Source organism: Blautia sp. OF03-13 (genome assembly GCF_003460685.1).
GTDB lineage: Bacteria > Bacillota > Clostridia > Lachnospirales > Lachnospiraceae > Fusicatenibacter > Fusicatenibacter saccharivorans.
In genome coordinates, this window is record NZ_QTVR01000022.1 from 1 (window position 1) to 48,538 (window position 48,538).

Sequence of the window (48,538 nt, forward strand, 5' to 3'; positions counted from 1 at the left end):
TTTCTGTTTTCCGGACAGGAGCTTTTTTTACATAACAGGAAATTTCGTTGACATTCCCCGTTATAAGCCCTCCCGGGCAGGATCGCACTGCGGCGGCGGGGAATTCTATCGCTAAAGCGGCCCGCCGCAGGCGGAGAATCCCGCAAAGCAGGATTTTCTCTTCTGTTTTCAGCGGTAAATCCGCAGGATGCGGAGAACCTTTACCAGCTTCGTTCCCATCGGCATACGGCGCATTTCTGCTTCCGTCGTACCGGTTACAACCACAAAAGCAATCAGATATACGACGATTGCGATCAGAATTGCGGCCAGCATACTGATCGATGGACGCTTCGTAATGGCGAACAGACCATAATAAACAATCCAGGTTACAACACCCATAATAGCTGCTGCGATCAATGGTTTTACATAGGTATTTTTGAACTCATTGCGGAAATTCAGGTGTTTGCGGATCGAAAGGTTATTCAATACGCACATGCTAAGGGAGAACAGGATTCCTGCAAAGACAACGGCATAAATGTTTGTCTTTGGGAAAACTGCAAGGATCAGCGCCAGGACGACGAGATCCATTCCAAGGGAAATTGCTGCATTGTGCAAGGCTTTCTTCTGCTGCCCGATCGACTGCAGGACACTGTTGGTAATGGTAGACAGTGCAGAAAAGACAACCGATACGGCACCCATCATCAGCAGTTTGCCGGAAAGGCTCGAACTTGACGGGAACAAAACGCCTGTAATCGGGAATGCCAGGACTCCAAGGCCGACGGCAGCCGGAATGGAAATAAACATGGTCAGGCGGATCGTTTCCAGAATTTTGTCGTTTGCCTCGTCGAGGTCACCGGTTGCGTAGCAGGAAGACACCTCCGGCATCATCGCAGATGCGGATGCGCTTGCCATGGCAAGCGGGACGTTAATCAGCGTAACGTAATAGTTGGAAAACTCGCCGTATGCAGCGTTCAGCGCTTTCTGGTTTTCGCCGTGCCATCCGAGAATGGTAAAGAACAGATAGTTGTCCAGGTAAGCGTTACAGTTATAAATAAAGGTCGTGAAGATGACCGGTGTTACCATCAGAAAGAGTACCTGAAAGATTTCGCGGTAGGATTCTTCGCGGTGGCGTGTGTCTTTGGCTGCTTTTCGCAGAATGCTTTTCCGGTTTACCCCGTAAACGAGCAGCATAAAGCAAAGGCCTGCCAGCACACCGGCTCCCGTTCCGAGGGTTCCGCCGGCAGCACCGAATTTCGCACGCTCGGTGTCATTTGTCGCAAACTGCTGGATAAAGAACCAGGCTGCACCGATACTGAAAGCAGCGTTGAATATCTGCTCGATGATCTGTGAAATCGAAGTCGGCATCATCGTGCTGTGGGCCTGGAAATAGCCGCGCAGGACGCCGAGAATCGCCGAGAAGAAGATGGTCGGTGCCAGTACGCGCAGGGCCAGGATGGCATTCTGCTGGTTATATGGCAGAAGGAATTTTCCGCCGAAAAACGCCACCAGTGCAGCGATTCCTCCCACGATTACGGCATAAAGGAGGGCTCCGCGGAAAACGCGGTGTGCGTTCCGGTACTCTTTTAATGCCAGGCGTTCGGATACGATTTTCGATACTGCCATCGGAATACTGTAGGACGAGATCAGCAGCAGGATCGTATACAGATTGCTCGCTGTACTGTAATAACCAAGTCCCTCATTTCCAATGGTTTCGCCGAGCGGCGACCGGTATAAAAGACCGATCACACGCGAGATAATCGTTGCAGCCATCAAGATAGAAGTATTTCTCAGTAACGTATTTTTCTTTTTACTCATTCTTTCGCTCCCCGGATTACATTTTCGATCTGCCAGTCAATCGGCGCAAGACCGTTTTCTTCCAGATATTCGTTCGTTCTGGAAAACGGATGGCTGCCGAAAAATCCGCGGTATGCAGAGAGCGGGCTCGGATGAGCGGACATCAGCACCAGATGTTTTGGATTGTGGATCATCTCTTTTTTGCGCTGTGCGGGACGTCCCCAGAGGATGAAGACCATCGGGCGGTCCTGCCCGGCGAGCACTTTGATTGCCGCGTCCGTGAACTGCTCCCAGCCGATTTCCTTGTGGGAATTTGCCTGATGCGCACGCACAGTCAGCACCGTGTTCAGCATCAGAACACCCTGCCGTGCCCATTTTTCGAGATAGCCGTTGTTCGGGATGTAGCATCCCAGATCGTCTTCGAGTTCCTTATAAATGTTGACCAGGGACGGCGGAATGTCTACTTCCGGTTTTACAGAAAAGCAGAGTCCGTGTGCCTGTCCCGGCTCGTGGTACGGGTCCTGGCCTAAGATGACTACTTTTACCTGCTCAAGTGGGGTAAAGTGGAACGCATTGAAAATATCATCAGCCGGCGGGTAAATCGTGTGGGTTTTGTACTCCGCACCCACCGTCTGAAACAGTTTTTTATAGTAGTCTTTGGAGAATTCTCCCTTCAGGGCATTTGCCCAGCTTCCGCTAAGAGGCGGCATATCGTTTTCTCCTTCCTTTTACAGGCGGACCGGCACATTACGGCCTGCCAGATATTCTTTGACTTCACGAATTTCCAGTTCTTTGTAGTGGAACAGGGATGCGGCAAGCGCTGCATCGGCTTTTCCTTCGGTTAAGGCATCATAAAAATGCTCCAGCGTTCCTGCGCCGCCGGATGCGATGACCGGGATGCCGACGCTCTCTGCGATCGTTCTTGTCAGCTCGATATCGTATCCCGCCTTTGTTCCGTCGCAGTCCATGCTGGTGAGCAGAATTTCTCCGGCTCCGAGGCTCTCGGCTTTTTTCGCCCACTCGACGGCGTCGATGCCGACATCGATCCGGCCGCCGTTTTTGTAGATATTCCAGCCGCTTCCGTCAGCTCTCTTCTTCGCATCGATCGCAACGACCACGCACTGGCTGCCAAATTTCTGCGCCGCATCGCCAATGAGCTGCGGATTGTTGATTGCGGAGGAGTTGATCGAAATTTTGTCGGCTCCCTCGCGGAGCAGCATCTTGAAATCGTCTACGGTACGGATTCCGCCGCCGACGGTGAATGGGATGAAGACGTTTGCTGCTACTTTGCGCACCATATCGATGACCGTTCCTCTCTGATCGGAGGAGGCGGTGATGTCGAGGAACACAACTTCATCGGCTCCTGCCTTGTCGTACGCTTTTGCAATCTCCACCGGGTCTCCGGCATCTTTTAAATCGACGAAATTAACGCCTTTTACGACTCTTCCGTTTTTTACATCCAGGCATGGGATAATTCGTTTTGTAAACATCGCTTAGTCCTCCTCTCCAATTTCCGCAAAGTTTTTCAGAATGGCAAGTCCAAGATCTGAACTCTTTTCCGGGTGGAACTGGCAGGCGAACAGATTTCCTTTTTCCACGGATGCATGGATGTGTGTACTGTACTCTGTCGTTGCTTTTATAATTTCCTCCTCTTCTGCTTTCAGATAGTAGGAGTGGACAAAGTAAACATACGATTCCTGCGGGATGCCTTTGAATAAGCGTCCCTCGTTCTGCAGATGGATGGAATTCCAGCCCATGTGCGGAATCTTTAAGCCCTCTTTGTCCGGAATCCGGAGAATTTCTCCTTTTAACAGACCAAGGCCTGCAACGCCCGGGCTCTCTTCGCTGCGTTCAAACAGGATCTGAAGTCCGAGGCAGATTCCAAGAAACGGAGTCCCTTTTTCTACGATTTCATGAATAACCGGCACCAGATGATAGCGGTTCAGATTTTCCATCGCATCTCCAAAGCTGCCGACACCCGGCAGAACGACGTGATCTGCGCGTTTTAACACGTCTGGATCCCTGGTCAGTACAACCTCTTTTCCAAGGCTTTGAAAGGCTTTTTCCACGCTTTTTATATTTCCGGCATCATAATCGATCAGTGCAATCATAGGTGGGTCCTCCTCGTTTGTTATTTCAGTCCACGCCCCCTGTCATTGGGGGCATCTCTGCTGTTCTTTTGCAAACAGTACACTTCATTCTAACATACCGTTTTCTAAAATTCAAATTTTGAAGGTTATAAAATTATACAAAAATGCAGAAATTCTTAAGATTTCTTTTACTCCCGCTCCTTTCTTTCTTTTTATACTGGACAAATGGCGGGCATCACGCTACAATAAGAGCGTTGCACTAAGAAACGATAACATTTTGTGAAAAACGAGAGGTGTATATGATTACCAAATATCTGATTGTATTTTTGATTTCCATGGTTCCGCTCATCGAGCTGCGTGGTGCGATTCCGTACGCGGTAGCTTTCCATATTCCGACGCTTCCGGCCTATCTGATCGCCGTCATCGGAAATATGCTTCCGGTTCCGATTATTTTCCTGTTCGCTCGAAAGGTTCTTGTCTGGGGATGTGATAAAAAGTATATCGGAAAGTTCTTCACCTGGTGTCTGGAAAAAGGCGAAAAAGGCGGGGAAAAACTGAAAGCAAAAGCCGGTCGCGGACTTCCGCTCGCCCTGCTGCTCTTCGTCGGCATCCCGCTCCCGGGAACCGGCGCATGGACCGGCACACTGGCCGCAAGTATCCTCGATATGGACTTTAAGACCAGCGTTCTCGCCGTCATGGGCGGTGTTCTCCTCGCAAGCGTCATCATGCTGCTTGCAAGTTCCGGCGTATTCGGGGCAATTGGAGCGCTTCTGACGTAAACGGCTCTGCTTCCGTTTCAATTCCATAAAATTTGGCTTACAGCCGCACAGATTTGTTTTTCCGATCTGTGCGGCTGTTTTTGTATAACTTTTTTCTAACAGAAATTTTCCCTGCTGTTTCCTGTTCACGTTTTTCCGGATCGAATTCTGTTTCTTTTCTTCCAGTATCTTCTTGTGCTATTTTCATTTTTCCTCTTGAACATTCGTTCGATTTGTGTTACACTTCCTTTATCGAACAGTTGTTCTTTTCGTAAAATACCTGTTATCTTATTGTTTTACTTTTATTCGTATTCATTTGGACATAGAAAGGAATTTTTCTGCCATGCAGTTATCATCACAAACACTTTCTCTCTCCGAGAAGCTGAATCTTCTCGCTGACGCGGCCAAATACGACGTTGCGTGCACTTCCAGCGGTGTGAACCGTGCCGGAAAACAGGGACATCTCGGCAATTCGGTCTCCTGCGGTATCTGCCACAGCTTTTCTTCCGACGGACGCTGTATCTCTCTGTTGAAAATTCTGCAGAGCAACGACTGTATCTACGACTGTAAATACTGCGTCAACCGCGCCGGGAATGACCGGCAGCGCGCCACGTTTACACCGGAGGAGGTCTGTACACTCGTCACGGAATTTTATCGCCGAAACTATATTGAGGGACTCTTTTTAAGTTCCGCCGTCTGCAAAAATCCTGCCCATACGATGGAGCTCATGTACCGCACTCTGCATCTTTTACGTAATCGTTACCGCTTTAACGGCTACATCCACGTCAAAGCTATCCCGGGCGCACCCGCCGAGCTGATCGAAAAGACCGGCTATCTCGCCGACCGCATGAGCGTCAATCTGGAACTCCCGACCGGAGAAGGGCTGCAGAAACTGGCCCCGCAGAAGACACAGAAAGCGATTTTAAAACCCATGCGCCAGATCCAGTCCGGTATTGTAGATTACCGGCTGACCGCAGGGAAAAGCGCTTTTTTAGAGCGTTCCTCGGGAAACCGCTATCTCTCCCACTCCATTTTCGATACACGAAAGCAGATTTCCGCCTCCGCTGCCGATCTGGGCTGGATCTCTTCCTCCTCCGCGCGGTCACTGCCGGAAAAGGAACGCTCTGCTCCCTTCGTTCCTGCCGGCCAGAGCACGCAGATGATCATCGGTGCGACAAAGGAAAACGATTACCAGCTTCTCTCCACCTCACAGCTTCTCTACCAGCAGTATGACCTGAAGCGCGTCTTTTACTCCGCCTACATTCCGGTCAACGAGGATTCCGCCCTGCCCTCACGTGAAACCAAGCCGCCGCTTCTTCGGGAACACCGCCTTTATCAGGCAGACTGGCTGCTCCGCTTCTACGGTTTTCAGGCGGATGAACTGCTCGATGAAGCCCACCCGAACTTTCATGCACAGCTCGACCCGAAATGCGACTGGGCGCTGCGCCATATGGAGCTGTTTCCGGTGGAGATCAACACGGCTGAGTATGCCGACCTTCTGCGCGTTCCCGGCATCGGGCCGAAATCGGCCATGCGGATTGTAAAGAGCCGCAGAAGCTCCCATCTTTCATTTGAGCATCTGAAAAAGATCGGTGTGGTGCTGAAACGCGCCAAATATTTTATCACCTGCGAGGGAAAAATGATGTATCACATGCGGCTGGAACAGCAGTTTCTGTCCCGGCAGCTCACGGGAGAGGAAGCCGCCTCCAACTGGGAGGTTTCCCATCCGGAACAGTATCAGCAGCTTTCTCTGTTTGATGCTGCCGTACCTGGGCATATATAATCCCGGGCGTTCTTCTCACGGAAAAGCCTTTTTGCTGTATCTGCGCTTTTTTGCAGAAGGCTGTTGTCTGTATCAATTGATTTCAGAAAGGATTTTATTATGACTGTTTACACCTGCAGCCCGGATCTTGCGTCGATCCTGACCTGCATCTATGAAGCCTGGAATTCCCGTCTCGGCTACCGCAATGTACGGCTGATGACGGAACCAGTCGGCAATCTGGAGCTGTTCTGCGATTACTGCCATGTTGATCCGGACACAGAAAAAGCCGCCAGCGTCACGCGATCCATTCAAAAGAAGATCGGCGCAGCAGCCTGGCGGCTCGTCTATCTCTGTGCAATGTCCGAGAGAAGCAACGCTCCCGACGTCATTTATCGTTTTCTGCTCTACGGCTTTTCCTATGGAAAGGATACTCTGCATATGCTGCAGGAACCGGCGGTATTCCACGCTTTTGAAGTTTCCCGTCAGGTCACAAATGAAGCGCATTCGTTCCGGGAATTTATCCGTTTTGCAAATATTTCCTCCGGTTTTCCGATCCTGGTCTCGCATATTTCCCCGAAAGCCAATGTGCTGACCCTGGTCGCTCCCCATTTTTCTGACCGGCTCCCCTCAGAAAACTGGATGATTCTCGATGATAACCGGCAGCTTGCTGTCGTGCATCCCGCTGACCGGCCCTTTTATCTGACCCGTCTTTCTCCGGGTGAAATAGAACGCCTTTCCCTCACGGAATCCACTTCGGATCCTTACGAAGAACTCTGGAAAGGATTTTTCACCGCAATTGCCATCAAAGAGCGTTCCAATCCCGACTGTCAGCGTACGCATCTGCCGCTCCACTACCAGGATCATATGCCGGAATTTAAAAATCTTTAGAGTCTTAGAATTTTTCCAGCTGTTCCATGTTCAGCACAAACACAGTACAGCCTCCTGTCTGGGTATCAATCGGAACAGAGTAATTTCCGCCCGGGCAGAAGTTTCCGCTTTCCATCGGGGTGGCCGCATAGGTAACTGTTTTCCGAAGCCCTGCTTCCTGTTTTAAGATCGCAAGCACAGCGTCGAGCTTATGATCATCGGTTCCGATCAGCAGTGTTGTGTTCTTCTCCTTCAGGAAACCGCCGGTCGTGGCAAGCTCCGTCACAAAAAAACCTTTTTTGTTCAACTCGGCAATGGTGTCTGCCTCGTCCTCTTTCCGTAATACAGCAACAATTAACTTCATACAAATTCCTCCTCGCATCCTCCGGTCAAACGGATTCTGATTTTTGAAAAGTCAGCTGCTTATGCCGTATGGCACATTGCATTTTTCTGTTTTCACAGTAAAAATAGCATAATATCACGGAAAAAGAAAGTCTTTTTTTACTTTTTCACTTCAAATCCGTATGACACGGTTCCATTTTCGAATACCGCGTCCACTTCGTAGATGTAGCCGGCCTCGGCTCCCGGAATGCTCCAGCTCTCCGCATGCTCCACAGAAACGCTTTCTCCCTCCGGGTAACCATTGCCAAAGTTCTGCCCCCGGTCTTCGGCCGGCCATCTTTCTGCTGTGACAGAATCCGGCTCCTCCGAGAAGACAAGCTCCAGATCGGTTTTTCCTTCGTCATTTTCTATATTCAGATCACTCAGTTCCGTCCATTCCAGAATGAACGCACTGTCCGCAACGACGTTCTGACCATTGCCGTCCTCATCAACATAAGACCAGGTATAACCTCCCTGTGTTGCCATAGCTGTCACCTGGGCATTTGGCTGTGTGTAGCACAGATTCAGAAACGGAATTTCCGATGGATCCTTTTCCGGCAGAATCTGGGAAAGTTCCTCATCGAATTTTTCTGCATCCGCCTCCGTACCGCCGCTGATTCTCATAATACGGCTGATACCCGGATATTGTCCCGGATAGGAGTTCAGCATAATACCGTCGCCCTCCACTTGAAGAAAATCTCCTTTTTTGATCTCGGACGGATCAATGGCATTTCCATTTTCATCGTAAAGTGTGTCGGACGGTGTATGTGTCACATAGATGTTTCCGTGTTCCAGATCTCCCAGGTACCATAACCCGGAATCTTCTGCAAGAAATATGGCTTTCTGTACTTCTTCTGCCCTATTGCTGTCCTCTGCAGCACTTTCTGTATCTGCATTCAGATTTCGGTCCCGTTCCGTTTTCATATAGATTCCGCCTCCAATCAGCACGGCGGCAACTACAACACCGGTCACTCCAAAAATAACTGCGTTTTCTTTTTTCATAAGCGTATTCTTCCTTTCCTGTTGTTTTCCCGTTTTTTTTACACGACTTGTTTTATCTTTCTGCAAGACATGCAAGAAACTGCTCCCCGTATTTTTCAAACTTGCTCTCGCCGACCCCGGAAACAGCCAGCATTTCCTCTTTATTTGACGGTCTCTCTACCGCCATCTGGATCAGTGTTTTATCCGAGAAGATAATATACGGAGGCACTTTATGCTCCTTTGCAAGCTCCATCCGGAGTGCCCGCAGTTTTTCGAATACCGCGGCCTCCTCGTTGGAAAGCTCCTTTGCCGCTACCGAGGTTTTTGTCTTTGTCTTCTCTTTTGCGGCTTTCGGAATCCGTTTTTCTTCTTTTGCCATCTTCATCAGCATCGTGCCGTCCTCATCCAGCAGCTCCGCCGCTTTTGGCAGCAGGCGCACAATGCTGTATGTGTCGGCCGTTACATAGAGATATTCCCGAACCTGCAGTTCATTTAAGATCTGCCGCAGCCGGTAGACCGGCTCTTTTGCCAGTTCCCCGTAATGGGAGTTTTCATCCATGCGGTACTGGCGGATTTTCGCGGTATTCGCACCGTGCAGGGTATCGAGAATCACCGTCGTGCCGTACCGCTGACGGCATTCCCGCACACAGCCAAGGATTGCCTTTGCCGCCGCTGTCACATCCACCGTTTCAAATTCCGAGAGGCAGTTGGAACAGTTTCCACAGTAATTGGAACCGTATTCCCCGAAATACCGAAGGATATAATCTCTGAGGCACTCATGGGTGAAACAGTAAAACGTCATTTTCTTCAGCCGTTCCTCCTCCCTCTGACGGATCAGCGCTGTCGTCTCGGGATCCTCACTCTCCTGCGCCATGTTTTCGATAAAAAACTGGTTTGTGATGACATCCTGTCCCGCGTACAGCAGAATGCATTCCGCCGGAAGGCCATCCCGTCCCGCACGGCCGGCCTCCTGGTAATAGCTTTCCATATTTTTCGGCATATTATAATGGATGACGTACCGCACATTCGATTTATCGATTCCCATACCAAAAGCGTTTGTCGCTACCATGATCTGCTTCCGGTCATAAATAAAATCTTCCTGGTTTTCCTTCCGTTCCAGGTCAGAGAGACCCGCATGGTATCTTGTGACAGAATATCCTTTCTGCTCGAGTTTCTCACAGACCTCCTCCACATTTTTTCTGGTCAGACAGTAAATAATTCCGCAGTCCGCCTCGTGCTCTGCAAGGAATGATTCCACGGCTGCGAATTTATCTTTCGGCTGCTGTACCGTAAATTTCAGATTTTTCCGGTCAAAGCCTGTGACCAGACGTACCGGATCACGCAAAGACAGCAGTGCTTCGATATCATCCCGTACCTCTTTTGTTGCCGTTGCCGTAAAGGCACCGATCACCGGCCGTGCGGGAAGCTGCTCGACAAACTCTGTGATTTTCAGGTAGCTTGGGCGGAAATCCTGACCCCACTGGGAAATACAGTGTGCCTCATCAACACTAATCATCGAAATTTCCATCGACTGCACCGCGCACAAAAATTCCGGTGTCAGAAGGCGTTCCGGGGCGACATAAATAATCTTGTACCGGCCCTCCATGGCAAAGCCGAGTGCCTTCCGGTACTGCGCCGCACTTAAGGAGCTGTTCAGAAACGCAGCGTGAATCCCCGCCTGGTTCAGGGTCGATACCTGATCCTTCATCAGAGAAATCAACGGTGATACCACCAGGGTAATTCCTGACAGCAGAAGCGCCGGAATCTGATAACACAGCGATTTTCCTGCTCCGGTCGGCATAATGCCGAGCACGTCCTGTCCGTTCAGAAGCGCATCCACCAGCATCTCCTGCCCCTCTCGGAAGGAATCGTAACCGAAGTACTTTTTTAAAACCTCATATTTTGTCATCTTGTTTTTCTCTGCCCTTTCCATCCACTCTACCTCCATTGTGACATAGATTGCAGGTAAAGTCAAACAGATGTGTGCCGCATGTTTTCTTTCATCCATACATATATTGTCTCAAAAAGTCCTGGAGGGGGATTTTATGCGTTCTCTTTCACCCCTTTCCCGCCGGATCCTGAAAAAAGCCGGTATCGCCGCCGCTTTTTTCTGCTCCGCTTTTCTTTTTGGCTCTGTTCTGTCCCACTTTACCTGCCGTGCGCTCCGAAAGGCAGCCCCAGTTTTTCTCTCTGCTGCGCCGGAGACACCTGTTTCTTCCGTTTCGATGCCCGTCCTCTCCTCTGCTGCCGAAAACTGGGGGCTCTCCTTTCCGGAAAAAGGGAAGACTCCCGTCGGCAATGCTACATCCGAAGAGCTTGCCGCCTACAACGCCTGGTTTGCCGCTTCACCGGAAGAAAACATCATCTATCTGACGTTTGACTGCGGCTATGAAAACGGCAACACCCCGGCGATCCTTGACGCACTCCAGAAGCATCAGGCACCCGCAGCGTTCTTTGTCGTCGGCAATTTTCTCTCCGACCAGCCGGATCTTGTCAAACGCATGGCGGCAGAAGGCCATATCGTCGGAAACCACACCTGGTCGCACCCGGATATGTCCAAAATTTCCACGCAGGAAGCCTTCTCCGAAGAGCTGAACCGTGTTTCCGCTCTTTACCAGGAGACCACCAGCCAGGAAATGGTGAAATATTACCGGCCTCCGCAGGGAAAATACAGCACGCAGAACCTGCAGATGGCAAAAGATCTCGGCTATCAGACTTTTTTCTGGAGTCTTGCCTATGTAGACTGGTACCAGGATCAGCAGCCGACCCACGAGGAGGCTTTCAAAAAGTTGACCGGACGCATTCATCCCGGTGCCATCGTCCTGCTTCATAATACCTCATCCACCAACGCGGAGATTCTCGATGAGCTGCTGACGAAATGGGAAGAAATGGGATATTCTTTCGGCTCTCTCGATCAGCTCGCATCGAAATCTGCCTGAGGACCGGAAATACGGTTTCTCATGTATTTCTATCTTTCTTTTGTTCCGCTTTTTTTATCCTGCTTTCAAACCGGAATGCCTCCTCTTTTACTTCCTTCCAGAGCCGCAGCACACAAAGCAGGTTCGGCACCGCCATGCAGGCATTGGCAAGCTCCGCAAAATTCCAGACCGTTTCCGCCATGCAGACGCACCCGGCAAACGCTGCAAAGCAGAAGAAAACACGGTAAACCATTCCGAAGCTATCCTTTTTCACCAGCCAGAGAAACGCCTGCTCCCCCTGGTATGCCCAGCCGGCCATCGTTGCAAATGCGAACAGCAGAATCCCGACCGCGACAACATAGCCTCCCGCCGGTCCGAACACACTTTCAAAGGCCTGAATTACCATCGCCGCTCCATCCGCTTTTTCCGCCTCCAGTACCCCCTCTGCCGCCCCGGTCACTCCAACGGCAAGGCCGGTCACAAGACAGATCACCATGGTATCAACGAACACACCTGTCATGCTGATGTACCCCTGCCGCACGGGATCGTCGGTCTGTGCCGCCGCAGCACTGATTCCGCCTGCTCCAAGCCCTGCTTCATTCGAAAACACACCGCGGGAAATTCCATACCGCAAGGCCGGCGGCAGCAGGGAAATTCCCGCACCCACCGCTCCTCCCGATGCCGCCCGGAAAGAAAACGCGTCCCGTACTATCGCAAGCAGTGTCCGCGGAAGCTCTCCGGCGTGCAGACCGATTACCATTCCTGCCCCGCCCAGATAAAAGAGTGCCATTCCCGGTACCAGCACCTCCGCCGCTTTTGCAATGGAACGCAGTCCGCCTGTCACCACGAGCAGAAGAAGAATCGTCAGCACCAACGCGCTTTTTTCTCTTGCCACGCCAAACGTATCCTGCATCGCCAGCGCAATCGAGTTTGCCTGCGTCATATTGCCCATTCCGAGAGATACCAGCACGGCGCTTCCGGCAAAAAACACAGCCAGCATCTTCGCCAGCCGCTCCCCCGGAAATGCTCTGGTCAGCGTCACCATCGGACCGCCGCAGTATGTTCCGTCTTTTCTTTGCATCCGGTACTGCACCGAGAGAAAACTCTCAGAAAATTTCAAAGCAAGTCCCACAACCGCCGCCAGCATCATCCATCCCAGTGCTCCCGGTCCTCCAAGCGCCATTGCGGAGGCAACCCCCACGATATTGCCCGTCCCGATCTCCGCCGCAAGTTCCGTCATCAGCGATGCGAACGGCGAAACTCCCGCTTCTGTTTTCTCCCCGCTGTACCTCGCCTCACGGCCGAATGCTGTACGAAGCGCAAAGAACAACCGTCGAATGGGCAGCGCGCGAAGCTGGATGGTCAGAAAAATGCCTGTCCCAAGCAGCAGAAAAAGAAGCGGCGGTCCCCAGGCGGCTGCATTCACCGCTTTTAGAAATGCATTGATTTTTTCGAGCGTGGCCATATCCATTCCTCCCTGTACAAAGTTCCAAAGGAAAGCAGTTCCTGTCCCTCCATTGTTAAACAGTTTTCTGTCCATGCATCGCAATGTTTTCTCTGCACTTTATGCAGCACCGCACAAAAAAAGAACCCGACAGCAGCCTTACGGCCCGTCCGGTTCTTTCGATCTTCATCTTATTTTGTTGTATTCCGCTTCCGCCCGTTTTTCAGGACTCCTGCTCCTTTAAATCATCCGCCACGAGAACACCCGCTTTGAAGCCCATCAGCATCATCTCGAGCATTTCCGCATCGTAATTGCGGTATTTCAGGTAATAAAACAGCGAATCGAGATAATTCAGAAAGCCTTTTTTCGTCTCCGGACTTAAAATCACCCGTTTTCCGTCGCCCATCAGATATTTGGCAATCCGGGAAAAGACGAACTTTTCGTTCAGAAATGCCATCGCATCCGATGTCTCATCCTCCACCAGGATCTGGATCGGTTTTCTCCGCAGCAGCCAGTAGGTCTCATAGGAGATCACTTTCAATGAATTGATATGCTTTGCCTGATGAAAATGTTTCAGGCGGGAAATATCCGTGAAATAGTCCAGCACTGCATGGCTCAACAGCGACTCGCTGATCTGGATTTTCTCGCGGATGCCGAGACTCTTGGCAAATTCCTCGATTTCTTCGTAAAAAACAGCGTAACGGCTCTGGATTACTTCCTCGGAAAATTCTTCCAGAAGTCCGTCGTAGTTTGTGTATATTTTTTCTATTGTATTCATTTTTCCTCCCCGGGCAGATTCAGGATTTCATAGCAGAGTTTCGTCCGGACAAAGTCGGTATATTCGGTCATCTCGCGTTTTTCCATTGTTCCGTAGCGGATCGGCGAGGTATTTCCCATCAGATGTTTTCGGATTTTTCCGGCTTTGACTGCCGCCATCATATTCTCCGCAGAGTCCTCTGCTGCATGAGAGAAGCCCATACGGCCCGTGTTTTTTCCATCCATTTTTTATCCTTTCCCATGTCTGAAAAGCAGTTTTATTCTTTCAGTATGCTCCAGACGGCATCATCCATCGTATGAATTTCGTTCAGATCGCGTTTTTCCACCGCTGCCTTGACCTGCGGTTTTAATTCACGCTTGCGCACGATCGTTTCCTTGCTCTGGAACTTCTCATCCGGCACAACCTGGAGACGGCGGTAGAACGATCCCATCTCATCTCCCATGCCCGCCAGACGGTTCAGCAGCTCGGAAAACTCTGTCAGCATGGCGTTTCCCTTGCGCCGCGGATAAAGAATGCTGTGGTCAATCTCTCCCCAGCCCTCCTCGAACAGCGTCTTAATCTGAATTTCAATGTAGACGCCGCGGTAAACGACAATGTAATGCACCGCACGGTAATGTTTCCGGTCCAGAATGTTCTCCTCCGGAATCCAGTTCACATAGATGTCGGCGTAATCGCCAAGTCTTGTATGGACTTTCGGCGGCTCTGCCATATAGCCCGATGCGTTCTGGTCGTAGTCACGGCCGTAATCACGGATGTATTTTTCCGGATCGTTTTTAAACCAGTGGATAATGTATTTATGGAAGTTTACCCAGTCCTCCCGATACAGCAAGAGTCCCCGGATTCCGATCAGGTCTGTCACATAACGCATGTAGTTTGTCGCATCCATTTTCCGGTATTTTGCATAATTTTCCAGACGCTTGCGCACCAGCTTTTCCACCAGATGTTCGGTGTCCTTCAGGCGGCTGTGGTACGACTGCAGTCCGATCTCTTTTTCCTTGTCCTGCAGAAATTCTGCTACGAATTCTTTTCGGATCTTTTCCAGCGTCGGCCGGCGCCGTTCATAATCGTCCGCAATTTCCAGCAGTTCTTCCCAGGAAATATCTGCCTCTTCAAATTCCTGCGGCAGAATCCCAAATTTCTGCAGAAACTCGTCCTTTGTCAGATACACGTAGATTCCTCGCTCTCTTTGTCAATTCAACGTACAGGTTTCTTTTTTTCAGAACGCACCCCGGAGAAACCCGGCCCCGCTGCGTTCTGACACACCGGAGAGATTATAGCACATTCATCCCCGCTTCACAAGTAAAATCTTTATTTAAGAATGCACATTTCCACTTTAATCTTTCTGCCAATTTCTTAAACTTTCCTTAAGCTGTCTTGATGTTTCACCTGCCCCATGGTAAGATAATCGTGACTTGGCAGAATTGTCTGCTGTTTACACTTACATTAAGAGGGAGGTCTTTTTTATGTGGACTCGAGAGGAACTGAAAACCCGCGGAAAAGCCGCATTTTTACGCAATTACTGGATCTGTGTAGTAGCTGCCCTGATTCTGACTCTGCTGGTCGGAAGCGGTACTTCTAATTCTGGAAATTCCAACAATGACAGCCATCAGACTAACTCGGTCGGTATATCTGGATTTACGATTTCTTCCGATAACTTCAATGTGGAATCCTTTGCAGAAAGATTCACCCCGCTTGGACCGGTTAAATTTGTTTTTACTGTCTTCAGCGGCATTGTACTTCTTGTCATTGGTCTTGCCTTTATTCTGATCCGTATTTTTGTTCTTGCACCATTTGAGGTAGGAGGCTCGAGGTTTTTCATTGAAAACTCAATGGAAAAAGCGGGACTTGGCAACATACTGTTCGGATTCCAGAACGGCTACTATGGAAAAACTGTGTGGACTCTGTTTTTAAAAAATCTTTATATATTCCTCTGGTCGCTGCTTCTTCTGATTCCTGGAATTGTGAAAGCTTATGAATACCGCATGGTTCCTTATCTTCTCGCCGACTACCCGGAACTTTCGACCGAAGAAGCATTCCGCATCAGCCGTGAAATGATGAACGGTGAAAAGATGAATACATTTATTCTTGATCTCTCCTTTATCGGATGGTATATTCTTTCCGGAATCACCTGCAATCTTGTCGGTATTTTCTATCTGTATCCGTACAAATATGCAACCGATGCCGAACTGTTCCTGGTTCTGAAACAGAATTACTTCTCCAGCCGGAGTTATGGCAATACGTATCAGGCTTACTAAACCGCACAAAAAATCAGGTGCTTCTCTTTTTCGGGAAGCACCTGATTTTTTATGTATTTCTTTTTAAATATCTCTTAGATATAATCTTTCATTTCAAAATACCGCATCAGAATATCGGCACAGTTCTCGATGCCAAGATCCGAGGTATTCAGGATCATATGGTAGTTATTGACATCGCCCCATGTCTTTCCGGTATTTTTGTAATAATACTCGGCACGCTGCTTGTCTGTCTCTTCCAGCATCACCTCAGCCGCCTCTCTTGTCAGGGAAAACAGCTTCATGATACGTTTGATCCGATCCTCTTTGTCCGCGCAGACATAAATATTGATGACGTTGCTTTTATCTTTCAGAAACTCCGAAGCACACCGTCCAATGATAATACACGGCTGTTTCGCCAGCTCGCGGATCGCATCCGCCTCAGATTCAAAGGCATTTTCACGCATGCCGTGCTCTACATCGTCCTTATCATATACCGGGATATGCAGTCTCTCGGAAAGTTCTTTCGCAATAATACTCGCCCCAGTACCAAACCGGCGGCTCATCGTAATAACTAAGTTCATTTGCCACTTCCTCCTTCGCACTTCTCATAACGCAAACAAACGCCTTATGACAAATCAAAAAATTTTTCTTTCGCTGTCTCTCATTATAACAAACCCACACCGAAAACTCAAGTTTTTTCGACAGGGGCATGGATCACTCAGGCGATGTGATTTCTTCTATTTTCTTTTTTGCGAAATGATTGAATGCCGCGATAACTCTTCCTGTGCAGACCATGGCTATAACAGTGCCGATTCCGATTCCTACCGGGCGGCCGGTTCCGATGAAGCCGATCGCAAGGGAAATGACGATGGCGGAGAAATCAAAAAGATTTTTTCCGAAACCCATGTTCTTTCCGCAGCGCTCGCCGAGAACTCTTGCCAGGCCGTCGGCCGGGTTTGGGACGATGTTGACGTCTACGGTGACGGCGGCGCCAATTCCGGTCAGGATGATGGCAAGGGCAAGGACGAGAAGCCTCATTCCCATCTGATCAGGGGTCGGGATGATCCAGTCGAAGATGGTAATAAAGGCGCTCGTCAGATAACTTGCGGCAACCTGTAAGAACTGGAACGGCGGGAATTTTCCTTTCAGCAGTACGATCTGCAGTACGATGAAGATCAAATACGCCACGAAGACCGCCGTTCCTGTTTCATAGCCGAAGATCTGTGCCACCGCGTACGGCATGGAAATGATGGGCGATACACCGAGGTTTGTCTTCGTATTCAGTGTGATGCCGAGTGCCAGCACCATAATTCCAATCAGATAAAGCGCAATGCGCAGAATCCATTTTTTTTGTTTTTCCTGCATAATTTTCCCTCTTTTCTTTCTGTACAACATCTTTATCCTAGCACAGATCGGGGAAAATGTACAAGGAACTCCTCGGATATCAGGGCTATTCCTCTTCCAGTACGCATCCTTCCGGCGCATAGGTTTCAAAGAGCCAGTCCTCAAGAGCATTCAGATTATCGTCGGAATGCTCGACCTCGCGCGCGTATCTCCAGGAAAGCTCCTCGATGTCGTGCATGGAAAGCGTTTTTCCATTTTCCAGCCACCGTGCAACCAGGATTTCCTGAATCCAACGGACAGAGAACAGCGCGAGTTCCATTTTGGAACAGACCATATCGTCGTAGACGGCGCCGCAAAAATAGGTGTAGACGAAAAACATCAGAAGCTGCTCACCGATGTTTTCCCACTCTGCACGGCGTTCACCTGCAGCGCCCCAGGTGCGATGGAATTCTTCACAGATGGCCTGATAAGCGGTTTCTCCGTTCTGATACAGCGCTTTTTCTGTGCCGTCAAGCACAGTATCCCATTCCGGACGAAGACGCTCGAGACCGCGGAGAACGGCAAGTTCCTTCACCTGGCGGTCATATGCATGAAAGGATGCAGCATCCACACCTTTTTCCGCAAGGCTCTCCGCCACGCACTCGCTTAAGGTTCCCTCTTCCAGATGCTTTTCATACTTCCGAAGCAGGTCATCGATATCATACTCCCGCTGCTCCTCCATACAGATCTGATACTGTTCTGCGAGCTGCTCTGCCGCCGTCATGCGCTCCTGCAGCGGCAGTTCGCGGTTCTGCAGAATCCGGAACAAAACATCTCTCGTGTCTTCCAGCTGGGAGAACATCATGAAGTCAAACTCTTCAAAATCATCCTCCTCGTCGGTCTCCTCCTCCAGAAAGCGCACCGGCTCTTTGCAGGACAGGATAATCCGTGCAGCTTCCGGGCAGGAAAGGGACAGGGATAATTCACGCAGACCCTCATACTCCTCCGTATGGCGCGGGTAAAGGCGGCAGGTGTCGCATAAGGAATCCGGCCCCAGTTCCTTGTAAAGATCGCAGAGATTTTCATCATTCAGAAAGGCACAGCGGCGGTTGTTCTGGTAAAAACACTCTTCCTCCCAGTCGATCGAATTGCGCAGGCGCTTTCCAAACTCACTCTTCTCATTTCCATACCGCTCCAGGGAATCCTCGTCGATCACGATCTGCCATCCGGCACAGCACGTATCCGGGCAGTCTCCGGCGGTGCATACAAACTGGTCGTAAAAATGTGGTTTTAAATATCTCATGCTTTTTTGTTTCCTTCTTTATATTTCTGTACGATCCACGCACCAGCCTCGCCGACCGGCATGCCGCTTTTTTCTGCAATTACTGCAGCACTCTCGTACTCTGAGTAAATTTTTTCGATCTCGCCGTGGCGGCAGATCTTGACTGTCGCATCGCCGTACTCGGTTGCGATTGTCGCAAACTCGCGTTTCATCACAGTGCGCTCCATCCGGCAGCGGCGGATGCCGATTGTGGTGGTCTCGGCGAATATGATATTTTCCAACGTCTCCCGCGTTGTATCATCACAGATTACATCCAGCTGGTAAGCCGGGCGGTTTTTCTTCATATAGACCGGGATGTAATGGACATCTCTTGCACCTGATCGCAGCAGTTTTCCCATGCAGTAGCCGAGCGCCTCGCCGGTGCAGTCATCAATGTTGCACTCCAGCTTCCAGATCGTATCTTTCTCGTCGTTTTCTTCTGTTTCGAGCATCATCGCACGCAGCAGTGACGGGCGCTCATACGTCCGTTTTCCGGCGCCAAGACCTGTTCTGGTACATTTGAAGGATGCCGGCAGTGTCTCTTTGGTACGGATTGCCGCAACAATGGCTGCTCCGGTCGGTGTGACCAGTTCACCCTGAATTCCGGTCGGAACGAGGGTCAGGCCATGTGCCTGTACGATATTTAAAACAGCCGGTACCGGAACCGGGATCATGCCGTGCTGGCATCTGACAAAGCCGCTTCCCTCGCTGAGACCCGTCACGATGACTTCATCCGGCGCCAGGTTATCCAGACAGACAGCGGCAGCCACAATATCCACGATGGAATCGACAGCTCCCACCTCATGGAAATGCACCTGATCAAGCGGAACGCCATGGGCTTTTGCTTCCGCTTCGGCAAGAATCTGGAAAATCCGCTCCGCCAGCGCTCTTGCTCCCGGTGTCAGACCGCCGCGGCGGATAATCGCAAGAATCTCCGGCAGCCCGCGGTGCTCATGATGGTGATGATGCTCCCCTGTGTGATCGTGGTCATGATGATGCTCGTGATCATGTGGATGGTCATGCACTTCCGCCCCATCCCCGTGCAGATACGCCATATCGTGATCATGGTTCTCATGCTCTGCATCCAGAATCACATTGAAATCGCAGGCATCCAGCCCCGACTTTTTCACTCTTGTAATCGCAATTTCGTATCCCGGCAGTTTCAGGCTTTCCAGTGATTTCTCCAGCACTTCCCGGTCTGCTCCCAGGTCGAGCAGCGCTGCAACGGTCATATCCCCACTGATTCCGCTCCCGCACTCCAGATATAAACTTTTACTCATCTTGATGTACTCCCATTCTGTTAATCTGTGTTGCAATATATCCGGCTCCATAGCCGTTGTCGATATTCACGACAGCAATTCCGTTCGCGCAGGAATTGATCATCGTAAGCAGCGCCGAAAGACCGTTCATGCTGGCCCCGTAGCCAACGGATGTCGGAACAGCAATCACCGGCTTGTCCACCAAGCCGCCGAGCACGCTCGCCAGCGCCCCCTCCATTCCGGCAACGGCTACAACGCAGTTGGCGCTCTGAATCGTATCGAGGCGCGACAGCAGGCGGTGGATACCGCTCACACCGACATCATAGATACGCTCAACGTTTGCACCGAAGTATTCTGCGGTCTGCGCCGCCTCCTCGGCAACGGAAATATCCGCAGTTCCAGCCGTACAGACCGCAATTTTTCCGATCCGCTTCTTGTCTTTCTTTTCTATTTTTAAAATATGCGACAGCGGATCATACACCACTTCCGGAAACTTTTCGCGGATCAGCTCATACTGATGCTCACTGGCTCTCGTTCCGAAAACCTCCCCATCCTGCTCGTACAGACGCGTAAAAATCTTCAGCAGATGTTCATCCGCCTTCCGTGCACAGAAAATGACCTCCGCAAATCCGCTCCGGATTTCACGGTGCGTATCCAGCTTCGCATATCCCATCTCCTCGAACGGCTCTTTTTTGAAATATTTCTCTGCCTCCTCGATCGAGATTTCGTTGTTTTTTACTTTTTCTAATACTTCTCTTGCCTCCAAAACATTCACCTCGTTTTTCTTTTTTCCCTTTTCTTTCACACCCACATACGATGCAACATAAAAAGAAAGCTGAAACCTCTGCTCTGCCAGAACCTTCTCTTTTCTGACACGGCAAATCTCCAGCTTTCTTTATTTTAAACTATGAAGTGCACTTTAAGTCAAGCAGATTCTATACACAAGTATACCCTGCTTTCTGCGTTCCCGCAATCCCTTCTTTTGGCGGTGTGAGTCATCCCGCGTATGGAATTGACTCAAAATATTCATGTTCATCGACACCGTCAATCGTATGTGGAAAACCTTCCGCAGTTTCTATATGGATTCGGCACATCGTTCCATCGGAAAGTTCTGCATCCACATACGTTGTTCCATCTGTCTTTTTCGGAGTCAGCTCTGTTCCGGTCGTAAGCACGATGTTTTCCGGGTTTCCATTGCTGTTAAAAATTTCTGCCGTCAGGGTCGTTCCCTCCTTGACAACCAGCGGTCCTGTCAGCCATCCGATCGTATAGGCATCTTCTTTTGCCTCTGGAAGTCCATCTGCCCCAACACCAACCGTTCGATATCCTGCATATGTCCCAAGCATATAGATCCTGTCAGCCCACTGGAATGCATTCACATCCTGAATTCCTTCGTCTCCGATTCTTCCCTCTGCTTTTCCCGCTTCTGCAATTTCATCAGATGTTACCCGAAAAACCGTCACAGAATGCATGAGATCTTCGCCATAAGATTCCTGATACAGATAATGATCACCATCTGCACTTCGAATCATCCATGTCTCTTCATATCCGCCATACAGTTCTTTCTGATATACCAGACCGTCACAGTTCATCTGCATCGTATAAGCATAAAGTTCCAGATTATGATTGTCCTTTCCATCCCCCTCAAAGGTAAAGGAAAATTCTTCTTCCTTCCCATCCCCGTCGAAATCATCCCGGTAAATTTCTCCTTCTGAGAGCTTCACTGCCGTGGCACCTTTTTCGTTCTCTGCTTCCGTACCCTCTGGCACAACAACCTCTGATCTTTCTGAACTCGCAGCTGTACTTTCTGATCGATTTCCCGCCTCACCTTTCTGAGCTACTCCGCATCCGCTTACCATCGCTGCCGTCAGGCATGCTGCCATGATCCATGCATATTGTTTCATAAAAATCCTCCTTTCTCTTACACCGATCGTCTCTTGATAACTCCATTATACAGAATCCTTCCCCCCCTGCAAGCAATCTCAGAAATTGTAAGATATTGTAAGCAAAACGTAAGAATCCCCGCCGATGCCGCATCAAATGCCGCACCGCCGGGGGATTCTGTAAGTTTAACTGTATTCCGCTGCTTTATTTCTCTGCTTCTCTTTTCTTATCCAGTTTTACATTGCGGAAGTACAGCACCATATCTACGGTGATCTCTGCAATGTTCAGGAAATAGAAAGCCCATGCAAGGAAAAAGATCCAGTCTTTGTCCGGGTTGTTCATATAGCTGATAAATTTGTTGGCAATACCGAAAATATATCCGATCCAGATGAACACCTCAAAGTAAAGGCTCTTTCCTTTTGCTGTTCTTGAAGTCCAGGATTTATAAATGGACAGCGGCCAGGACAGGCCAAAGCACAGGATCATCAGTGCTTCCAGTAAGTGGCTTATCATTTCTACAGTCATGTTTTTCTTCCTCTTTCATTTCTTTTTCTGCCGAAAGTCGCTTGCAAGTGTTAATGCCCTGATGTCTTTCCAGCTTGAGACCTGTCTGAAATAATCAGACAGGTCTATGGTCTCTCTTGTATTTCGTCGTTACAAATGTAACCTTTAGTCTTCTTTATGCGCTTCTAAGTATTCTTTTCTTCCCATCTCATACAGATTATTTCCGTCGCAGTCGATGATAACAAAAAGCGGCATGTCTTCTACTTCCAGACGGCGAAGTGCCTCTGCGCCGAGATCTTCGTATGCGATCAGCTCTGCTTTTTTGATGCATTTTGCAAGCAGTGCGCCGGCTCCGCCGATGGCTCCGAAGTATACGCCATGATATTTCTTCATGGCTTCTACCACTTCCGGAAGACGTGCGCCTTTACCGATCATTCCTCTTGCGCCTACGGACATCATGGTCGGAGCATACGCATCCATACGGCCGCTGGTGGTAGGACCTGCAGATCCGATGACCTGGCCTGGTTTTGCAGGGGTCGGTCCTACGTAGTAAATCGTAGCGTCTGTCGGATCAAACGGGATTTTTTCTCCTCTTGCGAGCGCTTCACACATTCTCTTATGTCCGGCATCACGGGAAGTATAGATGGTTCCGGAAAGATATACGGTATCTCCGGCATGCAGTGTTTTTGCCAGTTCTTCTGTTAAAGGCAGCTGAATATGTTTTTCCATGATCAGATCACCTCCGTTTTATGACGGGTAACATGGCAGTTGATGTTGACTGCACACGGCATTCCCGCGATATGAGTCGGCATTGTCTCAATGTTGAGGCCGATGGCTGTGGTCTTTCCGCCAAAGCCCTGCGGTCCGATGCCGAGTTTGTTGACTTTCTCCAGCATTTCTTTTTCCAGATCTGCGTAGAACGGATCCGGGTTCTCGGAATCGATCGGGCGCATCAGTGCTTTTTTCGCAAGCAGTGCACATTTATCGAAGGTTCCGCCGATACCAACGCCGACTACCATAGGCGGGCATGGGTTCGGGCCTGCTGTCTCAACAACTTCCAGGATGAAATCCTTGATTCCCTGAAGACCTGCGGACGGTTTGAACATACGGATCATACTCATATTTTCGCTTCCGAAGCCTTTCGGGCCTACGGTAACTTTGATCTGCTCGCCAGGAACGATCTCGGTGTAGAGCATAGCCGGTGTATTGTCGCCGGTGTTTCCTCTTCTGACCGGATCTTTGACAACGGATTTTCTTAAGTATCCTTTGTCATATCCTCTTCTGACACCTTCGTTGACTGCCTCTGCAAGATCTCCTCCTGCGATGTGCACATCCTGTCCGATTTCCAGGAAAACACATGCCATTCCGGTATCCTGGCAGATCGGCACGTTCTGTGCGTCTGCGATCTCATAGTTTTCTACGATTTTGTCCAGAACACCTTTTGCAATCTCGCCATCCTCGCAGGCACGGCAGCCTGTGATGGCACATTTTACGTCTTCCGGAAGATGATAGTTTGCTTCGATACAAAGTTTCTCTACCACATCCGTAATGGTACTAGCCTGAATTTCACGCATGGGGTTCTCCACCTTTCTTTACTTCTATGATTTATCGTACCGAAAAACCTTTTGGATTTCAGCACGGAAAGCGTGTCCCGGAAGCGGCTTTTAAACGCCGCCCCCTTCCGACACGCTTTTTCGCGGTTACTGCATTTTACAGGTGTCTTTTACCTGCATAATTCGGCAGAAGCTGCGGAGATACCATACCGGTATCAATACCTGCCTCTTTTAAGATCTCAGCGTATTTCTCAACGTGATCCAGATTCATCTTGCCAAGCGTTACGTCTTTTGCTTTTGCTGCGGCAGCTTTTCCTGCATCGCGACCAAATACAATAACGTCAAGCAGAGAGTTACCCATCAGACGGTTTCTTCCGTGGATTCCTCCGACAGCCTCGCCTGCTACAAGCAGGTTGTTTACCGTATTGGTGAAGCCTTCGCCGTTGATTTCCAGACCGCCGTTCTGATAATGCAGGGTCGGATAAACCAGAATCGGCTCTTTTCTCATATCGATACCATACTGCATGAACATACGGAACATAGCCGGGATTCTCTTCTCGATGGTTCCTTCTCCGTGAAGCAGATCGATCATCGGGGTATCCAGCCATACAGCCTTGCCCTGCGGAGTCTCAACGCCCTCGTTGCGGTCGTCGGAGCATTCACGAATAATGCTTGCTGCGGATACGTCACGGGTTTCCAGTGGATGCATGAAAGCTTCGCCGTCTACGTTTACGAGCATTGCGCCAAGAGAACGTACTTTCTCGGTTACCAGAGCACCGAAGATCTGAGCCGGGTAAGCAGCTCCGGTCGGATGGTACTGAATGGTATCCTGATACAGAAGCGGAGCACCTGCACGGTATCCGAGGATCAGACCGTCAGCGGTTGCACCGTAATGGTTGGAGGTTGGGAAGTTGTTGTAGTGAAGGCGTCCTGCACCACCGGTTGCGATGATGACAGTTTTTGCTTTTGCTACCTGATACTCTCCGGTCTCCATGTTCTGGAGAACAGCACCAGCAACCTGTCCCTTATCGTCTTTGATCAGCTCTACTGCGGATGAGAACTCAACGACCGGAATACCACGGTTGATGACTTCATCACGCAGAGTTCTCATAATCTCTGCGCCGGAGTAGTCACGGCATGCATGCATACGTTTTCTGGATGTTCCGCCGCCGTGTGTTGTTACCATACGGCCGTTCTCATCTTTATCGAACATAACGCCGAGGTTTTCCAGCCAGGAGATTGCATCCGGAGCTTCCATTACGAGCTTGCGAAGCAGTTCCGGTCTTGCAGCAAAATGTCCGCCGCCGAATGCATCAAGATAATGCTGTGCCGGGGAGTCATTCTCTTTGTCTGCTGCCTGGATACCACCCTCTGCCATCATGGTGTTTGCATCACCGATACGAAGCTTGGTGGTAATCATAACGTTTGCGCCTGCCTCGTGTGCTTCGATCGCGGCAGAAGAACCTGCTCCGCCGGCACCGATAACGAGTACGTCTACGTCGTAATCTACTTTGTCAAGGTCAATATCAACACCTAAAATACGGCTGTTGGACTCCAGCAGATAGCCGAGCTCTGTCGGAACTTTCTCACCTTTGTTCGGGCCGACTTTCAGGGTGATGAAGCCTTCCTCTTTATAGTCCGGATGATATGCTGCAAGAAGGGCATCTTTCTCATCCGCTGTCATTCTTCTTGGCTCATTTGCCATTCTCTGGGCTCTGGTAGCTTCCACCTTTTTGATGGATTCCTGCATATTAGCCAGTGTGTACATTCGAATTTCCCTCCTTATTTCTCGATCTCACGGTTATTGTAGAGTTCCTGGATTTCATCGATTGGTTTACCCATCACCTGTTCAATCAGATCATCGAATTTACCTTCGTGAATCTCTTCTACACGGTTTTTCAAATGCTCTGCTTTCGGAACAATGTACTTTCCGTTCAGACGTCTTGCCAGCTCTCCTACCATCGGATGGGAGATTCCGGCCGGACAGCGGGATGCGCAGATTCCGCAGCCGATGCAGTCGAAGGACTCTTCTGCACATTTTTTGAAGTCGCCTCTCTGTGCGTATGCGATATACTGCATAACGTTCAAATCCTGAGGACATCCTTTGGTACATGCATTACATCCAACGCAGCTGTAGATTTCCGGATACAGATCCATCATGACTCTCTGCTCTGCGCTGATCTCTTCGATATCGTAGGTTCTCTTGTCGATCGGATAGAACGGAAGGCTTGCGATATACATACCGTCTTCTACCTGTGTCTGACATGCCAGACAGGTTTTCAGTTCATTTTTTCCTTTGATTCTGTAGATGGTCGCACATGCACCGCAGAATCCGTGACGGCATCCGCATCCGCGTTTTAACTGATATCCGGCGTACTCCATAGCGGTCATGATGGTCAGATCGCCAGGTACGGAATACTTTTTGCCGTAAACGTAAATATTTACCATTTCCTGCATTTTCTTCAACCTCCGTTTAATATTCGTTCGGTAATTCGTCAATCTCGTCGCAGCGGAAAACCGGGCCGTCTTTGCAGACGTATTTGTCTCCGATGTTGCAGCGGCCGCATTTTCCGATACCGCATTTCATACGAAGCTCCAAAGTGGTGTAAACCTGTGTTTTCTCATAGCCCAGCTCCTGAAGTCCCTGAAGAACAAATTTGATCATGATCGGCGGTCCGCAGATCAGAGCTGTTTTGTCAACAGACATATTCAGTTCTTTTACATAGTTCGGAACGAATCCTACATGGCCGTCCCAGCCTTCCTGTTCACGGTCAATCGTCAGATGCACGTTGACATCTTTTGCTTTCGCCCATACTTCCTGGATCTCTTTTAACTGTACCAGATCGTCTTTGGAACGGGAACCGTAAACGATATCTACGGTACCGTAGTTATCACGATTGTCCAGTACGTAATTAATAACAGAACGCAGTGGAGCAAGTCCGATACCTCCGGCGATGAACAGCAGATCCTGTCCTTTTAATACGGTTTCTACCGGGAAATGATTTCCATACGGTCCACGAACCAGGATTTCATCTCCTACGGACATGTTGTGAAGATAATTCGTTAAAGTACCGCACTCCTTGATGGAGAACTCCTGGTACTCTTTGTTTGTCGGGGAAGAGGTAATGGAAAACAGTGCCTCTCCGACACCCGGTACACAGAGCATTGCGCACTGGCCAGGCATATGTTCAAACAGCTTGGTGCCGTCCGGACGAACGATACGGAATGTTTTTACGTCCGGTGTTTCGCGGCGGATATCTGTGATGATACCGACCTGCGGCAGCAAAGCGTTTTTCTTTTCTTCGCTTCCACAACTACAATTGCACATTTACTTGGTACCTCCCATGCGTTTGATTACTTTGACAATGTTCAGCGACTGCGGGCATTTCTCTACGCAGCGTCCACATCCGACGCAGGAATACATTCCGTCGTTGTTGTCCGGGAAGTATACCAGTTTGTGCATGAAACGCTGACGGAAACGCTGCAGCTGTGTGGTACGGTTGTTTCCTGCTGCCATCATGGTGAAATCAGAGTACATGCAGGAATCCCAGCAGCGGTAACGCTGTACACCGTTTCCGGTGTTAAAGTCTTTGATATCGTAGCACTGGCAGGTCGGGCAGGAGAACGTACAGGTTCCGCAGCCTAAGCAGGCATCGGAAAGTTCTTTCCACTTCGGATCGTCAAAACGTTCTTTTGTCTTGCCAACGCCCCATCCCTCGAGGGAAAGGTTGCTGTTTGGCATCTTGTCGATCAGAGTACGGATTGCTTCTTTCTCAGCCTCTACTTCTTTGGTAAGATCCTGCTCGGTCAGGTAAGCTTTTACAAGCTCGGTCAGTTTCTGGCCTTTTTCGGTTTTTGCTTCCCATGCATAACCGTCAGCTACCTGCCACATAGCAACATCTGCTGCCGGTTCTGCAGCATCGATGCCGAAGGTTTTACAGAAGCAGCTGTCTTCCGGCTCATGACAAGCCAGGGAAACAACGATGCCGTGCTCTCTTCTTGCTGCATAGTAAACGTCTGCAGGCTCGCTTAAGAAAACGCGGTCCAGAACATCGAACGCTCTGACATCGCACGGACGAACGCCGAAGATAGCAAACGGTGCGTCTTTTAATGCAGCCGGTTCAATGCTGGTTTTATTTGCCTTCTGATAGCAGGAGTAAAGAATTTCACTCTGCGGGAAAAAGGCATCTTTCGGGGATTTTACGGTTTTTAAGGTATCGAGATCCACGTCTGCGTCCTCGGTCCAGAAACCGAAATTGGTAATTCCATTGTTTTGTACCGGAAGGAAAAGATCCATCTCCTTTGCAACAGCGGCAAGGAGCTCCGGCATTTTTTCTCTGCTAATCTGATACATCCCTTAACCCCTTTCCTTAACGATACTTGGCTCTACATCTTCCTGTGTGAAGTTGGTGAGCGGTGCACGGCTGTCGGTATCGGCGCCTGCCTGATACTCTCCGTAGAACTCGTCGATATCTTTGATGAATTTACGGTTCAGCAGGTGCAGCGGAATGTGCTGCGGACATACACGGGAACACTCGCCACAGTCGGTGCAGCGTCCGGCAACGTGGAATGCACGGATAATGTGGAACATCTGCTCTTCAAATGTAGTCGTATTTGCTTTCTGTGCGGTATCGTAACGGTCATTATCGAAGACACATTTGATACAGCTGCAGGCCGGACATACGTTACGGCATGCATTACAGCGGATACAGCGGGACAGTTCGTTCTGCCAGAATGCGAAACGCTCTTCCGGAGCCATTGCCTCGAGCTTCTCAACCAGTTCAAAACGGCCTTCTTTTGCCGGTTTCTCTTCGTCGCAGTTCTCTGCCAGCTCGTCGTAGGCAACGTGTTTTCCGCCCTTGCAGGCTTTGCATCTTTCCAGGATAACATCCTCTCTTGCGAGCTCTTTGTCGCCGTAAACAGTTGCCACTTTGATGGTATCGCCGTCTTCTGTTACAGCGGTAATACCCTTGCATCCTGCTTCACGGATCTTTTCGATATCGAGTTTTCCATCGCAGCCGATGCCGACGATATAGGTTTTCTCGCGATCCACACGATGCTCTTTGATTAACTGATTAAAACTGTAAGTATCACACGGTTTTAAGAAAACGAGTGTTTTTCCTTCTTCTTTCGATGCTTTAATCATGTATTTGCTAAGGTTTGCGCCGCAGAATCCGTCGTAGGTAAACTCGGAAAGGCTCTCGGCAGTCTCGAAGAATGCAGGCTCTGCACTGAAATCAGTGTCACCTTTTCTCCAGCCAAGAACACGGACTACGGTACCGTCAGACAGAAGCTCTTTTGCGCGGGATACTAATTTTTCTTGCATCGTAAATCCTCCAATCTGACATTCTTACCAAGGCTTGTAACCTGCTCGATGAACTCGTTCATGGTCTGGGAGAATTTCACACCTTCTGCGGCGGATACCCATTCCACACGGGTACGTCCGTTCTCAACGCCCATGTAATCCAGCATGGAGAACAGCAGGGTCATACGTCTTCTTGCATAATAGTTTCCTGTGCTGTAATGGCAGTCTCCCGGATGGCATCCGCAGAGGATGACTCCGTCAGCGCCCTTCTGGAATGCTCTTAAGATGAAGAGCGGATTGACACGGCAGGAACATGGAACACGGATGATCTTTACGTCTGCCGGATAGGAAAGACGGCTGGAACCTGCCAGGTCTGCTCCTGCGTAGGAGCACCAGTTGCAGCAGAATGCCACGATGACTGGCTTAAATTCTTTGTTTTCGTTGTTATCTATCGGCATATTGCATCTACCTCCGCGAGAATTTGTCTATTGGAGAATCCTTTCAGGTCCATAGCGCCGGACGGACATGCAACGGTACATGCACCGCATCCATGGCAAAGTGCGCCGTTAACGACTGCCACATGTCTGGTTTCACGGATTCCATGGTCGTTGACCTGACGGTCTTCGTAGGAAATTGCGCCGTATGGGCAGACTTTTTCACAGGATGCACATCCATTACAGAACAGCGGATTGGATTCTGCTGTACACGGGTTGGTGGTCAGTTTGTCTTTTGCCAGCAGTCCGACTACTTTGACAGCAGCAGCTCCTGCCTGTGCAACGGTCTCCGGGATATCTTTCGGTCCCTGGCATACGCCGGAGAGGAAGACACCTGCGGTCGGGGACTCTACCGGACGCAGCTTTGCGTGTGCCTCAGTAAAGAAATCGTTGGTATCCATACTTGCGGTCAGCATGGTAGCCAGTTTTCTTGCATCTTTGCTCGGCTCGATGGCAGTTGCAAGGACAACAAGGTCTGCTTCCATTTTGATCTGACGGTTGTCAAGCAGGTCGGAACCCTGTACCAGAAGACGTCCGTTCGGAGCCTCGGATACTTTTCCTACCTGGCCTTTGATGTAGTCTACATCAAACTCTTCTACCGCACGGCGATAGAACTCATCGAAGTTTTTACCCGGGGTACGAACATCAATGTAGAAGACATGTACATTGACATCCGGATAATGGTCACGCACCAGCATAGCCTGTTTTGCGGTGTACATACAGCAGATCTTGGAGCAGTAGCTCTTTCCTCTGCAGGTCACGTCACGAGAACCGACACACTGGATAAATACGATATCCTTCGGATGCTCGCCGTTGGAAAGACGTACTACTTTACCGCCTGTCGGGCCGGCAGCATTCATCAGACGTTCCATCTCAAGGGAGGTAATTACGTCTTTGCTCTGGTTGTAATAATATTCGTCAAACTTGTCCAGACTGATGGTATCGAAACCAGTTGCCACAACGATTGCGCCGTACTCTCTGGTGATTACTTCATCTTTCTGGTCGTAGTTTACTGCACCTGCTGCACAGACTTTGGAGCAGATACCGCATTTTCCGGTTTTGAAGTGGATACAGTTTGCAGTATCAATAACCGGTACGTTCGGAACTGCCTGTGCGAACGGTGTGTAGATTGCAGTACGGTTGGACAGGCCTCTGTTGAACTCGCTCAGGTTCTTCTTGGAAGGACATTTCTCCTGACAGAGTCCGCATCCGGTACATTTGTCCATATCTACGTATCTTGCTTTCTTACGGATGTCTACTTTGAAATCACCGACGAATCCGCCAACGCTCTCTACCTCACTGTAGGTATAGATGTTGATCTTCTCATGCGCGTTTACCTCTCCCATACGAGGAGTCAGGATACAGGAAGAACAGTCGAGGGTCGGGAATGTCTTGTCAAGCTGTGACATTCTTCCGCCGATACTCGGGGTCTTCTCTACGATATCTACTTCATAGCCTGCATCTGCGATATCCAGTGCAGTCTGAATACCTGCGATACCGCCTCCGATCACCAGCGCACGTTTTACAACGCGGCTCTCGCCCGGGGTAAGCGGGGTATCCAGCATAACTTTAGCAACGGCTGCACGGGCCAGAATTACGGCCTTCTCGGTAGCCTCTTCCATGTCTTTATGAATCCAGGAACACTGCTCACGAATGTTTGCAATCTCCAGCTGATACGGGTTCAGGCCCGCTTTTTCTGCTGCTTTGCGGAACGTTCCTTCATGCATACGCGGAGAGCAGGAACAGATGACAACGCCGGTCAGATGCTCGTTCTGAATGGCATCGATCACTTTCTGCTGACCCGTTTCGGAACACATATACTGATAATCCTCTGCATGAACAACACCCGGCTCTTTGCTGATGACGTCAACAACTTTTTTGACATCAACCGTAGCCGCAATATTTGTACCGCAGTGGCAGACAAATACTCCTATTCTTTGCACTTTTCTCTCACCTTTCTGTGGATGGGTTGTTTTTTACTTTCTATATTTACGGAATGCACTCATCAGAAGCTGCTGCGGAGTCTCATCATCCAGAAGAGCCGGAATTTCATCCGGAGAAAGATAATTCTCTCCTCTCTGACGGATCACGGAAAGACGAACTGCCTCGATCAGTTTGGCAGGTTTTACGTCTCTTGGACAGCGCTCTACACATGCGAAGCAGGAGAGGCATTTCCAGATGGACTTGGAGTTCATCAGTGCTTCCACATCGCCGTTCTGTACGTAAGATACAAACTGATGCGGACGGATGTCCATTTCGTTATAAGCAGGACAGGATGCGGAACATTTACCGCATTTCATACATTTTCTGGTATCCACACCGGCGATGGCACGGATTTCATCGGATGTTGCAATTTTCATGCCTGCACCTCCTCTTTGATGCCGAGTGCTTCTGCAAGAAGCTCGGTAAAGTAGGTAACCGGAAGACCTTCTTTTGTTCCGTTATTGCGCAGGTTGTACATGCAAAGCGGACATGCAGTGATCAGTTCTTCTGCTCCTTTGTAGGATGCGGATGCCATGATCTGGTCTACCATGTTGGATGCCATTTTCTTTTCTTTGAGGGATATGTAGCCGCCGCAGCACTCATTTCTCATCGGATATACGACCGGTGTTGCGCCAAGGGCCTTGATAAAGTCTTCAATGATTGTCGGATTTTCCGGATCGTCAAACTGCATTGTGGTGCTCGGACGAAGCAGCATACAGCCGTAATATGCGCCGATTTTTCTTCCTTTTAATGGGTTTACCACTTTCTCTTTGATCTTGTCAAATCCAACGACGTCACGCAGCACTTCCAGATAATGAAGTACTTTCGTTTCGCCAAGATATGGCTCGGAAAGAGCCATGTAGTTGTTTACTTTTGTCTGAATGTCTTCTACATTCGCCATGTCATCGTTTACGCGTTTGATCACGTGATGACAGGCGGAACAGACTGTGATCAGATCCTGTCCTTTTTCTTTGGCGTCTGCTAAGGCGCGAACCGAAGAAAGTTTTGTGGCGATTTCATCGGATGCCTGTGGATACACAGCTCCGCAGCACTGCCAGTTTTCAATTTCTTCCAGTTCAAATCCCAGAACTTTTGCGCACTCTCTGGCATAATGATCCAGATCTTTTGCTTTGTTCTTCAGCGTACAGCCCGGAAAATAACTGTAGGTCATGGAATTGCTCCTTTCTTACTTGCTCCTGTTGGTTTCCATTTTTCCTGCGGTATCTTCTGTCCGGCACCGGAAAAGTTTCCGGTACTCTTTTTATGTACACCCGGCGGAAAATTTCTTCAGGCGCACGTTAAGGCAGTGGGAGATACCGCTCTTTCGCACTTTCTGCCACTGCCATAAATTTTATGTTTTGAGCTTATTGCCCGCTCTTAGTGCTCGATCTGTGCGATAACTGCTTTTAATGCGTCGGCACTTGCTTTGAGTTTTTCTACTTCCTCTTTTGTCATACGCATCGGAATCTTGCCCTGTACGCCTTTCGGTCCAACGAGGGTCAGTGTGCTTAAGCATACATCCTCGATGCCGTACTCACCGTGCATCATGGAAGATACGGTTGCTACAGAATCGGAAGAAGAAAGAATGGTTGCTACCAGTTTGCATACTGCAACAGATACTGCATAGAAAGTAGCTCCTTTGTTTGCAATAACCTGTCCGCCGGAAGTTCTTACGTACTCCAGCATAGCATCTTTGTCGATCTTGGTTACGTTCCTGCCCATTTTTTCTACGGTCTCGTAGTACTCGTCCAGACTGACACCGGAAACGTAAGCGCCGCTCCACGGAATGAAGGAAGTATCGCCGTGCTCACCGAATACGTAAGCGTGGATGTTTTTCTGGGCAATGTTGAGGTGTTCAGACAGTCCGCAGCGAAGTCTCGCGGAATCCAGCATGGTACCAGAACCAAGGATCTGGTTTTCCGGAAGTCCGGAGATCTTTGTAAACACGTAGGTCATGATATCAACCGGGTTGCTTACAATGATGTAGATGGCATTCGGAGCCGCTTTTACGATTTCCGGTGTGATGGATTTTAAGATGTTTACGTTGGTCTGGGTCAGCTCAATACGGGTCTGGCCAGGCTTTCTTGCAATACCGGAAGTAATAATTACGATATCAGAGTCCTTGGCATCCTCATACTCACCTGCGATGATGGAGACCGGATCGCGGAAGCAGGTACCCTGCGCGATATCCATAACCTCTCCCTCTACTTTTTTCTTGTTAATATCGATGAGAACAATCTCAGACGCGATGTCTTCGTTCGACAGTGTATAGGCGATCGTAGATCCAACGCTTCCAGCTCCAATGATGGTAATCTTGCTGCTCATAAATACTCCTTTCTAAAATACCCCTAGTTGGTTTTTGTGATTGATAAATTTTTCACTTTCCTTATCATAGCACTATGACAAGAATTTAACAAGTGTTTTTTTCGAGCATTTTCGTGAAATCTTTTTTCTCACTGAGCCCGTACGCTTCCAGAAGGGGTGTTCTGGATATATTTCAATACAATTATACCATTTTTTGTTCTTTTTCACAAGAATTCTTTCCAAAAACTTACAGCTTTGTCCTTCATCCCGCAGAATTCGTCTTTTTCCGCATGGTTCCCGGGTTTTTGCTTTCTGTGTTTAGTTTCACACGTCTAACTTTCGTTCGTTATATTTTTAACAACTTTTCGTCATACGGGCTAGTTTCTGTCCTTCTTTTCTACATTTTGTAGGATGTATCCGCCAAATTTCCTGTCTGATTTTCATTTCTGCTGCCGCCAGACGCAAAAAAGACACGGATTTTTCTGTTCCGTGTCTTTTTTGCTCTGTTTTTTCTGTTTTTGCTTCTATTCTTCTGTTTCACGAGCCGTTGCCGCTTCGGCAAATGCATTTCCATATTCGGCAAGCGCCTCTTTTGCATAGACGGCATCTGACCGGTACGGCACATTTCCGTTTCCGACGTGCATCGTCACGTCCGCGCCTTTTCCAAGGATCAGAACAACCTCTCCCGGTACGGCGCCAAGAATCGCCTCCCGGATTGCTGCTCCGCGGTCCATGCGGATCTGGAAGGATGCACCTTCCTTTGCTATGTACCCGCCGATCTCCTCACAGATCGCCTGCGGATCTTCGTTTCCCGGATCATCCGGTACGAGGAAAATCCGGTCCGCCCGTTTTCCGGAAATCTCACCCATATCTTTTCTGCGGTTGAATGCTTTTCCGCCCGGGGTTCCGAACACAACGCTTACGCGGCTCCCCGGGTATTCGAGTGCTACGGTATCAAACATTTTTTCAAAACTCAGGCCATTGTGCGCGAAATCCACGATCGCCGTGACCTCGCCCGCGCTGCTCTCATACGTCTCCATCCTTCCCGGAACGGTGACGCCAAGGAGGCTTTCCTTGATCAGCGAAACCGGGATTCCCATCGACCAGGCAGCCGCAATGGCAGCTACGGCATTCTCCACATTGAAGGCTCCGTGCACCGGCAGGGTAAAATCTTCCGAGAAATCCGGTCCTGCCACATGGAAATAGAATTTTCCTCTGCCCGGCTTGATATCACTCACGCGGATTACAGCATTTTCTTTCGATCCAAACGTAACGACGCGCTCACATTTTGCCGCAGCTTTCAGGATTTCCCCGATATGGTCGCTGTCCAGGTTCACGCAGGCGCAGGTGCAGCGGTCGAAGATCTTTAATTTCGACTGGAAATAATCATCAAAATCCTTGTGCTCCGTCGGGCTGATGTGGTCCTTGGAGATGTTCAGGAAAATGGCGGTATCAAAATGCGTGTTTCCGACTCTCTCGTATTTGAGCGCCTGGGAGGATACTTCCATCACCATATGGGAAAGGCCTGCATCTACGGCATTGCGCATATGACGGCACAGCTCCAGGGATTCCGGCGTGGTGAGCGTTGATGCTTCTCTCGTCTTTCCGTCGTAATATTCAATCGAACTTAACAGTGCACATCCGTTTCCGCCCTGTTTTTTCAGGCAGGCATCGAGCATCGACTGCAGGTAGTAGGCTGTCGTTGTCTTTCCTTTTGTTCCGGTCAGCGCCGTGACATGCAGCGACTTTGCCGGATAATCGTAAAACGCCTCACCCAGCACAAACTGTGCTTTTCTGGCATCGTTGACGATGAGTGCCGGAATTTCTTTTCCCGCTTCGTATTTTTTTTCACTTACATAGGCAACAGCACCGCGGTTTACGGCGTCTTTTAAGTATACCTCTTTGAATGCAGCTCCTTTGCAGAGAAACAGCGTTCCCTGATCCGCTCCGCCCGAAAAATACGTTACGAGGGTAACGGGTCTGTCCTCTCCTTCTTTTCCTTCCGGCTCTGCAAATTCCACCAGAAGGCCTTCCTGCTCCAGAAGTTTCTTATATTCTAATACCGACTGTTTCATAGGATATCTTCCTCTCTTCTATGGGATTCTTTTTCAGCTTTCCTAAAATCCAGGCTCCATTATACCAGAATTGAAACAGCTTGTCCATCTTGCGGCACGGCTTACATCATCTGCGCATTTTTCTCAAAAAGAGAACGAAGCGTTTTTGCGCAGTACAGGTACGCCGGAACGAGAAACAGATCGGCGAGAACCCATGCCACCGGGCTTGCGAAGCAGACTGCGGTGTAACCAAAATACGGAACCAGGAAAAAGGCTACCACCGAACGGCCGATCATCTCGCAGACGCCGGCAAGGATTGCAAATTTGCTGAAGCCCATGCCCTGCACGGTAAAGCGTACGACATTGACAAGGGTCAGCGGAATGTAAAATACCATGTTGATCAGCAGCATCTGACGCGCCTGGTCGAGGATGACCGTCTCGGATGCATCTACAAAGAGAAGCGAAATCTGGCGGGACCACAGAAACATGACACCTAAAATAACCACAGAATACACGCTTCCGATGATTGAGCTCGCCAGGATTCCGGTGTTGACGCGGTCCATCTTTTTCGCTCCGACGTTCTGTCCGGCATACGTCGCCATAGTGGAGCCGAGCGCGTCGAACGGGCAGCAGCAGAACATGGAAATTTTACCGGCAGCCGTAACAGATGCAACCGCAGTGGAACCAAGGCCGTTGACAGCGGTCTGCAAAATAACACTTCCGATCGCGGTGATTGAATACTGCAGTCCCATCGGGATTCCCATATTGCACAGATTAAGCACATAATGCTTGTGCAGCTTCCAGTCCTCTCTCGTAAAAGCAAGGATGGTGAATTTTTTCTTCATATAAAAGAGACACAGGAATCCAGAGACTCCCTGCGCGATAATCGTCGCCCACGCGGTTCCCGCTACTCCCATCGGGCGGACCAGAGCAAGATCTAGCACGATATTCAGTATTGAAGAGATACCGAGGAAAATCAGTGGGGAGCGGCTGTCGCCGAGGCTCCGCATAATTGCTGATGTCTGGTTATAGAGCACCATAAGCGGAATTCCGAGGAAAATAACAAAGATGTAAGCGTATGCACCGTCCAGAATATCGGACGGGGTTTTCATCAGAATCAGAATGTCGCGGCACCAGATGCAGACAAGAACGGTCATCACCACGGAAAGAATACCGGCCAGAACGGCTCCATTTCCTACATACCGGCACAGTGCTTTCCGATCTCCTGCACCGAACATCTGCGCAACCGGAATCGCAAATCCGTTGCAGACTCCCATACAGAATCCCACGATCATGAAGTTGATCGAACCTGTACTGCCAACAGCCGCGAGCGCTTTCGCGCCTAAGAATTTTCCTACAATAATCGTATCGACCATGCTGTAAAACTGCTGGAACAGCATGCCGAGCAGCAGCGGCAGTGCAAACCCCAGAATCAGTTTTACCGGGCTGCCGTTTGTCAGATCTTTTACTGCACTTTTCTTTGTTGCCATGTGATGTCCTCCCTATTGTCGTATGTTTTTGCTTCCCCTTTTTGTCGAATCTCATGCCATTTTATATCTTGTTCTCCCGGAATGCAATCCCGTAATACTGACGAATTGCATGACGGTTTTTCGTCACTTTTACGTGTTTTTGACGTGGGCACATCGTTTTATTTTCTGCATGCGCAAAAACAGCTGCAGCCGGCTCCCACCCTGGGAACTCTGACCTCAGCCGCTTTACTGCTTTTTTCAAAATTTTTAATCTGCAAGTGCTTTTTTCTTCCACTGCAGCAGAATCATCACTGCCACAAGCGCCGTCAGGAAATCCGAAACCGGCTGGGAGGCAATAACACCGGAAAATCCGGCGATCTTTGATGCACAGATAATGACAATGGCAAAAATCACGCCCTGACGTCCTGCAGAGAGAATCAGCGCGCCTGCCCCATTTCCAATCGCCTGGAAAATGCAGGTGGAGGCAAGCACAATACCGACAAACGGCATGCCGATGAGCTGGACACGGAGAATCTGCTGTGCGACTGCGATTACACTGGCATCTTTTAAGAACAGTCCCACCAGAAGCGGAGCCGCCGCACCGAGCACAATCGCCATTCCGGCACCGGTCAGCACTTCCAGAAGGAAGGCAAAACGGATTGTCTCGTTGAAACGTTTTTTGTTCTTTGCGCCATAGTTGTATCCGACCAGTGGCTGTCCGCCGAAAGCAAAGCCAACCATGACAAGAACGGAGATCATGATGATTTTGAGGGCAATTCCCATCGCTGCGACTTTATCTGTTCCATACGGCTGTAAAAAGCGGTTCGTCAGCGTCACGCCGATGCTCTGCATGAAGTTGGTGACAGAGGCCGGAATGCCGATCGCAAGGACGGCGAGGACTTCCGCGCCGGTCACTTTCAGTTTCCGGAAATCGACGGAGAGATAACGGCATTTCTTTATTATAAAAATCACATAGAAAATATCGCCGCAGATATTGCCAAGCACCGTAGCAATCGCAGCACCTGCCGCTCCCAGGCCAAGGGTGTAGATAAAAACCGGGTCGAGAATGATGTTGACCACGGCTCCGATCATCGTTCCGATCATGGATGCTTTGGCAAAACCTTCGGTGCGCACCAGGTTGTTCGGTGTCAGCTGGACAATGATAAACGGTGCGCCGAGTGCAATCCACTGGTAATAGTCCCCCGCATACTGCCACGTCGTCTCATCGCAGCCGAGAAGACCAAGAATCGGCTGTTTGGCCGCAAGCAGGATGATGCTGACCACAATGCCGACAGCAATCGCCGCATAAAAGCAGAATACACTGATCCTTCTTCCGTCCTCGTACTCTTTTTTGCCGAAGAGACGCGAAATGACTGAGCTGCCGCCGACACCGAAGATGTCTCCGAGTGCGATCATCAGCGTGAAAATCGGCGTGCCGAGCGATACGCCGGCGATCAGTGCGGTGTTTCCGGTCCGCGCGATGAAGAAGGTATCTACCATATTATAGATCAGCGATACCACCATGCCGAGCACGACCGGGAGCGCGAGCGTCATATATGCTTTTGACACTTTGGTTTTCTCAAACAATTCATTTTCCATTTTGAAAACTCCCCTTTTCTCACTTTTTCCTGAATCACTTTCTCACGCGGCGAAACAGCAAGTGTTTCACTGCTGAGTGAACTGTAACTTTCCTTTTGTCCTCGTGTATCTTAGCAGACTTTCTTGCTTTTTATTGTGTCATGTGTCACAATAAGGAAGAAAAAACAGATTCTTTAAGAGAGGATTTTTTCTATGAAACGAATCTTTGATCCGGCTCTGCTGGACTTTTATCTTCAGAAATATGAGATTCCGTCGCTTTTTAACACCCCGGATCTCGCCTTTTCCCTGTACCAGTTTGAAAAGGGAGAACGCCTCGACATACTGAACCCTGAGGAATATCTCTCATTTCTTGTGAACGGCTCCATTGAGATCAGTGCCAACCGCGCCGACGGCACCAGCTATCCGATCGGCTATCTCGACAGCTTTACCTGTATCGGCGATATGGAATTCTGCGGAAAGCGCGATGATACGCATCAGATTGAGGCACGCACCACCGCGCTTTGCATTGTCCTGCCGCTTGGCACCGCCAAAGAGTTTCTGCTTGACGACAACCGCTTTTTACGTTATCTTTTAACCTCCGTCACAGAAAAACTGATGCTTTATTCCAGCTCTCAGTCCAATTTTTCCACGCTTGAGGAAGCATTCCTCTCCTATCTGTCAAAGCGCTGCCCGGATCAGACCTTTTCCGGTGTAGAAAAAATGGCCATGCAGCTCCACTGCAGCCGCCGCCAGCTCCAGCGCGTTTTAAAAAAACTGCTGGAAGAGGGACGGCTCACGAAGCTATCCAAAGGCTCCTACCGCCTTCGCTGAATATTTAACTGAATTTTTTCCGGATTTCCTCTGCCGCTTTTACCATATTCCGAGGCTCGCATCTGCCTCCGGCACACCTCTTGTTTTCAGTCCGCAGTCCGGGTTGACCCACAGTTTCTCTTTCGGAATTTTTGTGAGCATCACCGTAAGGCTCTGCACCATCTCCTCCACAGACGGAACACGCGGAGAATGAATGTCATAAACGCCAGGTCCAACCTCTGTCTCAAAATGATTTTCTCTTAAGGAATCCAGAATCTGCAGATCCGAACGCGATGCTTCAAAGGTGATGACATCCGCATCCATATCGTCGATGGCCGGGATGATGTCGGTGAATTCACTGTAGCACATATGGGTGTGAATCTGAGTTTCCGCTTCGACTCCGCTGTGTGTCAGGCGGAATGCCGGGATGGCAAAATCAAGATACTCGCTGTACCAGTCTGATTTCCGTAGCGGCAGCTTCTCGCGAAGGGCAGCCTCGTCGATCTGAATCATGCGGATTCCATTCGCCTCAAGATCGAGCACCTCGTCGCGGATCGCCAGGGCAATCTGAGAAATCGATTCCCTGATGGAGATATCTTCTCTCGGGAACGACCAGTTGAGGATCGTAACCGGGCCGCTCAGCATTCCCTTCATGATTTTTTTCGTCAGGGACTGCGCATAAACAGACCAGGCAACGGTAATCGGACTCTTACGGTATACATCACCCCAGATAACCGGCGGTTTTACGCAGCGGGTTCCATACGACTGTACCCAGCCCTTCTCTGTGAACAGGAAACCGCCAAGCGCCTCGCCAAAGTACTCTACCATATCATTTCTCTCATATTCGCCGTGTACCAGCACGTCGAGTCCGATCTCCTCCTGCCATGCAACACACTCCGCAATTTTTGCACGATTAAAGGCTTCGTACTCTTCCTTCGTCTTTTCCCCTTTCCGGTAAGCCGAACGATTTGCTTTGACATCCCTGGTCTGCGGGAAGGAACCGATCGTTGTGGCCGGAAACTCCGGCAGGCCAAATTCCGCTTTCTGCAGTTTCTGCCGCTCGCTCCGCTTCGGCAGACGTACGGCATCCTGTTCGGTGATGCGGGACAGGCGCTCACGCACCCCGTCATTTTCACAGTCTCTCTTCTCCGCAAAAAGTCTGTGATTGTTCTGATAACTCTCCGCTTTTGTATAGTCCGCAAGGTCTGCTAAAACTCCAAGTTCCTGCAGCTCCGTCAGCTTTTCCTCCGCAAAAGCAAAATAAGCGCTGCATTCCTTTGGAAGCTTTGTTTCATGCTTCAGCGTGTAAGGCACATGAAGCAGAGAACAGGAAGTGGAAAGTACGACAGAAATGTTCTTTTCCTGCAGGCCTTTCACCGTCTGCAGTGTTTTCTCGTAATGATTCTTCCAAATATTCTTTCCATTGACAAGTCCCGCAAACAGGATTTTGTCAGCCGGAAAGCCGTACGCTTCGATCAGGCGCACCGTCTCTTTTCCCTCCAGAAAATCAAGGCCGATTCCGTCGAAATCCATTGCTGTGAGATCCTGGTAAACATCCCTTACATCACCGAAATATGTCTGCACCAGAACACGGCAGTTTCCTTTTTCCTGCAGAACCGCGTCATAAAGGCGGTGGAACAACTCCACATCCTGCGCATCCATATCGCGGACAAGGGCCGGCTCATCAAACTGTACCCAGGCAATCTGCTGTTTCTGACACTCCTTCAGCAGTTCCTGATAGGCTGCTGTGAGATCCCCGATGAAATCCTCCGCTTTCTTTTCTCCGGTGAATCTGCAAAGCTTCAGCATCGTGTAGGCTCCAATCACAACCGGTTTTGTCGCAATGCCAAGCTCTTTTGCCTCCGCATACTCATCAAAAAGTTTGGACGCGGAAAGATGGATGACGGTGTCATCTTCTGCTTCCGGTACAATATAATGGTAGTTGGTGTTGAACCATTTTTTCATTGCCAGTGCTTTTACATCACCGGATGTACCCTGATATCCTCTTGCCATGCAAAGTAGGTATCCAGTGCGGATAACTGCAGCTCCTGATACCGTTTTGGAACGATTCCAAGCAGTACGGCCGTATCGAGTACCAGATCGTAATGTGAAAAATCGTTGCTGGAAATAAACGTAATTCCGGCCTCTTTCTGTGTCATCCAATGTGCTTTCCGCAGATCTTTTGCTGTCTGCAGCAGCTCCTCCGCTTTGATCTCGTTCCGAAAATATTTTTCAGAAGCAAATTTTAATTCCCGCAGTACCGATTCTCGGAAACCCAATCACTGATGTCTGCATAGCCTTCTCCTCTTCCTGTTCTTTTTCATCCAAAGTGTTTGTTGTCCTTTCGACAAACTGTATTATACGCGACAGTTTCCGATTTGAAAAATACTGAAAAAAACAGATTGCCCATAGTTTCAAGCTATGGACAGCCTGTTCTTTGTTTACTCCAGATATTTTTTTAAACATTCCAGGTACGCAACGCCAATGCTGCTGCGTCTTCCTTTTTTATGTGTGATGTAGCCGATTCGCATTTCGCTCTCATCGGCGAGCGGAACAGCGATAATGTCCTTTCCATTCAGGTTTTCGTCGATCACGCCGCTACACACGGTATATCCGTTCAGGCCGATCAGAAGGTTGAACAGCGTGGCACGGTCGCGCACGCGGATGTTTTTCTTCCGCTCCGATGCCGAAAAGATTTCCTCAGAAAAGTAGAACGAATTGTGCTCACCCTGCTCAAACGAGAGGTACGGATATTCTTCGAGTTCTTCGTTGGTGATCACCGTCTGCTGTGCCAGCGGATGATTTCTGCTGATGAAAACGTGCGGCCTTGCGACAAACAGAAGATGAAATTCCAGTTCCTGCGCTTTTAAAAGCTTCGTCAGCACCTTTTCGTTAAAATCGTTTAAAAACAGAATCCCAATCTCGCTGCGCATCCGCGCCACATCCTCGATGATCTCGTACGTCTGTGTCTCCCGGAGGCTGAAATCGTACTCCTTCTGTCCATATTTCTGGATCAGATCCACAAACGCATTGACGGCAAAGGAGTAATGCTGCGTCGACACGCAAAACTGTTTCTTTCCGCCGTCTTTTCCCTTGTACTTATCCTCCAGGATCGCCGCCTGCTCAAGCACCTGACGCGCGTAGCCAAGAAAATCATCTCCCTCCTTCGAGAGGGTGATTCCCTTGTTTGTCCGGTTGAAAATCACAAGGTTCATCTCTTTTTCAAGTTCATGAATCGCATTTGTAAGGCTCGGCTGGGAAATGTACAGCCGGTTTGCCGCCTCTGTGATGGTTCCCATCTCCGCTACGGTTACCACATATCGTAACTGCTGCAGTGTCAAGCAGTTACTTCCATTCCGGGAGAATCGACGTTCCGATCGTTCCCTCCGGCATTTCCACTCCGAAGTTTTCTGCAACGGATGCGCCGATCACGGCAAAGGTGTCCTTCGTCTCCTGAAGGCCGCTTTCCTTCATAGACGGTGAGTACGCAAGGAGCGGCACCTGTTCTCTGGTGTGGTCCGTTCCAGTATAAGTCGGGTCGTTGCCGTGGTCTGCCGTGATTAGGAGCAGATCGTCGTCTTTTAACTGCTCCAGCAGTTTTCCAAGGTTCACATCGAATTTTTCAATCTCTTTTCCGTAGCCTTCCGGGTTTCTTCTGTGGCCCCAGAGTGCATCGAAATCGACGAGGTTGACAAAGCACAGTCCGGTAAAATCTTTTCCTGCCGTCTCAATCGTCTGCTCCATGCCGTGGACGCTGCTCTTGGATTTCAGACTCTCCGTGATGCCCTCGCCGCAGAAAATATCGTTGATTTTTCCGATGCTGATGACATCATATCCTGCCTCCTGCATCGCGTTGAGCACGGTTTTTCCCGTCGGTTTGACAGCGTAGTCGTGACGGTTTGCGGTGCGGACGAACTCTCCTTTTTTCTTTCCGACGTACGGTCTTGCAATGACACGGCCGACTTTCCACTCGTCTTTCATGGTCAGCTCACGGGCAATCTCGCAGTAATGATACAGCGTCTCCAGTCCCATCGTCTCCTCGTTGCCGCAGATCTGCAGTACGGAATCCGCCGAGGTATAGACGATCAGTTCTCCGTTTTCGATCTCGCGCTCTGCCAGCTCATCGAGGATCTCCGTTCCGCTCGCCGCCTTATTGCCGATGATCTTTCTGCCGGTTCGTTTTTCCAGCTCGTCGATCAGTTCTTTCGGAAATCCGTGGTCGGTGAACGTAACGAACGGCTTTGTCGTGTAAATTCCCATCATCTCCCAGTGGCCGGTCATGGTGTCTTTTCCGTTGCTTGCCTCGTTCAGTCTTCTGGCGTAACCCTTTGCCTCATCCTCTGTCACACCGCAGAGATTTCCCATGCCGAGGCGGCGCAGGTTCGGGATTTCAAGGCCTCCCTGACTCTCCCAGATGTGGCCGAAGGTATTGACACCGACATCCCCAAACTTCTCCGAATCCGCCATCGCCCCGATTCCGAGAGAATCCAGGACGATCAGAAAAATACGGTTATATTTTCTCATACTCTTTACTCCTTTCTTTTTAACTCAGCTCAAACATTCCATGATAGAGCTGATAATATTTTCCTTTCTGTGCCAGAAGTGCGTCGTGGTCGCCGCGCTCTACGATATTTCCCTGCTCCAGCACCATGATCGCATTGGCGTTTCGCACGGTGCTTAAGCGGTGGGCGATGACAAATACGGTTCTGCCCTCCATGAGCTGGTCCATTCCTTTTTCGATCAGCGCCTCGGTTCTGGTGTCAACGGAGGATGTTGCCTCGTCAAGAATCAGCACCGGCGGATCGGCAACGGCGGCACGGGCAATCGCGAGAAGCTGGCGCTGGCCCTGGGAGAGGTTGGCTCCGTCGGAGGTCAGCATCGTATCGTAGCCGTTCGGCAGACGGCGGATGAAGGAATCCGCATTCGCAATTTTGGCCGCACGTTCAATTTCTTCCTGCGTGGCATCGAGTTTTCCAAAACGGATATTTTCTGCTACGGTTCCCGTGAACAGATGGGTATCCTGCAGAACGATACCGAGGGAGTGGCGCAGAGCGTCTTTTTCGATATCTTTTACGTCAATGCCGTCGTAGACAACCGCACCGCCCTGGACGTCGTAGAAACGGTTGATCAGGTTCGTGATCGTCGTTTTTCCGGCTCCTGTGGAACCGACAAAAGCAATTTTCTGGCCTGGTTTGGCATACAGGCTGATGTTCTTTAAGATCAGACGGTCTGCCGTGTAGCCGAAATCCACGTTTTCAAAACGCACATCGCCCTTTAATTCCGTCATCGTTCCATCCGGGCGCTTCCATGCCCAGCGGCCTGTTGTCTCTTCGCAGACGGCAAGTGCGCCGTTCTCTTCTTTTACGTTGACCAGTTCCACTTTTCCCTCGTCGATTTCCGGCTCCAGGCTCATCACGTCGAAGACACGCTCCGCACCGGCGAGCGCTGAGAGAAGGAAGTTGCTCTGCTGGGTGAACTGGTTGATCGGAAGCGCCGCCTGGCGGACAAAGACAAGGTAGCTTGCCAGGCTTCCGATATCGGCTTTTCCGTGCAGCGCGAGAAGGCCGCCGAGCACTGCCACAATCGCATAATTGACATACGAAATGCTGACAACGACAGGAACCATCGTCGCCGCATACCCCTGCGCGCCGGTTCCCGCTTTCCGGAGCTCCTCATTCTTTTTGCAGAATTCCGTAAAGCTCTCTTCTTCGTGGTGGAACACCTTGACGACTTTCTGTCCGGTGATCAGCTCCTCAATATAACCGTTCAGTTCTCCGAGGCTGTTCTGCTGCTTCGTATAATAACCCTTGCTGCGCTTTCCGCTGAACTTGATATACCAGAACATGATACCGTAGCACACCGTTACAATCAGCGAGAGCCGCCAGTTCAGGATATACAGCAAGGTCAGTGTTCCCACAATCTGGATGAAGCTCTGGATAACCATCGCAAAACTGTTGTTCAGGGCATCTGCCATCGTGTCGATATCGTTCGTGAAAAGACTCATGATATCGCCGTGGCGTCTGCTGTCGAAGAACTGCAGCGGCAGTGTCTGGACGTGTTCGAACAGATCGCGGCGGATATCAAAGACAACCTGCTGTGCTGCTTTTACCATGGTCTGCGTGTAGCCGTATGCTGCGAGTGCGCCGCACCCGAAAATGAGTGCCGTAATCAGCACGCCGCGCAGCAGTGTGTGCACATCTCCATCCGCCAGTCCGTTGACAACCGGGCGGATCATATACGTTCCAAGGAGGTTGGCTCCCGCGCTGATTGTTACCAGTACCGCTACGACTGCGAGCATTTTTTTGTGCCGTCCCAGATAAGACAGGAAGACGCGCAGCGTGTGTTTCAGGTTCTTTGGTTTCTTTCCGCTATAAGCTCTCACTGCCATTTTCGTCTCCTCCTTTCATCTGTGAGGCGTAAATTTCCTGATAAATCGGGTCATCCGCCAGCAGTTCAGCGTGCGTGCCGATCCGGTGTACTTTTCCGTCATCAAGAATGATGATCTGATCCGTATTCATGACGGATGTTACTCTCTGCGCAATGATAATTTTTGTGACATCCTTCCGCGCCGCCAGTGCCTCGCGGATCTTTTTCTCCGTTGCCGTGTCGACCGCACTTGTCGAATCATCGAAGATCAGGATTTTTGCCTTTCCGATCAGCGCACGCGCGATGCAGAGACGCTGCTTCTGGCCTCCGGAGAGGTTGCTTGCGCCCTGCTCGAGCACGGTGTCGAGGCCGTCCGGCATGCGGTTCAAAAATTCATCCGCACACGCCGCGCGGCATGCTTCCCAGATCTCCTCATCGGATGCATCCGCATTGCCCCATTTCAGGTTTTCACGCACGGTTCCGGAGAACAGCACGTTTTTCTGCAGAATGATATTGACTGCATCGCGGAGAGCGGCAAGATCGTACGCGCGCACATCCTTTCCGCCGACGCGGACGGTGCCGCGGCTGGTGTCATACAGACGCGGAATGAGCTGCACCAGCGTCGTTTTCGAAGAACCTGTTCCTCCGAGGATTCCTACCGTCTGACCGGCTTTGATCTTTAGCGTAACATCGGAGAGTGCGTACTCTTTTGCTTCTTCTTTGTATTTAAACGATACGTTGTCAAACTCCACGCTGCCCTCTGTCACTTCTGTTACACCATTTTCCGGCGAGGTGAGCACAATTTTCTCATCGAGCACCTCGACAATCCGGTGTGCGCTCGCCATGGAACGGGTCAGGAGCAGGAAGACGTTTGCAATCATCATCATCGAGTTCATGACCTGCATGACGTAGCTTAGAAATCCGGTCAGGTTTCCGACGGCAAGCTGTTTTTTCAGAATCATATTTCCGCCGAACCACAGAATCAGCACGATCGCGGTATACATGACGCCCTGAAATGCCGGCAGATTCAGCACGGCGTAGTGGAACGTCTGCTCGCTCGCTGCGGTCAGGTCGGTGTTGACCTCGTTGAATTTGTCTTCCTCGTACTCATCCCGCACGAAAGCTTTGACGGCACGGATCGCGGTCAGCCCCTCCTGGACAACGTTGTTCAGGCGGTCCACCATGGACTGCAGTTTTGTGTACATCGGGGCAACTCTCCGCACAATCAGGGAGAGAATAAAGCCAAGAAGCGGGGTACATACAAGGAATACAAATGCCAGCCGCGGATTCATATAGAATGAAAGGCCGATTCCCATAATCAGAAGCGACGGTCCGCGCGTGATCGGGCGGAAGCCGGCGCTTACCATATTCTGGATGACGGTAACATCCGTCGTCATACGGGTGATCAGGGATGATACCGCAAAGTGGTCGAGGTTGGAAAATGCATACTGCTGCATTTTCTCATACTCCGCCTTCCGGATCTCGGCTCCCCAGCCGTACGTCGCCCGCGCCGCAAAGTGCGCGTATAAAATTCCGGTCACAAGCGCACAGAGCGCGCAGATTCCCATCTGGATTCCCTTGCGGTAAATGTAAGGGATATCGCCGTTCGCAACGCCGATGTCAATCAGATTGGAAATCAGAATCGGAATAAAAAGTTCAAAACACGTTTCTACCAATACCAGCACTGCTCCGAAAATCATATCCCGCTTGTAGGGACCTGCATACGAGAGCAGACGCTTCATATCATTCATCTTCTGTCATGTCCTGCCACTCAAAATGTGATTAAATATACTTATCACATCGAGATAATGTAAGTTCTCACGAATCTTACTTACTGCTTCCTTGTGTATACTTTTGATTGACCGAAATCATATCTACTCGTAGGTCCATGTACACTCCACAGTCGTTAATTCCCGAAATAGCCTTCGGTACATACTTACATTTGCGTCCTTATGCAATCTTGTAAGTTTTTACATCTCTCAGATTCAGTGCCGCATTGAAATCCCTGTCTTTGACATAGCCACAATGGCATCGAAATATTCTATTTGAAAGTTTTAAATCTTTCTTGATCATTCCACAACAATGGCAGATTTTTGATGATGGATACCATCTGTCTGCAACCCGAAGCTCAATTCCATTTTCCCTGCTTTTCGCCTTAAGCTTTATTCTGAATTCGTAAAACCTCTGCGAAGCAACTGCTCTTGAAAGATGTTTGTTCTTCATCATTCCCGATACGTTTAAGTCTTCAATCGTTATATAAGATGGTTTGGTTTTTACGATCTCTGCGATTGTCTTATTGATGTAATCCGTACGGATATTGTCTATTTTATGATGAAGTTTTTGTA

General features: G+C 49.8%; 44 protein-coding genes and 1 pseudogene. 6 read left to right on the forward strand and 39 right to left on the reverse strand.

The window, feature by feature from the left end:
• Positions 1 to 168: 168 nt before the first annotated feature.
• Genes DXA55_RS14080 through hisH form a run of 4 tightly spaced genes read right to left on the reverse strand, consistent with a single transcriptional unit; the run spans position 169 to position 3,884 of the window.
• The gene (locus tag DXA55_RS14080) at positions 169 to 1,794 is read right to left on the reverse strand and encodes a putative polysaccharide biosynthesis protein (RefSeq protein WP_117509200.1); all 1,626 of its coding nucleotides are present in this window, start codon (positions 1,792 to 1,794) and stop codon (positions 169 to 171) included.
• Positions 1,791 to 2,483 (reverse strand): uracil-DNA glycosylase, encoded by a 693-nt coding sequence (locus tag DXA55_RS14085; protein WP_117509201.1) that lies wholly within the window; start codon positions 2,481 to 2,483, stop codon positions 1,791 to 1,793. Before DXA55_RS14085 ends, DXA55_RS14080 begins: the two co-directional genes overlap by 4 nt.
• 18 nt (positions 2,484 to 2,501) lie before the next feature.
• Positions 2,502 to 3,263, reverse strand: coding sequence for an imidazole glycerol phosphate synthase subunit HisF (gene hisF, locus DXA55_RS14090; protein WP_055227469.1), 762 nt, complete (start codon positions 3,261 to 3,263; stop codon positions 2,502 to 2,504).
• 3 nt (positions 3,264 to 3,266) lie between these two features.
• Positions 3,267 to 3,884 carry an imidazole glycerol phosphate synthase subunit HisH gene (gene hisH / locus DXA55_RS14095; protein WP_117814484.1) on the reverse strand — a complete coding sequence of 206 codons (618 nt, stop codon included), beginning with the start codon at positions 3,882 to 3,884 and terminating at the stop codon, positions 3,267 to 3,269.
• 278 nt (positions 3,885 to 4,162) lie between these two features.
• On the opposite strand from hisH, the gene DXA55_RS14100 reads away from it, so the two are divergent.
• The 3 genes from DXA55_RS14100 (at position 4,163) to DXA55_RS14110 (ending at position 7,271) form a co-directional block, all read left to right on the forward strand.
• The gene (locus tag DXA55_RS14100) at positions 4,163 to 4,642 is read left to right on the forward strand and encodes a COG2426 family protein (protein ID WP_117814485.1); all 480 of its coding nucleotides are present in this window, start codon (positions 4,163 to 4,165) and stop codon (positions 4,640 to 4,642) included.
• Between the two features lie 322 nt (positions 4,643 to 4,964).
• On the forward strand, positions 4,965 to 6,404 hold the full coding sequence (locus DXA55_RS14105; protein ID WP_117814486.1) for a putative DNA modification/repair radical SAM protein: 1,440 nt from the start codon (positions 4,965 to 4,967) through the stop codon (positions 6,402 to 6,404).
• Between the two features lie 99 nt (positions 6,405 to 6,503).
• Entirely contained in the window at positions 6,504 to 7,271 is a 768-nt protein-coding gene (locus DXA55_RS14110; protein WP_117814487.1) for a TIGR03915 family putative DNA repair protein, read from the forward strand.
• 4 nt (positions 7,272 to 7,275) lie between these two features.
• On the opposite strand, the gene DXA55_RS14115 is transcribed toward DXA55_RS14110, so the two are convergent.
• The 3 genes from DXA55_RS14115 to recQ all read right to left on the reverse strand — a co-directional run bounded on the left by DXA55_RS14115 (position 7,276) and on the right by recQ (position 10,521).
• Positions 7,276 to 7,614 (reverse strand): cyclic-di-AMP receptor, encoded by a 339-nt coding sequence (locus tag DXA55_RS14115; RefSeq protein WP_055227503.1) that lies wholly within the window; start codon positions 7,612 to 7,614, stop codon positions 7,276 to 7,278.
• Between the two features lie 137 nt (positions 7,615 to 7,751).
• Positions 7,752 to 8,633, reverse strand: a complete 882-nt coding sequence (locus tag DXA55_RS14120; protein WP_117814488.1) for a hypothetical protein — start codon at positions 8,631 to 8,633, stop codon at positions 7,752 to 7,754.
• 52 nt (positions 8,634 to 8,685) lie between these two features.
• Positions 8,686 to 10,521 (reverse strand): DNA helicase RecQ, encoded by a 1,836-nt coding sequence (gene recQ, locus DXA55_RS14125; RefSeq protein ID WP_117814496.1) that lies wholly within the window; start codon positions 10,519 to 10,521, stop codon positions 8,686 to 8,688.
• Between the two features lie 136 nt (positions 10,522 to 10,657).
• Here recQ and DXA55_RS14130 point away from each other — a divergent pair, with 136 nt between their 5' ends.
• Positions 10,658 to 11,551 carry a polysaccharide deacetylase family protein gene (locus tag DXA55_RS14130; RefSeq protein ID WP_242998579.1) on the forward strand — a complete coding sequence of 298 codons (894 nt, stop codon included), beginning with the start codon at positions 10,658 to 10,660 and terminating at the stop codon, positions 11,549 to 11,551.
• A 19-nt stretch (positions 11,552 to 11,570) separates the two neighbouring features.
• Here DXA55_RS14130 and DXA55_RS14135 read toward each other — a convergent pair whose 3' ends face one another.
• The 4 genes from DXA55_RS14135 to DXA55_RS14150 all read right to left on the reverse strand — a co-directional run bounded on the left by DXA55_RS14135 (position 11,571) and on the right by DXA55_RS14150 (position 14,920).
• The gene (locus DXA55_RS14135; protein WP_158565095.1) at positions 11,571 to 12,995 is read right to left on the reverse strand and encodes an alanine/glycine:cation symporter family protein; all 1,425 of its coding nucleotides are present in this window, start codon (positions 12,993 to 12,995) and stop codon (positions 11,571 to 11,573) included.
• Positions 12,996 to 13,197: 202 nt separating this feature from the next.
• Positions 13,198 to 13,752, reverse strand: coding sequence for a hypothetical protein (locus DXA55_RS14140; protein WP_022461914.1), 555 nt, complete (start codon positions 13,750 to 13,752; stop codon positions 13,198 to 13,200).
• Positions 13,749 to 13,976, reverse strand: a complete 228-nt coding sequence (locus tag DXA55_RS14145) for a hypothetical protein (protein WP_022461913.1) — start codon at positions 13,974 to 13,976, stop codon at positions 13,749 to 13,751. Before DXA55_RS14145 ends, DXA55_RS14140 begins: the two co-directional genes overlap by 4 nt.
• Positions 13,977 to 14,008: 32 nt before the next feature.
• A complete protein-coding gene (locus DXA55_RS14150) occupies positions 14,009 to 14,920 on the reverse strand; it encodes a hypothetical protein (RefSeq protein WP_070103676.1) in 912 nt (303 codons plus the stop codon).
• A 295-nt stretch (positions 14,921 to 15,215) separates the two neighbouring features.
• Between DXA55_RS14150 and DXA55_RS14155 the strand changes: the two genes are divergently transcribed.
• Entirely contained in the window at positions 15,216 to 16,007 is a 792-nt protein-coding gene (locus DXA55_RS14155) for a DUF975 family protein (RefSeq protein WP_055219356.1), read from the forward strand.
• A 74-nt stretch (positions 16,008 to 16,081) separates the two neighbouring features.
• Here the strand turns inward: DXA55_RS14155 and DXA55_RS14160 are convergent, their stop codons facing one another.
• From DXA55_RS14160 to DXA55_RS14265, 22 genes are all read right to left on the reverse strand, one after another.
• Positions 16,082 to 16,567, reverse strand: coding sequence for a cytidylate kinase-like family protein (locus tag DXA55_RS14160; protein ID WP_022461910.1), 486 nt, complete (start codon positions 16,565 to 16,567; stop codon positions 16,082 to 16,084).
• Between the two features lie 133 nt (positions 16,568 to 16,700).
• Positions 16,701 to 17,351, reverse strand: a complete 651-nt coding sequence (locus DXA55_RS14165; protein ID WP_055265401.1) for a YczE/YyaS/YitT family protein — start codon at positions 17,349 to 17,351, stop codon at positions 16,701 to 16,703.
• A gap of 85 nt (positions 17,352 to 17,436) precedes the next feature.
• Positions 17,437 to 18,612, reverse strand: coding sequence for a flagellin lysine-N-methylase (gene fliB / locus DXA55_RS14170; RefSeq protein ID WP_055265399.1), 1,176 nt, complete (start codon positions 18,610 to 18,612; stop codon positions 17,437 to 17,439).
• Positions 18,609 to 19,910: a nickel pincer cofactor biosynthesis protein LarC gene (gene larC, locus DXA55_RS14175; RefSeq protein WP_117814490.1), complete on the reverse strand. Its 1,302-nt coding sequence runs from the start codon at positions 19,908 to 19,910 to the stop codon at positions 18,609 to 18,611. Before larC ends, fliB begins: the two co-directional genes overlap by 4 nt.
• Complete coding sequence (larB, locus tag DXA55_RS14180) at positions 19,903 to 20,655, reverse strand: nickel pincer cofactor biosynthesis protein LarB (protein WP_055219567.1); 753 nt, start codon at positions 20,653 to 20,655, stop codon at positions 19,903 to 19,905. The genes larC and larB overlap by 8 nt, the downstream gene beginning before the upstream one ends.
• 229 nt (positions 20,656 to 20,884) lie before the next feature.
• On the reverse strand, positions 20,885 to 21,793 hold the full coding sequence (locus tag DXA55_RS14185; RefSeq protein ID WP_117814491.1) for a hypothetical protein: 909 nt from the start codon (positions 21,791 to 21,793) through the stop codon (positions 20,885 to 20,887).
• Positions 21,794 to 21,977: 184 nt separating this feature from the next.
• A complete protein-coding gene (locus DXA55_RS14190) occupies positions 21,978 to 22,298 on the reverse strand; it encodes a hypothetical protein (RefSeq protein WP_022461179.1) in 321 nt (106 codons plus the stop codon).
• A 144-nt stretch (positions 22,299 to 22,442) separates the two neighbouring features.
• Positions 22,443 to 23,006, reverse strand: coding sequence for a Fe-S-containing hydro-lyase (locus tag DXA55_RS14195; protein WP_022461178.1), 564 nt, complete (start codon positions 23,004 to 23,006; stop codon positions 22,443 to 22,445).
• A gap of 2 nt (positions 23,007 to 23,008) precedes the next feature.
• The gene (locus DXA55_RS14200; protein ID WP_022461177.1) at positions 23,009 to 23,851 is read right to left on the reverse strand and encodes a fumarate hydratase; all 843 of its coding nucleotides are present in this window, start codon (positions 23,849 to 23,851) and stop codon (positions 23,009 to 23,011) included.
• A 136-nt stretch (positions 23,852 to 23,987) separates the two neighbouring features.
• Complete coding sequence (locus tag DXA55_RS14205; RefSeq protein WP_022461176.1) at positions 23,988 to 25,598, reverse strand: FAD-binding protein; 1,611 nt, start codon at positions 25,596 to 25,598, stop codon at positions 23,988 to 23,990.
• A gap of 14 nt (positions 25,599 to 25,612) precedes the next feature.
• Complete coding sequence (locus tag DXA55_RS14210) at positions 25,613 to 26,287, reverse strand: 4Fe-4S dicluster domain-containing protein (RefSeq protein WP_055219362.1); 675 nt, start codon at positions 26,285 to 26,287, stop codon at positions 25,613 to 25,615.
• A 16-nt stretch (positions 26,288 to 26,303) separates the two neighbouring features.
• Positions 26,304 to 27,158 (reverse strand): FAD/NAD(P)-binding protein, encoded by an 855-nt coding sequence (locus DXA55_RS14215; protein ID WP_022461174.1) that lies wholly within the window; start codon positions 27,156 to 27,158, stop codon positions 26,304 to 26,306.
• Positions 27,159 to 28,184, reverse strand: coding sequence for a 4Fe-4S dicluster domain-containing protein (locus tag DXA55_RS14220; protein ID WP_117801696.1), 1,026 nt, complete (start codon positions 28,182 to 28,184; stop codon positions 27,159 to 27,161).
• A gap of 3 nt (positions 28,185 to 28,187) precedes the next feature.
• The gene (locus tag DXA55_RS14225; RefSeq protein ID WP_055265384.1) at positions 28,188 to 29,156 is read right to left on the reverse strand and encodes a 4Fe-4S dicluster domain-containing protein; all 969 of its coding nucleotides are present in this window, start codon (positions 29,154 to 29,156) and stop codon (positions 28,188 to 28,190) included.
• On the reverse strand, positions 29,141 to 29,593 hold the full coding sequence (locus DXA55_RS14230) for a hydrogenase iron-sulfur subunit (protein ID WP_055265382.1): 453 nt from the start codon (positions 29,591 to 29,593) through the stop codon (positions 29,141 to 29,143). Before DXA55_RS14230 ends, DXA55_RS14225 begins: the two co-directional genes overlap by 16 nt.
• Entirely contained in the window at positions 29,584 to 31,572 is a 1,989-nt protein-coding gene (locus tag DXA55_RS14235; protein WP_055265381.1) for a CoB--CoM heterodisulfide reductase iron-sulfur subunit A family protein, read from the reverse strand. The genes DXA55_RS14230 and DXA55_RS14235 overlap by 10 nt, the downstream gene beginning before the upstream one ends.
• Before the next feature lie 33 nt (positions 31,573 to 31,605).
• Positions 31,606 to 31,989, reverse strand: coding sequence for a 4Fe-4S dicluster domain-containing protein (locus tag DXA55_RS14240; protein WP_055219367.1), 384 nt, complete (start codon positions 31,987 to 31,989; stop codon positions 31,606 to 31,608).
• On the reverse strand, positions 31,986 to 32,783 hold the full coding sequence (locus DXA55_RS14245) for a CoB--CoM heterodisulfide reductase iron-sulfur subunit B family protein (RefSeq protein WP_022461168.1): 798 nt from the start codon (positions 32,781 to 32,783) through the stop codon (positions 31,986 to 31,988). Before DXA55_RS14245 ends, DXA55_RS14240 begins: the two co-directional genes overlap by 4 nt.
• A 206-nt stretch (positions 32,784 to 32,989) precedes the next feature.
• Entirely contained in the window at positions 32,990 to 33,937 is a 948-nt protein-coding gene (locus tag DXA55_RS14250; protein WP_055219369.1) for an L-lactate dehydrogenase, read from the reverse strand.
• A gap of 503 nt (positions 33,938 to 34,440) precedes the next feature.
• On the reverse strand, positions 34,441 to 35,991 hold the full coding sequence (locus tag DXA55_RS14255) for a Mur ligase family protein (RefSeq protein ID WP_117814492.1): 1,551 nt from the start codon (positions 35,989 to 35,991) through the stop codon (positions 34,441 to 34,443).
• 101 nt (positions 35,992 to 36,092) lie between these two features.
• Entirely contained in the window at positions 36,093 to 37,460 is a 1,368-nt protein-coding gene (locus DXA55_RS14260; protein ID WP_117814493.1) for an MATE family efflux transporter, read from the reverse strand.
• 246 nt (positions 37,461 to 37,706) lie between these two features.
• Complete coding sequence (locus tag DXA55_RS14265) at positions 37,707 to 39,038, reverse strand: MATE family efflux transporter (RefSeq protein WP_055227528.1); 1,332 nt, start codon at positions 39,036 to 39,038, stop codon at positions 37,707 to 37,709.
• Positions 39,039 to 39,230: 192 nt separating this feature from the next.
• Here DXA55_RS14265 and DXA55_RS14270 point away from each other — a divergent pair, with 192 nt between their 5' ends.
• Positions 39,231 to 39,848 (forward strand): cyclic nucleotide-binding domain protein, encoded by a 618-nt coding sequence (locus DXA55_RS14270; RefSeq protein WP_022461163.1) that lies wholly within the window; start codon positions 39,231 to 39,233, stop codon positions 39,846 to 39,848.
• A gap of 4 nt (positions 39,849 to 39,852) precedes the next feature.
• Here DXA55_RS14270 and metE read toward each other — a convergent pair.
• The 6 genes and pseudogenes from metE to DXA55_RS14300 form a co-directional block, all read right to left on the reverse strand.
• Positions 39,853 to 42,122: pseudogene (metE, locus tag DXA55_RS14275) on the reverse strand (5-methyltetrahydropteroyltriglutamate--homocysteine S-methyltransferase).
• Between the two features lie 146 nt (positions 42,123 to 42,268).
• Positions 42,269 to 43,168, reverse strand: a complete 900-nt coding sequence (locus DXA55_RS14280; protein WP_117814494.1) for a LysR family transcriptional regulator — start codon at positions 43,166 to 43,168, stop codon at positions 42,269 to 42,271.
• Positions 43,169 to 43,172: 4 nt separating this feature from the next.
• Positions 43,173 to 44,351, reverse strand: coding sequence for a phosphopentomutase (locus DXA55_RS14285; RefSeq protein ID WP_022461160.1), 1,179 nt, complete (start codon positions 44,349 to 44,351; stop codon positions 43,173 to 43,175).
• Positions 44,352 to 44,370: 19 nt separating this feature from the next.
• A complete protein-coding gene (locus DXA55_RS14290) occupies positions 44,371 to 46,215 on the reverse strand; it encodes an ABC transporter ATP-binding protein (RefSeq protein WP_055227534.1) in 1,845 nt (614 codons plus the stop codon).
• Positions 46,196 to 47,935, reverse strand: coding sequence for an ABC transporter ATP-binding protein (locus DXA55_RS14295; RefSeq protein ID WP_334294863.1), 1,740 nt, complete (start codon positions 47,933 to 47,935; stop codon positions 46,196 to 46,198). Before DXA55_RS14295 ends, DXA55_RS14290 begins: the two co-directional genes overlap by 20 nt.
• 208 nt (positions 47,936 to 48,143) lie before the next feature.
• Positions 48,144 to 48,538, reverse strand: a 395-nt coding sequence (locus DXA55_RS14300) for an RNA-guided endonuclease InsQ/TnpB family protein (RefSeq protein WP_147342029.1), incomplete at its 5' end; no start/stop codon positions are given.

What these genes read in the sequence shown, in the direction of transcription:
- DXA55_RS14080 (WP_117509200.1), bottom strand. Translation starts at nt 1,794, where the DNA reads ATGAGTAAAAAGAAAAATACGTTACTGAGAAATACTTCTATCTTGATG.
- DXA55_RS14085 (WP_117509201.1), bottom strand. Translation starts at nt 2,483, where the DNA reads ATGCCGCCTCTTAGCGGAAGCTGGGCAAATGCCCTGAAGGGAGAATTC.
- hisF (WP_055227469.1), bottom strand. Translation starts at nt 3,263, where the DNA reads ATGTTTACAAAACGAATTATCCCATGCCTGGATGTAAAAAACGGAAGA.
- hisH (WP_117814484.1), bottom strand. Translation starts at nt 3,884, where the DNA reads ATGATTGCACTGATCGATTATGATGCCGGAAATATAAAAAGCGTGGAA.
- DXA55_RS14100 (WP_117814485.1), top strand. Translation starts at nt 4,163, where the DNA reads ATGATTACCAAATATCTGATTGTATTTTTGATTTCCATGGTTCCGCTC.
- DXA55_RS14105 (WP_117814486.1), top strand. Translation starts at nt 4,965, where the DNA reads ATGCAGTTATCATCACAAACACTTTCTCTCTCCGAGAAGCTGAATCTT.
- DXA55_RS14110 (WP_117814487.1), top strand. Translation starts at nt 6,504, where the DNA reads ATGACTGTTTACACCTGCAGCCCGGATCTTGCGTCGATCCTGACCTGC.
- DXA55_RS14115 (WP_055227503.1), bottom strand. Translation starts at nt 7,614, where the DNA reads ATGAAGTTAATTGTTGCTGTATTACGGAAAGAGGACGAGGCAGACACC.
- DXA55_RS14120 (WP_117814488.1), bottom strand. Translation starts at nt 8,633, where the DNA reads ATGAAAAAAGAAAACGCAGTTATTTTTGGAGTGACCGGTGTTGTAGTT.
- recQ (WP_117814496.1), bottom strand. Translation starts at nt 10,521, where the DNA reads ATGACAAAATATGAGGTTTTAAAAAAGTACTTCGGTTACGATTCCTTC.
- DXA55_RS14130 (WP_242998579.1), top strand. Translation starts at nt 10,658, where the DNA reads ATGCGTTCTCTTTCACCCCTTTCCCGCCGGATCCTGAAAAAAGCCGGT.
- DXA55_RS14135 (WP_158565095.1), bottom strand. Translation starts at nt 12,995, where the DNA reads ATGGCCACGCTCGAAAAAATCAATGCATTTCTAAAAGCGGTGAATGCA.
- DXA55_RS14140 (WP_022461914.1), bottom strand. Translation starts at nt 13,752, where the DNA reads ATGAATACAATAGAAAAAATATACACAAACTACGACGGACTTCTGGAA.
- DXA55_RS14145 (WP_022461913.1), bottom strand. Translation starts at nt 13,976, where the DNA reads ATGGATGGAAAAAACACGGGCCGTATGGGCTTCTCTCATGCAGCAGAG.
- DXA55_RS14155 (WP_055219356.1), top strand. Translation starts at nt 15,216, where the DNA reads ATGTGGACTCGAGAGGAACTGAAAACCCGCGGAAAAGCCGCATTTTTA.
- DXA55_RS14160 (WP_022461910.1), bottom strand. Translation starts at nt 16,567, where the DNA reads ATGAACTTAGTTATTACGATGAGCCGCCGGTTTGGTACTGGGGCGAGT.
- DXA55_RS14165 (WP_055265401.1), bottom strand. Translation starts at nt 17,351, where the DNA reads ATGCAGGAAAAACAAAAAAAATGGATTCTGCGCATTGCGCTTTATCTG.
- fliB (WP_055265399.1), bottom strand. Translation starts at nt 18,612, where the DNA reads ATGAGATATTTAAAACCACATTTTTACGACCAGTTTGTATGCACCGCC.
- larC (WP_117814490.1), bottom strand. Translation starts at nt 19,910, where the DNA reads ATGAGTAAAAGTTTATATCTGGAGTGCGGGAGCGGAATCAGTGGGGAT.
- DXA55_RS14185 (WP_117814491.1), bottom strand. Translation starts at nt 21,793, where the DNA reads ATGAAACAATATGCATGGATCATGGCAGCATGCCTGACGGCAGCGATG.
- DXA55_RS14190 (WP_022461179.1), bottom strand. Translation starts at nt 22,298, where the DNA reads ATGACTGTAGAAATGATAAGCCACTTACTGGAAGCACTGATGATCCTG.
- DXA55_RS14195 (WP_022461178.1), bottom strand. Translation starts at nt 23,006, where the DNA reads ATGGAAAAACATATTCAGCTGCCTTTAACAGAAGAACTGGCAAAAACA.
- DXA55_RS14200 (WP_022461177.1), bottom strand. Translation starts at nt 23,851, where the DNA reads ATGCGTGAAATTCAGGCTAGTACCATTACGGATGTGGTAGAGAAACTT.
- DXA55_RS14205 (WP_022461176.1), bottom strand. Translation starts at nt 25,598, where the DNA reads ATGTACACACTGGCTAATATGCAGGAATCCATCAAAAAGGTGGAAGCT.
- DXA55_RS14210 (WP_055219362.1), bottom strand. Translation starts at nt 26,287, where the DNA reads ATGCAGGAAATGGTAAATATTTACGTTTACGGCAAAAAGTATTCCGTA.
- DXA55_RS14215 (WP_022461174.1), bottom strand. Translation starts at nt 27,158, where the DNA reads ATGTGCAATTGTAGTTGTGGAAGCGAAGAAAAGAAAAACGCTTTGCTG.
- DXA55_RS14220 (WP_117801696.1), bottom strand. Translation starts at nt 28,184, where the DNA reads ATGTATCAGATTAGCAGAGAAAAAATGCCGGAGCTCCTTGCCGCTGTT.
- DXA55_RS14225 (WP_055265384.1), bottom strand. Translation starts at nt 29,156, where the DNA reads ATGCAAGAAAAATTAGTATCCCGCGCAAAAGAGCTTCTGTCTGACGGT.
- DXA55_RS14230 (WP_055265382.1), bottom strand. Translation starts at nt 29,593, where the DNA reads ATGCCGATAGATAACAACGAAAACAAAGAATTTAAGCCAGTCATCGTG.
- DXA55_RS14240 (WP_055219367.1), bottom strand. Translation starts at nt 31,989, where the DNA reads ATGAAAATTGCAACATCCGATGAAATCCGTGCCATCGCCGGTGTGGAT.
- DXA55_RS14245 (WP_022461168.1), bottom strand. Translation starts at nt 32,783, where the DNA reads ATGACCTACAGTTATTTTCCGGGCTGTACGCTGAAGAACAAAGCAAAA.
- DXA55_RS14250 (WP_055219369.1), bottom strand. Translation starts at nt 33,937, where the DNA reads ATGAGCAGCAAGATTACCATCATTGGAGCTGGAAGCGTTGGATCTACG.
- DXA55_RS14255 (WP_117814492.1), bottom strand. Translation starts at nt 35,991, where the DNA reads ATGAAACAGTCGGTATTAGAATATAAGAAACTTCTGGAGCAGGAAGGC.
- DXA55_RS14260 (WP_117814493.1), bottom strand. Translation starts at nt 37,460, where the DNA reads ATGGCAACAAAGAAAAGTGCAGTAAAAGATCTGACAAACGGCAGCCCG.
- DXA55_RS14265 (WP_055227528.1), bottom strand. Translation starts at nt 39,038, where the DNA reads ATGGAAAATGAATTGTTTGAGAAAACCAAAGTGTCAAAAGCATATATG.
- DXA55_RS14270 (WP_022461163.1), top strand. Translation starts at nt 39,231, where the DNA reads ATGAAACGAATCTTTGATCCGGCTCTGCTGGACTTTTATCTTCAGAAA.
- DXA55_RS14285 (WP_022461160.1), bottom strand. Translation starts at nt 44,351, where the DNA reads ATGAGAAAATATAACCGTATTTTTCTGATCGTCCTGGATTCTCTCGGA.
- DXA55_RS14290 (WP_055227534.1), bottom strand. Translation starts at nt 46,215, where the DNA reads ATGGCAGTGAGAGCTTATAGCGGAAAGAAACCAAAGAACCTGAAACAC.
- DXA55_RS14295 (WP_334294863.1), bottom strand. Translation starts at nt 47,935, where the DNA reads ATGAAGCGTCTGCTCTCGTATGCAGGTCCCTACAAGCGGGATATGATT.